The organism is Stenotrophomonas sp. S39 (genome assembly GCF_016624665.1).
Classification (GTDB): domain Bacteria; phylum Pseudomonadota; class Gammaproteobacteria; order Xanthomonadales; family Xanthomonadaceae; genus Stenotrophomonas.
Genome location: NZ_JACVTT010000003.1, coordinates 1 through 57,671, shown reverse-complemented (window position 1 = coordinate 57,671; position 57,671 = coordinate 1). Strand labels below are relative to the sequence as shown.

Annotated in this window: 50 protein-coding genes and 3 pseudogenes (1 of these 53 running past the window's edge); 21 read left to right on the top strand and 32 right to left on the bottom strand. The window is 59.1% G+C overall.

Annotated elements, in window-relative coordinates; genetic code table 11:
• A protein-coding gene (locus IAE41_RS02425; RefSeq protein WP_200731945.1) for an AAA family ATPase crosses the window boundary here: on the bottom strand, positions 1 to 1,205 show its 5' portion. It extends 814 nt beyond the left edge of the window; only the first 1,205 of its 2,019 coding nucleotides appear in the window; the start codon lies at positions 1,203 to 1,205; the stop codon falls past the left edge of the window.
• Between the two features lie 417 nt (positions 1,206 to 1,622).
• On the opposite strand from IAE41_RS02425, the gene IAE41_RS02420 reads away from it, so the two are divergent.
• From IAE41_RS02420 to IAE41_RS02410, 3 genes are all read left to right on the top strand, one after another.
• Positions 1,623 to 2,150 (top strand): hypothetical protein, encoded by a 528-nt coding sequence (locus tag IAE41_RS02420; RefSeq protein WP_200731944.1) that lies wholly within the window; start codon positions 1,623 to 1,625, stop codon positions 2,148 to 2,150.
• 915 nt (positions 2,151 to 3,065) lie between these two features.
• On the top strand, positions 3,066 to 4,640 hold the full coding sequence (locus tag IAE41_RS22690) for a mechanosensitive ion channel domain-containing protein (protein WP_325166972.1): 1,575 nt from the start codon (positions 3,066 to 3,068) through the stop codon (positions 4,638 to 4,640).
• Positions 4,641 to 4,784: 144 nt separating this feature from the next.
• Positions 4,785 to 5,492 (top strand): MipA/OmpV family protein, encoded by a 708-nt coding sequence (locus IAE41_RS02410; protein ID WP_200731942.1) that lies wholly within the window; start codon positions 4,785 to 4,787, stop codon positions 5,490 to 5,492.
• Positions 5,493 to 5,585: 93 nt separating this feature from the next.
• Here IAE41_RS02410 and IAE41_RS02405 read toward each other — a convergent pair whose 3' ends face one another.
• Both IAE41_RS02405 and IAE41_RS02400 read right to left on the bottom strand, forming a co-directional pair.
• Entirely contained in the window at positions 5,586 to 5,972 is a 387-nt protein-coding gene (locus IAE41_RS02405; RefSeq protein ID WP_200731941.1) for a hypothetical protein, read from the bottom strand.
• Positions 5,973 to 5,987: 15 nt separating this feature from the next.
• On the bottom strand, positions 5,988 to 6,338 hold the full coding sequence (locus tag IAE41_RS02400; protein WP_200731940.1) for a glycine zipper 2TM domain-containing protein: 351 nt from the start codon (positions 6,336 to 6,338) through the stop codon (positions 5,988 to 5,990).
• Between the two features lie 199 nt (positions 6,339 to 6,537).
• Between IAE41_RS02400 and IAE41_RS02395 the strand changes: the two genes are divergently transcribed.
• Entirely contained in the window at positions 6,538 to 7,956 is a 1,419-nt protein-coding gene (locus tag IAE41_RS02395; RefSeq protein ID WP_200731939.1) for a HAMP domain-containing sensor histidine kinase, read from the top strand.
• Entirely contained in the window at positions 7,953 to 8,627 is a 675-nt protein-coding gene (locus IAE41_RS02390) for a response regulator transcription factor (RefSeq protein WP_200731938.1), read from the top strand. The genes IAE41_RS02395 and IAE41_RS02390 overlap by 4 nt, the downstream gene beginning before the upstream one ends.
• Positions 8,628 to 8,790: 163 nt before the next feature.
• Here IAE41_RS02390 and IAE41_RS02385 read toward each other — a convergent pair whose 3' ends face one another.
• The 6 genes from IAE41_RS02385 to IAE41_RS02360 all read right to left on the bottom strand — a co-directional run bounded on the left by IAE41_RS02385 (position 8,791) and on the right by IAE41_RS02360 (position 14,619).
• Complete coding sequence (locus tag IAE41_RS02385; RefSeq protein WP_200731937.1) at positions 8,791 to 9,417, bottom strand: DUF5677 domain-containing protein; 627 nt, start codon at positions 9,415 to 9,417, stop codon at positions 8,791 to 8,793.
• Positions 9,418 to 9,484: 67 nt separating this feature from the next.
• Positions 9,485 to 10,765, bottom strand: coding sequence for a hypothetical protein (locus tag IAE41_RS02380; protein ID WP_200731936.1), 1,281 nt, complete (start codon positions 10,763 to 10,765; stop codon positions 9,485 to 9,487).
• A 311-nt stretch (positions 10,766 to 11,076) separates the two neighbouring features.
• Positions 11,077 to 11,358 (bottom strand): hypothetical protein, encoded by a 282-nt coding sequence (locus IAE41_RS02375; protein ID WP_200731935.1) that lies wholly within the window; start codon positions 11,356 to 11,358, stop codon positions 11,077 to 11,079.
• 338 nt (positions 11,359 to 11,696) lie between these two features.
• Positions 11,697 to 12,806 (bottom strand): PIN domain-containing protein, encoded by a 1,110-nt coding sequence (locus IAE41_RS02370; protein WP_200731934.1) that lies wholly within the window; start codon positions 12,804 to 12,806, stop codon positions 11,697 to 11,699.
• A 311-nt stretch (positions 12,807 to 13,117) separates the two neighbouring features.
• The gene (locus tag IAE41_RS02365; protein ID WP_200731933.1) at positions 13,118 to 14,080 is read right to left on the bottom strand and encodes an NAD-dependent epimerase/dehydratase family protein; all 963 of its coding nucleotides are present in this window, start codon (positions 14,078 to 14,080) and stop codon (positions 13,118 to 13,120) included.
• 194 nt (positions 14,081 to 14,274) lie between these two features.
• Entirely contained in the window at positions 14,275 to 14,619 is a 345-nt protein-coding gene (locus IAE41_RS02360) for a hypothetical protein (protein WP_200731932.1), read from the bottom strand.
• A gap of 278 nt (positions 14,620 to 14,897) precedes the next feature.
• Between IAE41_RS02360 and IAE41_RS02355 the strand changes: the two genes are divergently transcribed.
• Entirely contained in the window at positions 14,898 to 15,425 is a 528-nt protein-coding gene (locus IAE41_RS02355) for a hypothetical protein (RefSeq protein WP_200731931.1), read from the top strand.
• A gap of 58 nt (positions 15,426 to 15,483) precedes the next feature.
• The gene (locus IAE41_RS02350; RefSeq protein WP_200731930.1) at positions 15,484 to 16,098 is read left to right on the top strand and encodes a hypothetical protein; all 615 of its coding nucleotides are present in this window, start codon (positions 15,484 to 15,486) and stop codon (positions 16,096 to 16,098) included.
• 82 nt (positions 16,099 to 16,180) lie between these two features.
• On the opposite strand, the gene IAE41_RS02345 is transcribed toward IAE41_RS02350, so the two are convergent.
• The 7 genes from IAE41_RS02345 to IAE41_RS02315 form a co-directional block, all read right to left on the bottom strand.
• Entirely contained in the window at positions 16,181 to 16,876 is a 696-nt protein-coding gene (locus IAE41_RS02345; protein ID WP_200731929.1) for an ABC transporter ATP-binding protein, read from the bottom strand.
• A 50-nt stretch (positions 16,877 to 16,926) separates the two neighbouring features.
• Entirely contained in the window at positions 16,927 to 18,141 is a 1,215-nt protein-coding gene (locus tag IAE41_RS02340) for an FtsX-like permease family protein (RefSeq protein ID WP_200731928.1), read from the bottom strand.
• Positions 18,142 to 18,152: 11 nt separating this feature from the next.
• Complete coding sequence (locus IAE41_RS02335) at positions 18,153 to 19,472, bottom strand: ABC transporter permease (RefSeq protein ID WP_200731927.1); 1,320 nt, start codon at positions 19,470 to 19,472, stop codon at positions 18,153 to 18,155.
• A 56-nt stretch (positions 19,473 to 19,528) separates the two neighbouring features.
• Complete coding sequence (locus IAE41_RS02330; protein ID WP_200731926.1) at positions 19,529 to 21,136, bottom strand: ABC transporter ATP-binding protein; 1,608 nt, start codon at positions 21,134 to 21,136, stop codon at positions 19,529 to 19,531.
• Positions 21,137 to 21,152: 16 nt separating this feature from the next.
• A complete protein-coding gene (lanKC, locus tag IAE41_RS02325) occupies positions 21,153 to 23,876 on the bottom strand; it encodes a class III lanthionine synthetase LanKC (RefSeq protein ID WP_200731925.1) in 2,724 nt (907 codons plus the stop codon).
• A 107-nt stretch (positions 23,877 to 23,983) separates the two neighbouring features.
• The gene (locus IAE41_RS02320; RefSeq protein WP_200731924.1) at positions 23,984 to 24,106 is read right to left on the bottom strand and encodes a class III lanthipeptide; all 123 of its coding nucleotides are present in this window, start codon (positions 24,104 to 24,106) and stop codon (positions 23,984 to 23,986) included.
• 429 nt (positions 24,107 to 24,535) lie between these two features.
• Positions 24,536 to 24,658, bottom strand: a complete 123-nt coding sequence (locus tag IAE41_RS02315; protein ID WP_200731923.1) for a class III lanthipeptide — start codon at positions 24,656 to 24,658, stop codon at positions 24,536 to 24,538.
• A gap of 614 nt (positions 24,659 to 25,272) precedes the next feature.
• Between IAE41_RS02315 and IAE41_RS02310 the strand changes: the two genes are divergently transcribed.
• The 3 genes from IAE41_RS02310 to IAE41_RS02300 all read left to right on the top strand — a co-directional run bounded on the left by IAE41_RS02310 (position 25,273) and on the right by IAE41_RS02300 (position 27,548).
• A complete protein-coding gene (locus IAE41_RS02310; RefSeq protein WP_200731922.1) occupies positions 25,273 to 25,386 on the top strand; it encodes a class III lanthipeptide in 114 nt (37 codons plus the stop codon).
• Positions 25,387 to 25,669: 283 nt separating this feature from the next.
• Positions 25,670 to 26,347 (top strand): antitoxin Xre/MbcA/ParS toxin-binding domain-containing protein, encoded by a 678-nt coding sequence (locus tag IAE41_RS02305; RefSeq protein ID WP_325166971.1) that lies wholly within the window; start codon positions 25,670 to 25,672, stop codon positions 26,345 to 26,347.
• Between the two features lie 208 nt (positions 26,348 to 26,555).
• A complete protein-coding gene (locus IAE41_RS02300) occupies positions 26,556 to 27,548 on the top strand; it encodes a hypothetical protein (RefSeq protein WP_200731920.1) in 993 nt (330 codons plus the stop codon).
• A 403-nt stretch (positions 27,549 to 27,951) separates the two neighbouring features.
• On the opposite strand, the gene IAE41_RS02295 is transcribed toward IAE41_RS02300, so the two are convergent.
• On the bottom strand, positions 27,952 to 28,422 hold the full coding sequence (locus tag IAE41_RS02295; protein WP_200731919.1) for an NIF family HAD-type phosphatase: 471 nt from the start codon (positions 28,420 to 28,422) through the stop codon (positions 27,952 to 27,954).
• A gap of 179 nt (positions 28,423 to 28,601) precedes the next feature.
• Between IAE41_RS02295 and IAE41_RS02290 the strand changes: the two genes are divergently transcribed.
• Together IAE41_RS02290 and IAE41_RS02285 are read left to right on the top strand one after the other, a co-directional pair.
• Positions 28,602 to 29,021, top strand: coding sequence for an H-NS histone family protein (locus IAE41_RS02290; protein WP_200731918.1), 420 nt, complete (start codon positions 28,602 to 28,604; stop codon positions 29,019 to 29,021).
• Between the two features lie 96 nt (positions 29,022 to 29,117).
• A complete protein-coding gene (locus IAE41_RS02285) occupies positions 29,118 to 29,543 on the top strand; it encodes a hypothetical protein (protein ID WP_200731917.1) in 426 nt (141 codons plus the stop codon).
• A 205-nt stretch (positions 29,544 to 29,748) separates the two neighbouring features.
• Here the strand turns inward: IAE41_RS02285 and IAE41_RS22430 are convergent, their stop codons facing one another.
• Both IAE41_RS22430 and IAE41_RS02275 read right to left on the bottom strand, forming a co-directional pair.
• Positions 29,749 to 30,744 carry a hypothetical protein gene (locus tag IAE41_RS22430; protein ID WP_234458247.1) on the bottom strand — a complete coding sequence of 332 codons (996 nt, stop codon included), beginning with the start codon at positions 30,742 to 30,744 and terminating at the stop codon, positions 29,749 to 29,751.
• Between the two features lie 375 nt (positions 30,745 to 31,119).
• On the bottom strand, positions 31,120 to 31,914 hold the full coding sequence (locus IAE41_RS02275; RefSeq protein ID WP_200731916.1) for a hypothetical protein: 795 nt from the start codon (positions 31,912 to 31,914) through the stop codon (positions 31,120 to 31,122).
• Between the two features lie 94 nt (positions 31,915 to 32,008).
• Here IAE41_RS02275 and IAE41_RS02270 point away from each other — a divergent pair, with 94 nt between their 5' ends.
• Positions 32,009 to 32,248: a helix-turn-helix transcriptional regulator gene (locus IAE41_RS02270; protein WP_200731915.1), complete on the top strand. Its 240-nt coding sequence runs from the start codon at positions 32,009 to 32,011 to the stop codon at positions 32,246 to 32,248.
• A gap of 240 nt (positions 32,249 to 32,488) precedes the next feature.
• Positions 32,489 to 34,453 (top strand): hypothetical protein, encoded by a 1,965-nt coding sequence (locus IAE41_RS02265; protein WP_200731914.1) that lies wholly within the window; start codon positions 32,489 to 32,491, stop codon positions 34,451 to 34,453.
• Positions 34,454 to 34,631: 178 nt separating this feature from the next.
• Here the strand turns inward: IAE41_RS02265 and IAE41_RS02260 are convergent, their stop codons facing one another.
• Positions 34,632 to 36,746 (bottom strand): hypothetical protein, encoded by a 2,115-nt coding sequence (locus tag IAE41_RS02260; RefSeq protein ID WP_200731913.1) that lies wholly within the window; start codon positions 36,744 to 36,746, stop codon positions 34,632 to 34,634.
• A 692-nt stretch (positions 36,747 to 37,438) separates the two neighbouring features.
• Between IAE41_RS02260 and IAE41_RS02255 the strand changes: the two genes are divergently transcribed.
• A complete protein-coding gene (locus IAE41_RS02255; protein ID WP_234458246.1) occupies positions 37,439 to 38,002 on the top strand; it encodes a hypothetical protein in 564 nt (187 codons plus the stop codon).
• A 49-nt stretch (positions 38,003 to 38,051) separates the two neighbouring features.
• Here the strand turns inward: IAE41_RS02255 and IAE41_RS02250 are convergent, their stop codons facing one another.
• From IAE41_RS02250 to IAE41_RS02230, 4 genes are all read right to left on the bottom strand, one after another.
• Positions 38,052 to 39,047 (bottom strand): hypothetical protein, encoded by a 996-nt coding sequence (locus IAE41_RS02250; RefSeq protein ID WP_200731911.1) that lies wholly within the window; start codon positions 39,045 to 39,047, stop codon positions 38,052 to 38,054.
• A gap of 1,512 nt (positions 39,048 to 40,559) precedes the next feature.
• Positions 40,560 to 41,441 carry a TniB family NTP-binding protein gene (locus IAE41_RS02240; protein WP_200731909.1) on the bottom strand — a complete coding sequence of 294 codons (882 nt, stop codon included), beginning with the start codon at positions 41,439 to 41,441 and terminating at the stop codon, positions 40,560 to 40,562.
• The gene (locus IAE41_RS02235) at positions 41,441 to 43,339 is read right to left on the bottom strand and encodes a Mu transposase C-terminal domain-containing protein (protein ID WP_200731908.1); all 1,899 of its coding nucleotides are present in this window, start codon (positions 43,337 to 43,339) and stop codon (positions 41,441 to 41,443) included. The genes IAE41_RS02240 and IAE41_RS02235 overlap by 1 nt, the downstream gene beginning before the upstream one ends.
• Before the next feature lie 3 nt (positions 43,340 to 43,342).
• Positions 43,343 to 43,873 carry a TnsA endonuclease N-terminal domain-containing protein gene (locus tag IAE41_RS02230; protein WP_234458245.1) on the bottom strand — a complete coding sequence of 177 codons (531 nt, stop codon included), beginning with the start codon at positions 43,871 to 43,873 and terminating at the stop codon, positions 43,343 to 43,345.
• A gap of 275 nt (positions 43,874 to 44,148) precedes the next feature.
• Here IAE41_RS02230 and IAE41_RS02225 point away from each other — a divergent pair.
• Positions 44,149 to 44,814 (top strand): annotated as a pseudogene (locus IAE41_RS02225) (ATP-binding protein); the annotation flags it as partial.
• Between the two features lie 57 nt (positions 44,815 to 44,871).
• Here the strand turns inward: IAE41_RS02225 and IAE41_RS02220 are convergent.
• On the bottom strand, positions 44,872 to 46,068 hold the full coding sequence (locus tag IAE41_RS02220) for a GAF domain-containing sensor histidine kinase (protein ID WP_200731907.1): 1,197 nt from the start codon (positions 46,066 to 46,068) through the stop codon (positions 44,872 to 44,874).
• A 322-nt stretch (positions 46,069 to 46,390) separates the two neighbouring features.
• Here IAE41_RS02220 and IAE41_RS02215 point away from each other — a divergent pair, with 322 nt between their 5' ends.
• Both IAE41_RS02215 and IAE41_RS22425 read left to right on the top strand, forming a co-directional pair.
• The gene (locus IAE41_RS02215) at positions 46,391 to 47,632 is read left to right on the top strand and encodes an alpha/beta hydrolase (RefSeq protein ID WP_325166970.1); all 1,242 of its coding nucleotides are present in this window, start codon (positions 46,391 to 46,393) and stop codon (positions 47,630 to 47,632) included.
• Between the two features lie 71 nt (positions 47,633 to 47,703).
• Positions 47,704 to 47,841, top strand: a pseudogene (locus tag IAE41_RS22425) (ATP-binding protein); the annotation flags it as partial.
• A 150-nt stretch (positions 47,842 to 47,991) separates the two neighbouring features.
• On the opposite strand, the gene IAE41_RS02205 reads toward IAE41_RS22425, so the two are convergent.
• The 3 genes from IAE41_RS02205 to IAE41_RS02195 form a co-directional block, all read right to left on the bottom strand.
• Positions 47,992 to 49,110: an MFS transporter gene (locus IAE41_RS02205; RefSeq protein WP_325166969.1), complete on the bottom strand. Its 1,119-nt coding sequence runs from the start codon at positions 49,108 to 49,110 to the stop codon at positions 47,992 to 47,994.
• A 190-nt stretch (positions 49,111 to 49,300) separates the two neighbouring features.
• On the bottom strand, positions 49,301 to 50,209 hold the full coding sequence (locus tag IAE41_RS02200) for a LysR family transcriptional regulator (RefSeq protein WP_200731906.1): 909 nt from the start codon (positions 50,207 to 50,209) through the stop codon (positions 49,301 to 49,303).
• A 97-nt stretch (positions 50,210 to 50,306) separates the two neighbouring features.
• Complete coding sequence (locus tag IAE41_RS02195; RefSeq protein WP_200731905.1) at positions 50,307 to 51,176, bottom strand: NmrA/HSCARG family protein; 870 nt, start codon at positions 51,174 to 51,176, stop codon at positions 50,307 to 50,309.
• 101 nt (positions 51,177 to 51,277) lie between these two features.
• On the opposite strand from IAE41_RS02195, the gene IAE41_RS02190 reads away from it, so the two are divergent.
• Entirely contained in the window at positions 51,278 to 52,201 is a 924-nt protein-coding gene (locus tag IAE41_RS02190; protein ID WP_200731904.1) for a LysR family transcriptional regulator, read from the top strand.
• A 511-nt stretch (positions 52,202 to 52,712) separates the two neighbouring features.
• Positions 52,713 to 53,261 (top strand): hypothetical protein, encoded by a 549-nt coding sequence (locus tag IAE41_RS02185; RefSeq protein WP_200731903.1) that lies wholly within the window; start codon positions 52,713 to 52,715, stop codon positions 53,259 to 53,261.
• A gap of 507 nt (positions 53,262 to 53,768) precedes the next feature.
• Here the strand turns inward: IAE41_RS02185 and IAE41_RS02180 are convergent.
• From IAE41_RS02180 to bdcA, 4 genes are all read right to left on the bottom strand, one after another.
• The gene (locus tag IAE41_RS02180) at positions 53,769 to 54,680 is read right to left on the bottom strand and encodes a type II CAAX endopeptidase family protein (protein WP_234458243.1); all 912 of its coding nucleotides are present in this window, start codon (positions 54,678 to 54,680) and stop codon (positions 53,769 to 53,771) included.
• A 214-nt stretch (positions 54,681 to 54,894) separates the two neighbouring features.
• The gene (locus tag IAE41_RS02175; RefSeq protein WP_200731902.1) at positions 54,895 to 55,419 is read right to left on the bottom strand and encodes a DUF6622 family protein; all 525 of its coding nucleotides are present in this window, start codon (positions 55,417 to 55,419) and stop codon (positions 54,895 to 54,897) included.
• 151 nt (positions 55,420 to 55,570) lie between these two features.
• On the bottom strand, positions 55,571 to 55,723 hold the full coding sequence (locus IAE41_RS02170) for a hypothetical protein (RefSeq protein WP_200731901.1): 153 nt from the start codon (positions 55,721 to 55,723) through the stop codon (positions 55,571 to 55,573).
• A 30-nt stretch (positions 55,724 to 55,753) separates the two neighbouring features.
• Entirely contained in the window at positions 55,754 to 56,464 is a 711-nt protein-coding gene (bdcA, locus tag IAE41_RS02165; RefSeq protein WP_200731900.1) for an SDR family oxidoreductase, read from the bottom strand.
• A gap of 75 nt (positions 56,465 to 56,539) precedes the next feature.
• Here bdcA and IAE41_RS02160 point away from each other — a divergent pair.
• Positions 56,540 to 57,124, top strand: a pseudogene (locus IAE41_RS02160) (TetR/AcrR family transcriptional regulator); the annotation flags it as partial.
• Positions 57,125 to 57,671: the final 547 nt, after the last annotated feature.

The following is a 57,671-nucleotide window of genomic DNA, read 5'->3' as shown; positions in this document are numbered from 1 at the left end:
CGATCCCCTTCCTCCTGACCGGCCTCGCGCCGCTCTATCTCAGCTTCGAGCTCTTGGATCTTCACTTCTAGATCCAGAAGCTCCTTTGGAGACGGCCCCCTTTCATCTGCTGGGATTTCGGGAAGCTTCCCATCACAAACAAAACAATGATGCTTCTCAAGCCGCTCATTGATGACATCCATCTCGTTGCTTCCGGCACGACCGCACACAAAGCAACCTAGATTGGACGTGAGCCCTTGGACCAGAAGCGCCATCTTGTCCTTATGAGGAACAGGCAAAATCTGCGAGATGTATGCAGCATCCCTCCGATGGAACTCGTGTGTGATCTGATCCAGCTGGTTCTGAAGATCATCTAGTTCACGCCGTCCAGCATCCTGCCGAGCGACAGCGTCCTGGACGGACTGGTTGCCAAACGCAACTGCCTTACTAGCCTGTTCAAGTTCGACTTGAGTCTCATGCAGGATGCGGCGAACCTCTTGAACACCGACGCTGTCCAGGCCAACTGCGGCGATGACCTTGGCGTGCATTTCCTTCCGGTCGTTCAGCTGGTACACGCGATTTCGCAGATCGCTATCGACCTTCTGAATTTCCTTGTAGAGAGCATTGAGGCTGGCCATGTTTGGCGCCTCGGCAAAGAGCATCTTGAACAGCTCGACCTGGGCCGTTGCCGACCAAAGCAGCGGTAGGCGCTCTTCGGTGAAGAACTGAACGTATCGCACGACCATGTGGTAGTCATACGCCGAACTCATTCCAGCCAGCTCCGCCATCCGGTCTAGGAACTGGGCGTTGGTGCTGTCCGTGATCACTTCCTTTCCGACACTCAGCTTGGTGATGCTTAGATCAACCAAACTGCGCTCAATCACCACCTTGGTGGCGCCGATACGGAAGGTAAGCACCGCCGACGCGGCGGCAGGAAGATTGGGGACCCGAGCGGCGAAGAACTTGAACTTCTTCGTATTGACAAGACTGCGGCGGCTCGCCTTACCTATGTCCCGTGTAGCCGCCTTGCTCGGGTTGCTGGCACCCAGAAGCATGCGCAACGCCAGGTTGAGCAGCGTCGTCTTGCCGATTCCATTAACGCCAGCAATGACGGTGACACCAGCGCTGAATACGAGATCGAGACCCTTCTTGCCTGCGCCCGGATACAGCGGATAGTTGGAGACCTGGAGCCGGTCCAGAACCGGCAAGTGAATCGGTGTGCGCATGCATCCCCCTGATGCGATAGATAGGCCTGTCCATGACCGTGCGTTGCCGATGAACAGTGAAATCGCCCTGCCCTGAGCGACAAGATTAACGCCGACTCAGCTCGCATGCCATTGCCCTTATGGACAACAACGCCAACCGCCCCAGTCCGGCATGAGTCCACTGACTCAAAGTCAATAAATATCAATGTTTTACATGGATATTCTGGACGCCAATCAGGCTGGGGGTACCGCCCACGAACCAGGGACGCAAGCTTCTCTCAAGGTTCTATGCATGCCGTCTGCCAGTCTCAGTCTCAGAAGTGCGTGTCGGCCCACCCCAGCAACTTGGTCGGATCGCCGCCGCTGCCGCCTCTAGCGCCGTGGCGTCGTACCGTCCTGCCATCTAACATGCGCGCTAACTGGCTTCAGGGAGATTGAATGAGCGAGATTCTTAAGTGGATGGAGGCAAGCCTTGGACCAGGCGTAGCTTTGCTCGGTGTGGTCGTGGCAAGGGCCCAGTGGCACACAAACGATGTAAAGCTTCGCCTCGACTCCTACGATCGCAGGCTGCGCGTTTACAAGTCAGCGGTGGGAATGCTGGACGCGATCCGAAGTGAGATCCTGGTGCGAAGGGGCCCAGCCGTGCACGCGACAAACCTCCTGCCTCTTAAGGATTACCAGGATCTTCCTGAAGAGGTGGTTTCGAGTTTTCTAAATTGCCTCATGGAAGCCCCCTTCCTGTTCGATCGCAGCATTGCCAATTTCATGCAGGGCATTGATAAAGACAGGCGTTCCATCGCCAGACTTTCCCGACACCTAGCCGGCACCTTTCCGCTGGACACACAGGGCAGCCGCCAGCTTGACCGCCAGTCGCTTCGAGAGAGCGAGGCGAGAATTGCCCGGGCGCATGAACACATAGAGGCGAAATTCAGGCGCCACCTGAGCCTCAGCAGGCTACAGAACTGACGAACGATCTTCAGACCGGAAGCTTCCAACGACGAGGGTGCGGTACTCGAAGGAAGCACAACTTGACGCTTACGATAGCGACTGAAATCTGAAGCTGGGGAAGCCTTTGCGCTGGCACGTAAGGTTTCCTCAAGGTGGCATGCTCATTCTACGGGGATGCTTGATCACAACGTCCAACCGACAAGTACCCGCCGCTTCAGTTCGTTCCGGGCAGCGCTGATAGTCTGGCTCTTTATAGGAATTTCAACAGCTTCGGCTCAACTACCTACGCCTCTGAACCCCCCTGAGGAACAGTGGCCTGCCGCGGTCGCCCAGCTTGAGAGCCAAGCCGCACAGCTCAGCGACCTGAATGAATCAGCTTCTACTCCTCGTGCCGAGGCTGAGCAACGGTTACGAGTGTTGGCTGAATCTGCACAAGGCCTCCAAGCCAAGCTGGCCGTGCCTGTGTCCCAGGTTCAAGAGCGCATCACTCAACTAGGTGATGCGGCTCAAGACAGTGCGGACGCGACTCTTCGTAGCCGGTCAGGCGAGCTGAGCCAGCAGCTGAAGGCGCTTCAGGATCTGGATAGGAGAGCTGGCTTGGTGCGCTTGTCTGCAGAGCAAGCGCTTAAGACGGCATCCGATGCCCAAGCTATGGCTCTTGGGAAAGAATTGCTCTCCCGCAGTCCATCGCCCCTCAGCACCGAGTTGTGGAAGCCGGCGATTGCTGCCGCCCCATCTATTGCGCGGGCTGCACTTGTAGACCCCTCCTCACCCCAAAGCATTGAGGGATGGAGACGGTCTCTATCGACACTAGCTTGGGCGGCATTACTCTGCCTGGTGACCTACGGAGCGGCGCTGCTGCGCCGAGTCTGTCGATCGTGGTGTGAGGCAGCCCAAGGCTCAGTTCAACCATTCGCGCGAGCAACCCTCGCAGTGGTCACTTTTGCGGCCACATTTGCGCCGACGGCACTCGCATTCGCGACTATCAACGATCTCCTTGACCTATGGATGGTACCGAAGGTTGGCCATGACCTAGCCATCTCGGCGGCCACCGGCTTGCTTTTCAGCGCATTGGCGATCTCACTCTCCCGCGCGATGCTGCAACCAGCAGTGCCTCATCTGCGGGTGGTCTCCATCAACCAACTCAACATAGATCGGTACTGGAAGGCGTCTCTGTGGATCGCCATCGCTATTGGGTTAAGCATCGCTTGCGAGCAGGCCGTGACCAAGTTGAGCTTGAACGAGGATGTCGGCATCCCGCTCAAAGCACTGACTGCCTTCGCCTCAGTTAGCTCGGTGCTAGCTGCGCTGCTTATCCTCCGTACCCGTAGCAGGTCACCCAGCACGCCTGAGCAACACCGCGACGGCGCCGATCCTGCCGCTCTCACAATCGGGATCACGTGGGCCATAAGCCTACTAATTCTGGTTAGTGGCGCCTCCGGCTACATCGTTCTGGCCAATTGGATCATCCAGTGGATGATCTGGGGCAGCATCGTGCTCGCATGCGCCCACTTCGTGATGCTAGTTGTCGACCGAACGGTTCGCTACTGCCTGGAGGTTCGCCCCGCACTGAAGTTAGCAGGGTCCGAAGCGTCACGCGGCATCCGCCAGGCATCGGTGGTGCTCTCTGCGGTGCTGCGCACAGTGGTGATCTTGCTGGCCTGTGGCGCACTCATCATGCCTTTTGGAGCGGGTTTCACCTCTGTTCTAGAGTTGGCCGGAAAGCTGGCAGGCGGAGTGCAGATCGGCCAGATCCGAGTTTCAGCAGGTTCGATATTCACCGGCATCTTGGTATTCCTCGGCGTTGCTGCGCTCATGCGCATGCTGCGGGCGTGGCTAGAAGACTCGTACTTGCCCACGACACGCTTAGCATCTGACGCGCGCGCCTCCATTGTCACAATCGTTGGGTACCTGGGAACGGGCGCAGCCGGCCTGTGGGCGCTTGCCGCCATTGGCGTTGGTGTAGAAAAGCTGGCAATCCTAGCCAGCGCCCTGTCAGTAGGTATTGGCTTCGGGCTCCAAGCCATAACGCAGAACTTCGTTTCCGGCTTAATTCTCTTGGTTGAGCGCCCTATCAAGCTGGGCGACCGGATTAAAGTCGGAGACCTAGACGGCACCGTGCGAAAGGTCAGTGTTCGGTCGACCGAGATCCGTCTGGCTGATCATTCGTCCTTCATCGTGCCGAACTCGGATCTAATCACCAAGCCGGTACAGAACCTGAGTCAGCGCTATGCACGCCCACGTCTCGAGCTATCAGTGTCAGTCTCAATTGCGGGCGATCTGGAGAAGCTACTGGTGCTGATCGATGAGGTGCTTTGCGCGAGCGATGACCTCGCGCCCGGATCCGCTCCCAGCGTCCTTCTGAAGAGCATCGAAGACAACAAGGCAATTCTTCATTGCGGCATATCGCTCGTACCGAGCGCCGACTATGCCGCGGCCCGGCTCCGAACAATCCTCGCGCTTAGAGCTGCTCTCCAAGAGCAGGGCGCGAATCTCTCCATTTCCTGATCCGCCTGTACTCCAGGCCACAGGACTCTTCCTTGCCACAACTGATCTAGCCAGATGAGACCAAACATGCTTCTCCGCCCCGAACTTTCTCCTGCCGCGCTCAAGTCAAGGCTCCCCAGTCGTAGCACGCTCGGTCTTTGTCTGATGGCAGCACTTGCTATTCCAACAAGCGCTCTCGCTAGTGGCTCAATTGGCATTGCAGTCGCGCAATCCTCCCAGCCGTACAGGAGCTACAAAGACGACACTATTCCGGCACCGTTTGTGAGCTGGGAAGGTCAGCGGTTCTACTTCCGCGGCGCAGATGTCGGATTCAAGCTAGTTGAGGGGCAGTCCAGCACGCTTTCTGTCGCCGTCTCGCCAGTCCTGAATCGGTACAAGGCAAGAGATTCCTCTGATCTTCGAATGAGGCAACTGGATGATCGGCGATTTCTAGGCGCCGCCGGCGTGGACTGGAAGGTTCACGGCAGCTGGGGCGTCGTTAACGCAAAGCTCCAGGCGGAGATCACTGGTGTTGGAGGAATGCTTGCTGATCTGAAGTACAGCTATCCAATGCCCATTGGCAAGGTCATCGTCGTCCCTGAGATTGGAGCTGCCTACCAGAGCGAGGAGATTACCAGGCACTACTATCGAGTGTCGGAGAACGAAGCTGCTCGCTCCGGCATGAAACAGTACACACCTGGGGACTCCCTGACACCTTACGGCGGCGTAACTCTCATCATGCCGCTCAGTGAGAAATGGAGCGCCACTGCCAGCATTCGTCGTGCAGTTCTCAGCAACAGCATTACGAACAGCCCGATGACTAACTCGGACTTCCAGGACACCGCTGTGATTACCCTCTCGCGCGCGTTCTGAGAAATTTACTGGCTCAACGCAAACGGGGCGCATGTGCGCCCCGTTATCCCTTACTCAACAAAGCCCGTTAGCGGCAATCAGCCACGGACCACGTTACTTTGCTGATGAGGAAATGGCCGAAGTTTCGGCCATCATCGCCGCGACCATCGCTGCACCAAGCTCCTCTTTGGAGACCTTTCCATCTGCATTAGAGTCAATGAGATCGAAGTTCTGGCTCAGCTGATCGTTGATCTTGGCTTCCTTGCGATCGATGAAGCCATCGCCGTTCTCGTCCGCTGCGGCAAACCCTGCGTCGAATGCGGCGCGCTGGACTGCCATGCGCTTAAGCATGAAGGCATCGAACTCCTGACGACTGATCTGACGATCACCATTGGCATCCATCGCCTGGAATGCGGATTCGATGTACTTCTGAGCGGGGTCGGACTGCGCGTTTGCGGTGCCAGCGAGCGCGATGAGGGTGAGCGCAATTGCATACTTCATATAGATCTCCTGTTCTTAGCGGCCGCGATAGGGGCGGCGATTCCGGTCATGTTCCCAACGATTTCGATCATCCCGTCGCCAGTCACGGTGCCGACGATCGCGCTCCCTTTCCCAGCGACGACGGTCATCGTGATCTTTGGCTGTCACGTTGCCGACGGTACCGCCGGCGAGCGCGCCGCCGACGGTCGCCCAAGGGTCACCGTTGGAGAGAAGAGAGCCGCCGATGCCACCGACCAACGCGCCCACAAGGGTCCGGCGGTCTTTTTTGGACATTGCGGAAGCATCGGAAGGTACTATCGCGGCGCTGAAGCCGAACGCCAGAGCCAGCGCAAGGCTAGGCCCAGCCAATGCAGTTAGCGCTTTCATATTCACGTCTCCTGGATGGGGTTTAAGTGACTCCGAGCAGAGCGAGACTCGCCGAGTGGCCGCCCGTCCTGACAGGTTCAGATTAGGGAGCGAACCTTGAGGAAACCTTGAGGAATCGAAGGAGGCAGTAGTCCATTCATCCAGGAGCTTGAAGCGCGAAGATCGCCCTCACATACGCCTTCCTTGAACAAGTATCGACATGGGCCGACGGCGGTATGATGAGCGCCTCGGCATTCTCATATCTATTGCCTTCATGAATAGAAGATCGTTAGGTACCCAGCTGTCTTGGCGCGTGGGCGTCATTCAGCTGGTTACCTTCTTCGCCTCACTCGCCATTTTTCTCGCTGTGCTTTGGACGCCGGGGATTCACGCAGTCCCACCCCAGCTAGCCAAGCAGGTGGCAAGTGCCTTTGCAATTGATCGCGGGCACTTAATCTTGGCCAGAGAAAAGTTGCCTAGGGGGTTTCTTGAAAAGGAAGGCTCAGCATGGCTCGTGGCCCGGTCGTCGTCTGGCGACCAGGTTCTGTTCGGCAACGTCCCTGAGGAGCTTAGAGCGTTGACTGAGAGCCTGCCCAGGTTGGAGGAGTCGCAACTGCGGAGTGAGGATCAGAGGCTAGCGGCTACTGTGGTTGTGCAAAAGCGGGGCGACGAGAAGATCTGGGTGATGGTTGGTGGCACTCCCGATGACACCATTGCAGCCATCCTCTTTGTCATCGGCCAGTTCATCTTCCTTCCCATATTCCTGCCAGTCCTCATCGCCACGTCCGTCGTCATTCCTTTGGCCATAAGGAGCCGGCTGCGCGCGCTTCGCTCACTGGCTGACGATGCTGCAACGATAGATCTTGGCCAACGTGGCGCGGCACTCAGGACGGAAGGTCTCCCCGCGGAAGTACTTCCCCTGGTTGCCTCTTTCAATCAGGCGCTATCGCGAATTTGGGAAGCGTCTGCTGCTCGGGACCGCTTCCTCAGTGACGCCGCCCATGAGCTCAGGATGCCAATGGCGGTGCTGCGCGCGAGAATGAGCTCATTGCCGCATAGCAAGGAAAAGCTTCGTCTGGTCGGCGATCTGTCCAGGCTAGAAACAATCGCCGAGCAATTGCTGGACCTTCAACGGCTCGGCCGGACCCGCGAGTCCTATAACCTCATCAATATGACTGAGTTGTGCGACAACCTTGCTGCCGAGGTAGCGCCGCTGATCATTGAGCACGGCTACGAGTTCTCCTTCAATGCGGACGCCAACCCAATGATAGTTGAGGGCGATTCCGGCGCATTAGAGCGCATGCTGAAGAACCTCCTACACAATGCGATCAACTACGGCGGCCAAAGGGGCAGCATCGCGTTTGAGGTCTGTAGCGGCGGGCGCATCACCGTATCTGACAGCGGCCCCGGCGTTCCTGAGGAGGAGCGGCAAAGAATCTTTGCACCTTTCTACAGGCTCAATGCTGGCATCAGTGGAAGTGGCTTAGGCCTTCACCTAGCTAGCGAGGTCGCAACCAAGCACGGTGGTCGTATACGTGTCTCGGACTCCTCCACAGGCGGGGCGACCTTTGAAGTACTTCTCCCGACACTGACTGCAACCAATAGCAGCAGACGAAACGAACAAGATGGTGTGCTATGAGAATTCTCCTAGCGGAGGACGACGCCGACTTTGCTGAGGCATTGATTGATGCACTGGTCAGGCAAGGCTTGGCTGTTGACTGGACCCGTACGCTCGCTGCGACCGAGGAGGCCATCCAACAGGCAAGCTATCGCTTGCTGCTCCTGGATCGTCAGTTTCCTGACGGAGATGGCGCGAGCATTGTCCCGCGGGTTCGAGCCGTCCAGGGCGACCTCCCAATCCTGATCCTTACTGCGATGCACCAGGTTGCACACAAAGTCGAGGGCTTGGATGCAGGTGCGGACGATTACTTGGCCAAGCCTTTCGATATGGCCGAGCTGATGGCGCGAGTCCGCGCACTTAGCCGCCGGCCTGCTCGAGCGACGCCCACGATGACTCTGGGCAACCTGACCTTCGACTTCGAATCCAAGCAAGTCTATGTCCGCGGAGAGGAGCTGAAGCTGCCGCGCCGGCAGGTCCTGGTCTTAGAGGCACTTTGCTTCCGCCAAGGGCGAACGGTTCGCCGACACGCACTTGAGCAAGCCGTGTACGGACTTACCGAGCACGTTGAGTCAAACGCGTTGGAGTCCCACATTTCTAGGCTGCGTAGAGCTCTTGTAGAGGCCGGCGTGGAGATCCACACCATGCGAGGAATCGGCTACGTGCTTAAGGAAGTCAGTCCGGAGGAGTGAGCGGCGGAGCCATTGGCGCGCCGATCTAGACTGCACGTCCGATACACTAGGCGCGCGGCCACAACGACAATGGCCCGCACAAGCGGGCCATCGGTTGACACAGTAATCAGCAATGACGCACTGGAGGGAGCAAGCGCCTCAGCGCACGAGTTCAGCGTGAGTACTACGCTGGCTGCTCGCTCCCAACCTTCTCAGCCCACATTGCGCTGGCGATCTCCAGGAGGTCCTTCACATTGTCCAGGAGGACCATGACCTCGGCCTCATTGGGTTCCCACTGGCATGAGAACACGTTGGCGTGCGAGGCGTTCACCGAGTACAACCGATAGATGTTGTAAACGAAGTCAAGATCCAAGCGCCCCAGAATGTTGTAGACACTGATGCCAGGGTCCGAGACCTGGTTCTCAGCATCGGATAGGAACTCTGCAAGTTGCTTACGGTTCTCGGGAGTGAGCACCTCGCGCCCGGCCTTATCATCGCGGCGTTGAGCGCTATCGAGCCCCTTGGCGTTCTTGTGGATATCGTACTTGAACTGCTGTTCAGCGCCTTCAGCGGTGATTACGCCACTGGCCAAGCCGTACATGTACGCGAAATGCTCGATCGAAACGCGATGCACCACTGCCGCGGGGCTGCCGTACTGAACGCTTGCCAATGACACAACGGCCTTGCTGTTTGCGATCAATTTTGCCCAGAACTGCAGGGCCAATTCCTGATCCTGACCCACCTTGGGTGCAAGCTCCTTAAACGTTGCTTCGGCCTTTCGTACGATCTCATCTGCTCTATCAAGTGACATGGCTAGGTCCCTCTTGTTGTAGCTCCAATGGAGCGTTGTGGTGAATTAGTTCAGAACAGAACGCAGGTCAGGCGCTCCCCAACCCGTCAAGAAAGTCATCGAAACCGTTCGCCTGATCGACGCGAAGCGCTTCAAGTCGCGCAATGTGGTCAGCATAGACATCCTCAAACTCCCTCAGCAGGGTTGGCTGCCCTAGGGCCCTAAGCGAGGCCACGATCCGATCCGGCGACCTAGCAAACTTACGAGCGAGGTGCTTGGCGTCGCGCTCCAGGTCGTACTGGGATGCCGCCTCATCTGTCTCGGGGCGAGGCACCAGGAACGAGTCGAACTCTTCGGGCATCACGTACGGGATCCCAACCTGCAGTACCGCATGGAGAGCAGACCGTTCAGCCTCACTCAGCGAATCCGAAGACAGACTCCCTGCATAGAGATGATGCAGCCTTTCGAATACGTCTCGACTAAGTCCCTCGATCGGAATTTCCACGCCCACCCTAAGGGACAGGTGTCGAGATGTCTTGATGCGATTGATAGCAGTGGAAAGCGAATTTGCGCTTAGATCGAACTGCCTGCGGATGCGTGTTTTGGTCTCACTGAAGCTCCCATCACTCCAGGTATTCATGGGAGGTAGTGCATCCGCAATTCTCCTCAGGGTTTCAGGCCCCGACGGACCTGCGAAGCTTCCGCATTCGGCTTCCACCTCGACCGTCATCAACGTATAGCGTAGATCCTCGAGGATCGTACAAAGCTCTGCATATCCATGAGCGAAGTGAGCTAGATCAATATGATCCAGAGTCTCTAGATGCAGCTCGTCACCATCCGAATTGGTCGCATACCTGAATACTTGCCCGGTCGAATCAACCGATTCGAAGTCTTGGATGTATGGCAACAGCTTCTGACAGAGAGCCTCAAGACGCTTGTCCGTTGCCTTGCATATCGCATCAAGCATGCCCCAGTAGAGCTTGATGCTGTGTTTGGTACCAATGTCAGGCTTGGACAAACCTTTGCGGTCGTTTGGAGACCGCAGCTTGAACGTCCTCCAGGCCAAGGGGAGCATATGCTTGATTGCAAGTTCAACGTGATGTCGCGCGCAATAGCAGATTGGATAGACCATCACGTCTTCGATTCGCCCGCGCGCCCACGTCGACCTCGCATTCGAAGGCGGGGCGATCCCCAGCGAGACCAGAAGAACCTCTGTCGCCTTCTCGAATCCGCCAGCGTACAAAGGGAGGTTCTCGATTGATCCAGTGTTGTTCCCCACACACGCATTGTGTTGTGGGTCGGAACCCGCGCTAGCGGCAGACTGAAAGAGAACTCCAGTTCCCGGCTCCAAGGGGCCGTCATTTTTCATATTGGTTCCATCCTGTCATCTATCTGTTCCTGAGGCTAAATCAGGAGGGCTTCTACCCAGATCTAACCAGATGCATCGTCCTGGACTGGGATCAGAGCTTGCTATCGGCAATATGTGTTAGAAGTTGAGCACAACTTTCCCAGAAGCATGCAGTCAGCAGCTACTCTCTGATCATCTACCGGCGAAGGACCCCATCAATTTTCGCCGTAAGCGCGATGGGACTATCGTTCTCCGCTCTACTGCGCCCACTGACTCTCCGCAAGGGGCCTCGGCGCAGTCAACGCAAAGCTCTGAACCAACGCCAGACAGCGCTACACATTCCTTACTGATGCCGCACACGCTTGCGACGTCTGCTCGTAGTTGACCAGGCTATCTTTCAGATCGATCAGCGCCTCGCGAGCGCCGGCCGAGGCTTGGTCCAGCTCAACCTTATGTCCTTCAAGGCCCATTTCATCGACCACTCCGATCAACAGTGTGATCGACTCCAAGAGTGCCTCTACCTGACCTCTGGCCTGCACCAACTCAAGCTCAAACCCCCTTCTGAGCTGGCCTGAAAGCCAAACTGCGTGATCCTCAAGTGTCCAAAGTTGCACTACCAAGGATGCTGGCAGTCCCTGAGCGCGCTTATCGGAGCGCGACCTAAGCGCGAGAACCGCGCTATCCACGCCATCAACTAGACACGCCACGGACACATCTCCCGTGGCTGAAGATAAGGACATCCGATTACTGAGGTGCACTTGGGCAACTGAACACGCCACTTTCTACCGACGCCAAAATTGACGAGAGCCAGTTTACTTAGGCTGCGGAGGCGTACCTTGCCGCAACCTTACGTAATTGCATCCGCACGAAGCGCTGTTACAACCAACAACAAGCGAAGACAGCACTCCAGGGGTCTCTTTACCAGAAAGATAGGATGCCGCATTCGCAGACGTTAGGGCTCGTCTTCGCCACTCTCGTCAGCTTCCAACCCAAGAAGATCGATCATGGCATCGACCAGGCCGCCGTCGGCATTCACAAAATGCTGGTTAAGTACCGCGACATAGAAGCTGCGGACGTCCGGATCAGTGATGATCCAACTGATCTGCCTGTTGTCGATCGCTGCGTCGAAGAGCCGGTTGGCCTCTTGAACAGTAATCAATGGGACGATCTTGCTGAGCTTGGCGATGGCCCGATGCGTGCGCTGGAAGCTTTCGCTGGTGACGAGCTGCTCGATAGCCTGCTGCTTAGCCAACTCGGCTTGCGGATCCACGACGTTGTCAGCGCCGTCTGCAATCGGATTGTCGACCGGCGCCTCAGCAGCGTCCTCAGGGGCGGGCTCCTGCTGGACCTGAATCTCTGCGGGCTGATTGGCTAGATTCTTGTAATAGCTGAGAAGCGATTGGATTGACGAATAGACGTGAAGATTGCACCCGGGCGCCTTCACGGCCCACTCCTTCACCAGGAAGGGCATTGGGCGCGGCTGCTTCCCAACAGGCTGCAATGGGGTTGTAAAGTCGCCATCCTTGGTGACGACATGAAGATCTTCACTGGGCAGGCTCGACAACAGAGTCTCCCAGTTGTAGCGGTCACCAATGTTACTCGGCTTACCCGGCGGATTGCCCTTGTGCATTCTGACGATGGCGCGAGACAGCGCATTTTCGCAGTCATCGTGCCTTACGGATACAGCAAAGAGAGCCCGGATTTGGTGATCGACCTCCAAATCTTCCAAGGCGGCCAAGCCAAGAACATTGCCGACGAGCTTCCTCTGAGCAGCATCGGCGGCCTCAAGGGCAGCTTTGTACTGCTTCGCGGTTTCCATATCCCTCATATGATTTGGGATGCCCGGCGCTGGTTTCGGCCTGTTGAAGTCCGCCACCGCCGAATGGATCTTAGACTCGCGATTCCGCCAGAACTCGTCCTCGACCTGTTTGGGAAGATGCACATTGATCTGATCTGGGCCGATAAGCTTCGTCAGCTCTTCAAGGTCAGATGACCTATCCTCCGAGAATGAGTAAAAGTTCAGAAGTACGTTCGTGTCGATGAAAACGTGGATTGCTGGCATTGTAGTTCCTTTACTTTTTCCAATAACACTCAGGTCTAGCAAACCCCGGAACTCAAGTGCTGGGCCATCCGCAGGTGCCTAGGCCTGAGCAGAGGCGATGCGTTCAACAAGATGCCGCAGCGGTGCAGTCCCGCCATCCAACGTCTGCGCTCCAACATGTGGCAGAGATCTTCAGACCTGCAGCACTCTGGGCCGGCCTTCTTATCACGTCAGATAACAGCACTGGATCTTTCCAATGCGCCCAGACCTGGGAAGGTATGAGCGCTTAGCGGATCAATCATGCCGTCAGCCATAAGAAGTGAGTTCATCCGTCAGGGAGAGTGAATATCTCCCCTAGCGATGGCTGCGGCTACAGATTCCTTGATCGCCTCAAGGCTGGTGTATCGCGGGCGGTACTCCACGCGCCGGCGGGCCTTCCCAATTGAGAACGAGTGGCTTCTGGAGATGTGTTCCCAGGCGTGGTGGGCCTGGGCATCGGACTGCGTTTTCCGCCATTCATCGAAGCTCAGTAGTTCAACATTGGGTTCATGCCCGAACCACCGGTACATTGCCTCGGCATAACCCCGCAAGCTTACTGCGCCTTCCGAGACTACATTGAACGCTTCCCCGATCGAGGCCGAACGGTTGAGGATCGCTTGCAAGATGAAGCCTGCCACATCAGACGCATGAACGTGGTGGAGAGTCTCCGCGCCAAAGTTGGGGAGCTTGATTGGCTTTCCTGCCGCCATGAGAGTAAACACTTCCGCGTCTACGTTTCCATAGGGTGATATTGGCAGCCAGCCAGGTCCAACAATGTGACCGGGGCGGAAGACTGTCGCAGGGAACTGTTCCAGGCGCGCCTGCCGCAACAACCACCGGTCCGTTTGTGCCTTTTTTATACCGTAGTCACCGAAGGGATTGAGGACTGCGTCCTCTGTGGCCGGCACGCTTTCAAGGTGGCCATGCACCCAGATTGAGCTGCAATGAAGAAAGTGCTCGACCTCTCCACGCAGAGCATCAACCAGAGCCTGAGTGCTGCTGAGGTCAAAGGAAATGAGGTCGACGACGATGTCAGGCTCCAGCTCAGCGATTCTGCGCCCGAAGGTGCCATGTGCTTCCTCGGCTACCCTGTCGATGACAACCTGTTGGACGCGGTCCCACGCTGCTTGATTTTCACTATAGCGCTTAGCTTGGCCGCGACTAACGCTGAGGACTTCGTGGCCTTGCTCGACCAGAGAGGGAATCAGGTAGGTCCCGATGTGACCGCTACCGCCTATTACTAAGACACGAGACATTGTCTACTCCAAGGATCAGTTGAAATGCTTTGGCCGCTCGTTTGCTCGCAGAGGATCATCCAAGGTCCACTTGAGGCGGGGCTAGAGCACCGCCCCCCCCGACCTGAGCGAGGCGGCTGTCGGCCGGGCAGGAGGCGTATCCCCTACCCCGACTACGAGTCGCGGGCATGCCCCCCCACCTCACCAGCTAGCCATTACAGCGACTGGAACAAGTCATGGACCTCGGAAAGAGAAGTCGCATTGGAGAAGCGATGAATTGTCTCGCCTTGAACTCCTCCTCGGCGCATCTCAATTTGCTCGATATCGTGCCTGTAGGAGAAGGCGTAGGTCTGGCCACCAATGCGGACCCACAAGACGTTCTTTGTGTCGCCGTCGCGAACCATGACTCGGATGGGCTCATCATCCTCTTTGCGCCAGAGAATCGCCCCCGCAAGCGCAAGAGCGATTTCTCTGACAGCGCCGGCGTGATGATCAGCGCGGTCCATCACTCCGCACAGGTACGATCGCAGTTCTTCCACTTCCTTCACGGTTAGTGCCATGCTCGCCCCTTCATTGTTCCCCGGTATCCAGGCGCGTCCGGCGCCAGATCTATTGCGCTAAGACTCGCCGGGCCGCCCCCTTTTGGCAAGTTCTGGGGCCTCAGCCCCCTCCCCGCCACTGCATCCTCACGGCTTCCCCCGCCTTCCCCGACGAAGTGGGGGAGACTTCGGGTCTTGACCGGCTGGTAGTCCCTGCTTCGGCACTACGCGGAGCCCAGCATAGCGACTGGCTTCGCTAACCGATATGCTCTTAACAGTCTCCAATTCCAGACCGACTGATGGCCGCCCAACCCACGATTGCATCGTTTCTAATTGCGATTACCAGTGCCGTCACCAGTGTGGGCTTGGCCGCAGTTCTGGTGTTTCTCTCCAAGAACTGGGTACTGGCACGACTGACGGAGTCCATCAGGCACGAATACGACGTACGACTTGAGAGCTATAGGTCACAGATCGGTCGACGTGAGCGCGCTTACGAGGAAATCGTGAATGCTCTGTATGACAAGTTGGCGTACTACTCGGTTCACAAGAGAGACTACGGCCAGGGCACGGGCCTGTCCGAAGAGCGAGAGAGGCAATTGCTCCAAACTCACATGAAAGCCTCAGCCTCTTTGCATCGGGCCACTGATGTCGGCTCTCTCTTCATCTCGGAGGAGGCGGTGCAGCTACTGGTGAAGCTGAGAAATCGCCGCCAGCTGGACTTTGAGAACGAGCCCGCATTCGAGTACTTTGACTCTGAGTATGAAGAGCACAAGTCGGCCTTGAACGCGCTTCTGAAAATTGCAGTTCGTGACCTCAAGCGCACCTAGGTCTGGACATGTCGCCGCTCGCTAGCGACCAAGGCTTCATTGGTATGGACAATGCACATTGAGCATACTCAACGTATTACTGCGACCTGACCGACTCCTTGTTGCTGTCGACACCTTGGCAGAGGATGCGCTTACTGGTGAGAAATCGTCGGGCGCCAAACTCCTGCTGATCCCCCAGCACAACCTGGTTCTGGCCACTAGAGGAAGCACCCAGTTCTTCTTGAAGCTCTACGAGCTGACCCTGCAAGCGAGCTTCCGTCGTGACTTCTCGATGGAGCAGCTGGGGCGGGAGCTGGCCCCGGTCATTGATCAACTCTGGCCAGCTTACGAGAAGGCGGCAGCCGATGCCGGCATCTCAGCAAAGGTATGGGGGACAGAACTGGTCTTTGGCGGCTGGTCAACGCAGGCCGAACGACTCGTCGCCACTGCCTATGCCAAACACGACAGCAAAACCAAGACCTTGGTGCAGCCTCTCCAGGGCGGCTTAGCATCTCCTGGTGAGCCGCTTCAAGGGAGGGCTGATAGCTTTGAGCCCCATTCCGTGCTGCAAGCCAGTCGACTTCAAGCGGAGTGGCTGAACAAAGCCGCCGGCAGACAAGTCGCCGGCGGGCGAGCGATCGCTGCGACTCTAGTGCGCGGCCGCTCAAGTATCCAGGACCTTGGGGAGCTCTAGGCGCTCCCCCGTCTACATCCACCGATCAGCTGCAGGCCAAAGCGCTTGTCGCTTGCATCAGCGACAGCATTTGACGGGTTGGCTAAGCTGCGGCAAGGCCGCCTGGTTGCCTGACCAGATCGGACAGATGGCCATCTACAATGTGCACGTTTCGACTGGCCCGAAGTGCCAGTTCCTGATCGTGGGTGACCATGATGATTGTCGCGCCTGCGGAGTTGATCTCTTGAAGGAGCTCCATGACGCTACGGGCCATCTCGGTGTCGAGATTGCCCGTCGGTTCGTCGGCCAGCAGCAGTCTGGGCGTGCCCGCCAAGGCGCGCGCGATTGCCGCCCGCTGCTGCTGACCGCCGGACAGGGCCCCAGGATAGTGCTGGGCCCGGGAACCCAGGCCGACCCTCTCAAGGACACTGGTGATCCTTTCCCTGCGGTCTTTCGCACCAAGGCCTCGATACCGCAGAGGTACGTCAATGTTGTCATAGAGCGTCAGGTCGGGAATCAGGTTGAAGCCTTGGAAGATGAAACCGATCTTCTCGTTTCTGATCCTGCTGCGCTGGCTATCACCCAGACGCGACACATCCTGGCCGTCTAGCTCGTAGGAACCCGCCGTAGATTCCTCAAGCAGGCCTGCAATGTTGAGAAACGTCGACTTTCCGGAGCCGGATGGGCCTGTGACCGCAACAAACTCGCCCTCCCGTACGTGCAGATCCAAGCCCCTGAGGGCATGAGTCTGCACCTGTTCAATCTGAAAGACCTTACTGAGTCCTTGCATCTTCAGCATGCTGCACCTTGGTGTCTTCATGCGCCCGAGTGGGCGCATAGATAAATTGGTCAGAGCGACCGGATCGCCTGAACAGGAGTGATTGCCGAGGCCTTGAGCGCAGGCACCAACACCGCGGCCTGGCCAAGAAGCCACAGCGCGATGGCACTAATAGGCAGGTAGGCCATGGGTAGCCGTGGCAGCTCGTAGAACCGCATCAGGCCCAGATTCATCGCATAGGAAAGGATCAGGCCGGCCGCGATTCCCATCGTTACGATGAGAAAGTTCTCGATCTGGAAGTAGCGAAGGATGTCCGTCCGCGTGGCCCCCAAGGCCCGTCGAATGCCGATCTGCTTTCGGCGCTGTTCCACCCAGTAGCTTGCCAAGCCCACAATCCCTAGCGCTGTAGCGCCCAGCAGCGCGACGATTACCGCTGCGAGCAGACCCATCATGACCTTCGCCCCGCGGAAGTAGTCAGACCTTAGTTCGGACACGGGCCGGCTAGCGGTCTGATCAAAAACCACATCCGGTGCCGCCGCCGACACCACCTTCCCAACCTGACCAAAGATGCGAGGCAAGTCCTGGGGCTTGGCACGCACGACGTACCTGCCAGCGAACTGCGGACCAGCAACGGCGGGAACGATGAGCGACCAATCGTTACCCAGTGCCTCTCCTCCGCCCGGCTGAGACACTACAAGGTGCTCGACTACTCCTATGACCGTAAATCGGGTATCCATCGCCCAGATGCTCTGGCCGACCGCGGCTTGCCCTGGCCAATAGCGATCCGCCAGTTGCTTGGTCACCAGCACCGGGGCATTGGACGGAACGTACTGCTCAATGGGCGCGTACTCTGCAGGTTCGGGCATCCGACCTGACAGCAATTTCAGGCCCAAGGAGTTGAGCGCCACTGCGTCGCCGAGGTAGAAGTCCAGAACCCCACCGGAGCGTTCAAGCGCCTCATCTATGTTCACGCCAGCTCGAACACCAGGATCGCCAAACGGCACTGCGCTGATGACGCCCACGGACTCAACACCAGGAATGGCCCGAATAGCGTTGATGACTCGAGCATTGATGTCATTGGCGTTGTCCGCGCTGAACCCTGAAAGCTGAACCACGCCAAGGGAAGACTCTTCGACACCGCTATCGAGATTGAGCGCCCGGCTCTTCTCCATGAACATGAAGATGGCGTTGCAGAGCACAGCACATGCCAGGGCGATCTCAATGGCAATCAAGAACGTAGCCAAGCGGTGCTTCTTCAACGCTGCAACAATGATTCCAACTTGCATACTGCACTCCCTTAAAGCAGCTTCAGCTGGGCGACCGGCTGGATGGAACTGGCCCGATACGCAGGAATGGCACCTGCTACGAGACTGGTAACCAATGACAATACAAACGTGCCCAGGAACATCGCGACGTCCAAGTGCACCAGATCGGCGTAGGGCACTGGCTGGATACGGATCGTCCACAGACCCAGTAGCGTCAACAGCAAGCCAAGCACGCCGCCAATGGCACCGATCACCGCAGCCTCAACCAAGCACTGCGTAAAGACCGCTACCCTGCTGGCGCCTAATGCACGGCGCAGGCCAATCTCTCCACCGTGCCGCATGAACTTAGCAAGCAGCAGTCCCACTACGTTTGCCAGGCAAATGAGCAGGAAAGCAAATGCCAGAGCGGTCTGGACCTTGACGTCACTGGGAACGACCTGATTGAAGTCCAGCCATCCCATCAGCGACCTCATCCTCGTGTTGTCGTCATGCCTGATGCGACCAAGCCGCTTCTGCTCTGCCGCGTAATTGCGAAGGAATCGATCGTACGCCTGGACACGCTCAGGTCCAGCCAGCTTCACCCACAGCGCCACGGCAACACACGGTGCGCCCTCAAGGACGCCAGGCCGCTCCGGCGCCGCCCAGCAGGTGAACGGCTGGAAATCACCGTCGTTGATTTCCAGGCTGGCCGACAGGGGCAGAAAGACGTCATCGGCAGCGCCGTAGAACCCGGATGTCTCGCCACCGGAGAAGCGTCCGCCTCTGATCTTGTAGAACAGCGGCGATGGCCGCCATGCGCCAAGTACGCCAATGATCTGAAGGTTCGTATCCTTGACTCGGATGCTCTGACCAACGCTGTTACGGCCACCGAACAGCTGTTGATTGAGCCTGTGAGAGATCACTGCAACACGGCTGCGACGTTCATCGTCCTCGGCAACCCATGATCGCCCGTACTGTAGTGGTACGTCGAACATCGTAAAGAAGTCTGCGGTCGTGGAAATGGAGGAGATCATCAACGGCGCCGCGCCAGGGATCTCCGATCGCACCTTGACGGGGTTGGAGACGACCATCGTCTGGCTGTCAGCCTGCTTGGCGGACCAAAGATCATGGGCCGTCCGGTAGTCCATGACGTCATACGGCTCTCGCCCCTTGGACTCCGGGTTCACGTCGACCTGTGGGTAGTAGATATCTCCACTCTTGCCGGGAAGTGGGTCGCCCGAGAGCAGGTGCATCACCGTGAGGGTTGTCATGCTTGCGCCGATGCCCACCGCGATCGCCAAGATCATCAAGCCGGTGATGACCTTGTTCCTGGCCGCGTTGTGCAACGCAACTTTTACGTAGTAGCCAAACATCTAAGCAGTGCTCCTTTACTGTTCCTATCCGTTCCGCGCCCACATCCTTGGCATGGCTATGCCGGCTGCAGCTCTACGCCCTGATCCACGGAAACAGCTGGCAATTCCAAGTCATGAACCTCGTCAAACAGACTTCGGTACTCATGACCTCCGTGCATGATCATCACCAAGGTCCGACCCTTCGTGACCTGCATGATCTTCTCCATTGCGGCCGCCTGGGCACCGACGTCTAGATTGGCAAGTGGCTCGTCCAACACGTAGAGATCGGCAGTCTTTCCAAGAGCCATGGCAAGCGCGACCTTCTGCTGCTGACCTGCCGACAGCTGATCCGGCTGTGCGTCCAGTATCTCTGGTGAACATAGAGCAAGGTGTCTGAGGAGATCAAGATCAGCTCCAAGATCCCTTACCGCCAGCGGTGGAAATGCAAGCGGAAGCGTTGAGGAACTGACGCGTGCAGGCAATGAAATGCTGCCGGCCGTGGGCTGCAAATTCCTCGCGAGGATGTTGGCAAGCGTCGTTTTTCCGGAGCCGTTATCGCCCGTGATGAGGAGCCGTCTGCCAGGCCCGAGGGTCAGGGAGACATTCCGAAGAACCTCCGTCTGTCCATAGGTGAAGCCAACGGAATTGACGATGACGCTGTCCGAATGACAGATCTCCAGAGGCTCCTTCAGCCGGAGGAACTCTGAGATGCGATGGACAGTAGCACCATAGCTCTGCAGCTCTGCCCAGTGCTTGAAGATCGCGATAAGGGTTGTAGCAGCTCGCCAGAAGGCGTTCATGAACGCAATGAAGGAGCCAAAGGTCATCTTCTTCTGAAAGACGAAGAGCGCCCCAACGAAGATCGAACATACGTCCGAGACCACCATGGTCAGGTCGCTCGCGCCTTGCAGCGTACGGACCACTTTGAAACGACGGTATCGCGTGTCCAACAGGTCACTCATCCCAGCATCGAACGACCTCACCGTCTTTCCCGCCAGTCCAAATGTTCCAACCATTTTCAAGCTACCGACAGCCTTGGTGAGGATGCCGAGTACCTCAGCCTCCTTCTCCCGCTCCGTAGATGTCAGCGCCCTGATTCGCTTGCCGACGATCAAGCTGACTACCGTCGCTATCGGGATGATTGCAGCAAGAACTGCGAACGCCTGCCACGAAATGTAGAGAAGAGCGCTGACGAGGGCGACAAACATGGCCACTTTTGCCACCACGCCCCTCACCAGGACAAGCATTGGTACCAAGCCGTCCTTTACGTCAGATCTGATTCGCGAGACGTAATGCCCCACGCCATTGCGCAGGAAGTCGTTGTAACGCTCGCTGTAGAACGCGCGCAGTAGATCCTCGCTAACACGACGGATGATCCGGTTGTCTAGTCGTTGCTGCCAGAGCGAGGTCACATACGCGCAAGCGTTAAGTGAGACGCCAAGCGCAAGATAGCCAAGCACCAAATAGATCAGGCGCGCAAAGTCACCTCTCAGCGATGCCTCGTCGAGGATGGCCTTGATAAGCAGTGGGTGTATCAGCCCCTCCGCCGCCCCGACAGCAGCGGCGACAGCGGTAACCGCCGCATACTCGCCCCGATGCTCGCCGAGCAAGCGCGCAAAATCCCGCCACTCAGTGCGCGCTTGCTTTGGATCTGCCGCGGAACGCGAAGAAGTAGATGAGTTCATCGTGCGCCCCATCCCATTACGCGATCTCTTCGACAAGGTGGCGAGCCGGGTGCGCGCGCAACGTGTCCTTCAAGGTCGAGGCATCCAGGATGTCCAGACAGAAGTCATCGGGGTGTGGCGAACTCAGCCGATGCAGCGCCTGGATGGCACCACTCATGCCTGTAGCGTAGTCGCAGGAAATCCGGAACAGGTTCTCACCTGGGATCATAGCCGTGTCGTCCTCCCCGAATACATAGAGGTCGGTGAGGCCTTGGTAGGGCCTGTCGGCAAGACGGAGATATTTGGAGTCACCTGAATAGACATAGGCATCCACCAGGGTATCGATGAGCCCGGCAAGGCCGTAGATAAGCCCGGGGAAGCCTGAGTACTTGCGATGCAGGTCCATCACCAACGAATCGACCACATCCCACTGACCATACCTGATGGCAACCTTGATGATGCCGGCGGTGCCCTGCTCCACATAAGGCTCATAGGTCGTCACACCCGTAGGCGCCGCGGCGAACGTCGTGATTCCTGGCTCCAACTCGTATCCATGCGAAACGTCATACGCCAAGGCCGAAGCTCCCAGCGACTTCCACTGGGCATCGCCTGTAACTTGCGACAGTCGGAGCAAGAAGAGGGCCACGCCTGCTTGGCCATATCCAAAGCCAATTCGAACAGCGCCGTCCTCCTCCCAGAAGGAGCCGCTCTCAGATTGGAGTGCGGATGCCCGCAGCTCTGCCGCCAGGTCGAGGGCTGCGTCTAAGTACTTCTGGGATTTTGAGGCGACGTAGGCCGCCAGGTTTGCCATGCCGATGCCGGCTGCACCGTAGTACAGGGACACTTGCACCTTGCTGTTTTGGCTCGCGTTGGCCAAGTCAACAAAGCCGAGGCCGACTCCATTCTGGCCGATCGCCAGGTGCGCCCACCCGATCCCAGCCAGGCCAGTCAGTACGCCCGGTGCCGTATTCTTCTGATTCAGCTTACCGATTTCGGAGAAATGCCTCTCAAGTGCCTCGTCGGGTACCACGTAACCGGCACGCGTGAGCGCGTAGATCACACCGGACGAACCAAATCCCAAGCTGCTCGCATTTGTGGAAAGGGCAAACGGGTCACAAGGGAACAAGGTGTACTTTGACTCCAGCCGATAGTTGCGCTGAACGAACCGAGACAAGCGCTGGACCAAGTCTTCAATCGGCTCTGAGGCGCTATGGTGCGCCCTGTAGGGCTCAACTACCAAGGCGTCCTGGCGCAACCGCGCCTCAGCCTGGACCAGATCAATTCGTCCCTGCGCAAGATCCCGAATCAGCTCCAGTACTGGCGTCCCCTCCCATCCGATATCACGAATGATCCGAGGAAGTACATCCTCGAAGAGATCATCCCGAACATAGGCCATGGCCACGATCGGGAACATGGAGTACATCATGATCGCAGCGACTGCATACAGATCGTCTTCGACGCTGCTGACCTTCGCCCTGCTCTTCATCTTGCTTCGGAAACCAGGCGTATGGATGTCATCAGACTCTCCCAACGCTGGCTGGAATGCCGCCTCAAGATCAATCAGGCGCACTTCCAGGGACAGCTTCTCCACAAGGATATTGGGAGGAGACAGATCGCCAATGACCATTCCGGCTTTGTGCGCGGCATCAACAGCTCGGAAGATGTTGGTGAAGATCGTTCGATACATCTCATAGAACTTCTGACTATCCTCAACCGTTGGCTTCACGGTCATCAGAGGAGAGTACTGCAGCATGATCTGTCGCATGTCGTGAGCATCGAAATGCTCCTCGACCATGTAGAAGTTCTCCCAATCCCAGAACGAGTCCAGTACGGCAGGCGCCACCCCTAGCGGGCTGAGAATTTGGAGATTCCCCATTTCGCGCTTCAGGCGAGTGGTCGCATCTCCGCCATTCTCATAGAGCTCGACGTGAGGTCGCGCCTCCTTGATTACCACTTGCTGGCCAGAGGTAGTGTCCTTCGCCAGATACACACCGCCGGTGTTCGAGAAGCCCAAGGCACTCTCGACCAGATACCGGCCATCGTTCAGGGCCATCTCGCCGGCGTCCTCGTCCCCCACCGGGAACGGATCTTCAGCCCACGGCGGTGTCTCGAAGTATGGGGTACGACGATCGGCGATGTAGTCGCCCGCGGGAGATACCAGCATTGGGACCATGCGCCCCATAAAGTCCAGGCGACTGACTTGGATGATCCCGCCGTACCTGTAGTAGATACAGCGACTGTCCTTGTAGCGCCTATCAGAAAGAATGTAGGAACCAATGTTCGATCCAACTTCCTGATACAACAGCTCAATCAGGACCTTGAACTCAGTCTCCGTGCGCGGATAGACCGTGATGAACTTCCCAGAACCACCACGAGGCCAACGCTTGGACGTCATCATTCTCATGGTTCGACAGTCATTGGCGAACTTGAACTGCACGTCGCGCTGAAGTAGAAGCCGGGCGACTGACTCCAGGATGAGCTTGCAGTTCTCTTCAATTGCCGAGAGGTGGATCTTCCACCCCTGGATAGGCAGCGCCGGCACGCCGGAATCCGCAGGGGGAAGGACGTGCGACCAGACGCCGATTCGACGGATGCCCCAGCCCTGACCATGCGTGGCAAGAAGCGGATGGACAAGCGAAGCTAGCTCATCACTTGGCTTGTAGTGATCGTAGTTTGGCTCATAGAAGCGCTCATCACTGCTGATGAAGTTGATCTTGTCCACATGCCGCAGCTCTCGCAGCGTCGAGTTTCCGACTGACATCACGCGCTATCCTTGGAGATGATCGGCCTGACGCCCCTCATTGGGAGGCCCGCAGCCGGTGTTTGCACAAAAGGGCGCCGGAAACCCGACGCCCTTCCACAATCGACTTACGACAGCTTCTGTTCCTGCTCAGGACCGCAGCAGGTGTGGGTCGAGCTGGTCGAGCTGTTACCCATCACGCTGACCGAGGTGTCCAGCGCCAGACGCTGCAGATTCAGTACACGATTCATCTGTTATTTCCTTTGTTTGACTCAAGGAACGCGGCTTCCCTTGACTCATCGTCCTTGGATGAGCGCGCTCCCTGGGAGATGGTGAAGTGATTGCACCGGCGCTTGGCACATGCCAAACGCTAGCGATCCACTCTTACTGCGGCTCCTGCGATCCGGTGTTGCAGCAGGAGTGAGCAGAGCTGGTGCAACTGTTGCCCAGCAAAGAAACACTGCTATCCAGCTGCAACTTCTGAAGGCTGAGAACTCGGTTCATTGAGAGAATCTCTTTCTGAAGGGAGACGCGCCGATTTGCTGCATGCGACCACGTTGGCGTCCATGTGGCATCGGAGACACCCCCATTGCGGGAAGTAGATCAGTAGGCGTGGCAGAACATTAGTGCCACCGCTGCACCTAGGAAGCAGTCAGCAGCACGTCATGCATCAGCAGCTTTTACAGCTGCTGTTCCTGCGAGCTGCCATCACAGCAGCTGTGGGTCGAGCTACCCGAGCTATTGCCCATCACGCTGACAGAGGTATCCAGGGCCAGGCGCTGCAGATTCAGTACACGATTCATAACAACTCTCCATAGTTGACTACGAAATGCCGATCAATCCTGGACATCGTCCAGGCAGTCGGCGGGACACTGCGCACTGACTGGTCAGTAGCGCAGATACGTAGGCAAGGAATTGTTGCTAGGCAGCGCGGGGAGCAAATCGCTCAACCCAAAAAGGTAAGCACACCTCCACATGGTGCACACCTCACTGCTCTGGCTATCCCTTGCCGATACAGACTCCTCCGTGCATGCAATTTGCAAATCATCTTCTCAAGCGAAGGTGCATGTGCAACTGCATATGAACTTGATGGTGCATCAAACTTTGCGTCGAGTCTACCCAACTTCCGATCACGAACATTGCCGGAACATTGCGAACGAGAAGAAGCTTCGCACTCCATTGCTTCGATGCTGCCTAGCAGCATCACAATTCTTTTCGATGACTGTCTTGACGAGAACATCTTCCGGTGTCACTTTGCCGCCTGTCGAGGAGGTGGCAAAGGAAATGCCAGCGCTATTGCGCACGACCACCACCGAGGAATGCCGATATTGCCGGGCTTTTTCCCCGCTTTGATCGGTGTACACCGCCGGCATGGTGTCGGCGGGTTGCTTGTCTTCAACAACTATGGAGAGTTGTCATGAATCGTGTACTGAACCTGCAGCGCCTGGCCCTGGACTCGTCGGTTGGCCTGCTTGGCAACAGCTGCAGCAGCTCGACCCACTCTTGCTGCAACGGTCAGCAGCAGAAGTGATGCAAGAGGAGCGGCGGCGATTGCCGCTGCTCCTTCTGTCTGAGAACTCTAGAGCCGCAGCGCGGCACGAGCGGCGCGATCGCAGAATCGCCTTTTGAGTGGGCGTCCGCTTCTAGTCGAGCGGCAAAGGTCCACTTGGAGACTGTCGACGATGTGTCTTTGAGTCCTATCGTCAGGCACCGTGGAGCAAGCATCGCCACTGGCGGTACCGCTTGGCGACGCTGACTAGACGTATATCTCTAGTGACCAGGTTGACCGAGCTCTGATTGGGGAAGTATTTCCAGTGCGAACGCTTATCGAGCTAGGGCGAAAGGTCGCAGCCAGAAGACGCTTGATACAGATGACCCAGGCGCACGTCGCGGCACAGGCAGGAATATCCTCTGACACGCTGTCGCGACTAGAGCGAGGTAGCCTGTCAGAATTTGGGACTAGGAAGCTGCTTGCGGTGCTGTCCGTGCTCGGCGTGGAGTTGGCCTTCAAGCAAGACGCCCTGAGCGGTAGTCCTCCAGAGTGCGAATTCTGGTCCGGTGGCGACTTGCAGGGGCTGAGCGTATCCTCAGATCCAGTCGACTGGGGAAGGCGAGCCATGGAGAAGCAGCCCATTGGGAGTTCCGACAACGTCAAGCTTTCCGGGCTTCGGATCTTCGCTCGGATCGCAGAGGCTTGGGGACTCGGAGGAGCTGAGCAAGCCCGCGTCTTGGCAATGAGCAACCTTCCGCGCTCAGCCGATGACGTAGATCGACTGGTCGATGACATGACGCTTAGGCGTATCGGTCTTGTGTTCTCGATCTACCGGATCTTGCATACCCTATTCCCCGATCCGAATCAGGCCGATTCTTGGCTGCAACGTCCCAACTCTGGAGCGTTGTTTTCAGGGAAACCAGCTATCGATCTGCTGCTGACTGGAGATCTAAGCACCATCGAGGCTGTGCGGGACCATCTCGATTCGCAACTGGGATGACTCTGGTCGCACCACTGCCGGCAGGCGTGCATCCTGACCTTGTGCTGTTGCAGTCAGCGAGTGTCCCATCTGTGTGCCGCTGCCAAGAATGCGGTGGCGCCGGAGTGGGAAGCACAGCCGGCATGTTCTCCAGCCCCAAGCGCTGGATGCTAGTTTCCTTCACCCTACCCAATCATTCCACTGACACTACTGGCGAGGCACCAAGCCGATGGACCTAGTTGACGCGCTTAAGAGTAAAATTGACGCGCTGGAAGATGGGGAGCACATTCTTGGACTGAAGGCTGTTCTCCGCCACATTGAGACTGCCTTCAGTCACCTAGCGCGTGGACAAAAGGACGATAACGAGTCCGCCTTTACAGACGCAATCTACCGCACGAACCAGGCGTTCGAAGGTAGCGTCAAAGAGGCGTATCGCACTCTTACGGGAAAGGATCCCTCGGAGACCACACCCGCGAAGATTGAAGCCTATCTTGAGAAGGAGGGGCTGCTCCGTGATCGGGTTCTGGCCCAGCTGACCACGTACAGGAGAGAGTGGCGAAATCCTTCAACGCACGACTACAAGCTGGATTTCGATGAAAGCGAGTCATTTCTTGCCATCATTTCCGTATCGGCGCTTGCGTGTTTGCTCTTGGATTTGATCGCCGAGCGCTTGGCATACGTCAGATCTCAGACCGAGGCGGACGCCCAGCGGGACGACATTGTGGCCAGCCTTGCGCCTTCTGCTGGGGGTGACCTGCATACCCGGATCACGGCACTGTTGAAGGAGTTCTGCTCCAGCCACATCCCTGTGGTGCCTGCGGACAGCATGCTCACCGAGACTCAAGCTATCGGCGCACTTCATGGCTTCCTTTCTTCGGTCGCCCCAGAGCTCAATGTAGCAACAGAGGTACAAGTGGGCCCCTCTGGTTCTCCCTTCAGGGCCGACCTGATGATCACCCAAGGCGATAGGAAAATTGCGATAGAGCTGAAGCGCCGGATGACCAAAGCTGGATATGGCAATGGCATCGCCCAGGTTCACACCTACCTGCTCGCCGGTGCCGCCAATAGCGGTGTGCTCCTTGTTCTTCCCGAGCCTGGCGGTGAGGTGGAGATCGTCGAAGCAATCGATGGAGCTTCCGGTGGCATCGGTCGGGTTACAGCCATTGTCCCCTCCGGCGCGCTCTCCAAGTGGCAGCCTCAGTTTCCTTCACGGGTGCGCTAACCATTGATCAGAGTTGGGCTGAATCGGCGTTCCTGTTCTGCCCGTGGGGCAAGGTCACTTCTACCAGAAGGAACCTGCCCCCACGTGAATCAGCTACCCAAGGTCGAGGAAATGGATATGCCCGGTGTCAGCGCAGGCTCCCGCTAGCTTTGCCGTGACCGTATCCAGCCTCTCCCCATATCCCACGTGGTTTCCATGTACATAGATCACCGGGAGGTCTGGGAAGGCCTTGGCGGCCTATGCCACGCCCTAGCCCCAACATCGATGTCACTAGCAGGGATCACTACGTCTGGCCGACCGCGGGCATCACTGCCACTTGTGACGCCGAGCTCGGGCATAACCGCCATCGGCTCGTCCCGCCAGACTTCGTGATGGAGTTCAGATAGAACTAAGAGCCGCGCGGCTACCGCTCCCCGGACCTTGCACTACCGCTCTTGGCCACCTGCAGGTCGCGAACCCTGGCGCTAAGTTGGGTAATAGCCTGGGCGAGGGCTTCATCGTCTGCCGGGTAAGGAGATCCAAAGAGGGGAATTTCCACCCAGAGGTGCTCTTGGCCAGCATGCACGTATGGCCCATGGTCATCCAGAAGCAGGGCTTGCCCCACAATGGGTGAGACGTAGGACAGATCCTTGGTGGGGCCGGCCCAGGTTATGTAGCGCAATGCGCAGAACCAAGCTGGCGCTTGCCCTTCGGACACCAGTAGCTCGGCAATACGGCGGACAAGCCGCTCGTCGACCGTGGTGAACATCACCAACTCATCAAACTGACCGCGAACCGTTTCTAGGAACTCGAACAAGCCTGGCCGAGGGATCTGACTGACCGCATTGGAGATCAGGGTCCCTTCGAGGTCCAACGCAAGAATAGTCGGGCGCATGAGTGAATCCTCTATTAGGCACGGACCACGGTACCGATACGTGGTCGCTCAGGATGAGACTGCTCAGTAGAGTTACCTGCGGATCGTCCTTCGCCCGAGCCCTGATGTCTAGGGCGTGAGCCTACTGGTACGCTGACTTGGGCTTGACACGTCGAGGTCTGACGCGGAGCCTTGGCGGGATGACTATCGACGTTTATGCGCTTAATGCGCGCGAGCTCCAAACCCTGATTGCATCGGCTGAGCGCAGGATGCAGCAGCTCTTGGTCCGACGCCCTGCTGTAGCGGTCCGCCGTCAGATGGCCAAAGTGGCCAGATCGGAGGGCTATTCGATCGAAGAGCTGTTCGGTCCATCGGCCCAAGGGTCCGAACCAAAGGTTCGACGTCGATCAGGACGTAAGCTTGGCAAGGTTGCTCCAAAGTACCGGGATCCCGAGAACAAGCGAAATACCTGGACCGGCCGCGGCAGAATGCCTCGGTGGCTTGCCGAACGGACCAAGCACGGCCGAAGCCCCACTGACTTCTTGATCCCGGGTCTCGGCAAGCCCACAGCTCGGAAGGGTAGCTCGATCGGCAAGAAGAGCGTGATCAAGCGAGCGTAGTCCGTGTTGGCCCAATCCTGCGGCCCGGCGGTGGGAGAATTCTTCTCCGGCTCGGATTTGCCTGGCTACGCTGCAGATTGAAATTAAAGAACCAGAATGGATACCTGGAGCGGCATCCTCCCGTTCGAGTATGTTCGCCATCTCCGACTGCAATTAGGGACAATGATGACCAGTTACACGCTAGAAGACCATGCTAGAGCGACTCAAGAGCTGGCGGGCTTGCATGAGAAGTGGGAGAACTACTCAGGCAACAACCAGAACAAGTACAGGGCACAGATCGAGGCATCCAGGGCGGCGCTGTTTCGTATCGAACAGTCGCTGAAGGAAGCTGGCCTGTTGAAGCGGACGGCACAAGAAGAGCGCGATGCAGCATTGGACGCGGCGTTCCCGAACGCACCTTCCCGCGAGATCGTCGATTGGCAGGGCCAACGCTATCAGCGGCGTTACACGCCAGTTGCGACCAGCGTGTCCGGAAAGACAGTGCGAGAGTGGAAGGGCTACTGGACTCAGTTGAGCGACTGAGTCTCAGGAATCGTGATCGACCCACCGACCGAGGGAACTCGCCCTTGGTGCCCCATGGTGCCCAGCGTCCTTACTGGCTTATAGGGCGTCGCACCCCGCGCTCCTCTTCGTCAAGTCAATGGCGAGGGCACTAGAAATCGGTCATTGTTCGGCAACTGGAAGATGTCCTACCTCCGTGGCCGCCAAGTCCCTAGAGGCAGGCCTATCAGGCGCCCGTCTCAAATTCGGTACGAGCAGCGTGCAGTACGCGGACGGGATCAGTGCCCAGGGTCGATGCCGGCACATCGCCGTCGAGCAGCACGTGGGGGCTCAGAAACCATTCGACCTCTCCCCAGCCTGTAGTGCGACGCAGCCCATCCGGCTCGCACAGGAAAGGAAGAGCCCCTCGCAGCACAGTGAGGATTTCGGCCAACTGCTCTATGGGCTGGCCGTCAGGACGGAACTGCCAGGTTGGAAAGCGATAGCTTGGCTCGGGCACCTCCACATACACCGCCAACAGCTTGCCAGCACGACGCAGCTCGGTTGCCAGCAGGCCACCGCGACCAGGCTGCGGACCGAGCGTGGCGCTCACTTGGTCGGCGCTGGGCCACTCTTCGGCAAGCGCTTCTCGCTTTGAACAGGCGTCGAGTGCTATCTGTTGGGCGGGCGTCAGAGTCTCTATTGGTTGCAAGGCCTCCCCGACCGACGCTGCACGGTCTCGCTTGTCACCCTGCGAAGTCCGGTACGAGTGCAGTCCTTCAGCAAGGCCATCGCGCAGTCTTTGCTTCAACTGGTCCAGGGTACGTTCAATGGTCAGTCCTGCCGGCTGCCGAGTGCTCATGTCGATCAATACGGTGTGATTACCGAGATCAGTCTGCCGCTTCAGTACGAGCAGGCTATCGGTGAGTGAACTGCTGTGTAGTTCCTGCAGGTGACCGTCGTGCCACAGCGCCGCAAGTTGGGTGCAGTTATCGTGCAGTCCCCCAACACTGCCATTCCCTAATTGCGTCAACGCCGAAAGGGCAGCGCGCTCAAGCTGCACGCGGACGCTGCGTGACACACCGGACTGTCCCTCATCGATCGGAGCGTACAAGCGGATGCGGCTGACCACACCCTTCGCAACTGGATGACATGTTGCCGCTTCGGTGCCGGCAATGACGAACAACTGCTCCAGCACTTCGCCGGTCGAAATCTGGGTAAATTCCAGCAGTGCCAAGTCCATGATGTCTCCCGGCATCGCGGAGAGAAGGGAAAAGCCTAACTGCGTACTAGGCCCATGATATGCGCTGGGGTGCCCCACCCCACATCTTGCAGGCCCATACTGCCAAGTACGGATCGTAAGCCAGATGGCGGTAGCGGTTCCGAGCTCCCCCCACGAAGACTGAGGCGTCCGGGCCAGCTGGTAGCCTTTGAGTGGATCGTAGTAGCCCGATCGCATACCCACCAGCTGGACCTGCCCGCTCCCTGAGCTCCCCCTCTCTACGCTGCGGACAAGTGAGCAACTTCCCCAATTGTCGTCACCGCAGCTGGCAGCTACCCAGGTAGAGACAATGCACTCAGTGAGTGCATTGCTCAGAGCTTGTTCCGTCGCACTGTTTCAGACGTCAGAGTAGCTCTCGGCCAGCTGCAAGCCCTGTTCCAGCTTCTCTATCAGCTCACGATCGTCACGATCAATGTATGGCTTGTTGCCGTAGTCCATCGCAGTCTCCGGAATTGGCTCCAAGGACACGCGGCGCTCGGATGCGTTTCGCACTTCCAAGGTCGTCCAGGACTCATCTCCTGAGACAAATCCGATCTTGAATACGGCATCACGCTCCGTCCCCGGCGCAAGGCCGCCAACGCTCTGGAAGTCACTGGTAACCACCGCAGACGCAACAGCCTTGGAGTCACCATTCAAGTACAGATTTGCTCGCCATTTGATGCGGCCAAGGGGAAGCTTCGACTCATTTCGTAGCACCGCACGAACGCTGGGCGCTAGACCAAAGAACCCCTTGGTGATGCTTAGAGCCGGCTGGCGGGCAGTCACTCGCTCCAGCTCGGCAAAGACCGGCGCCTGAGCAGCTGCCCTGTCCCGTAAGCCAGCTAGTCGCTTGGGGTAGTTGGCTTTGACTAGATTGACCTCTCCGCGCACTACCTGGCGCACGGAGCCATTGGGGTACCGCCGGTGGAGGGTGGTCTGATTGATATCAGACACTGCCCATTGAAATGCCATGCGTTCATGCTCACTCAGCTTCGGGCTTACCTCTGCCACAGACGCAAGCAACTGATCTCTTGTACCCGCTGTCATCAGTCCCTTGTCAGCGGCTCCACCACATGCCGTGAGCCCGGCAACCATCAGCGTCACTAGTCCCACACGCAGGACCTGACCGCGTCTCACGTCCTTGTTCGTCATCCAATTCCCCCTTAGTGAAAGCGGCAGGATATCTACTTTTTAGATATCTGAGAACTAGATATAGCTTCGGAGGCCGCTCAAATGAGGCGCGGCCGTGGCCAAGTCCATACATCGCAAGGAATACGCAGCCTTAGTGGAAGCCGTGCGAGACGCTAGAGTCGCGGCCGGCCTGACACAGACCCAGGTCTCCGAACAGCTTGGGCGGAGTCAGTCGTTCATCAGCGACGTTGAACGCGGCAAGCGCAGACTGGACATCGTCGAACTTCGAGACATTGCCCATCTCTCTGGATTGTCTCTGGTGGAACTTGTCGCCGACTTCGAGAGCAGGCTGTAGGCGACGGCCGACGTGTTATGGGCCCATGCAGGCGTTCGCCTGTTTAGCATCGATCATGCGCAGAGCCCCCCTGATCCACAGGCGTCTCTTTTCCACCCGGGGCGACAGCACTGTCGAGACACCGCCGGCAGCCGTGGATTGGCTCAAGCGCTCCAGGCACCAGACTCAGCGATCTGGTTGCGTTCAATTAAAGAGACTGCGTGCCGCTAATGAACGAGATGCACTCCATGTAACGGCCGCATGACAGATCTGACAGACTTCCCCGACGACACTCGCGTGTATTTCATCCGCAACATCGACGGATACACCCAGCCCCATAAGGGCACTGAGTCCACCTCAGTTCGGTGCTACTTGGCACCTATCCCCTCCGGATGGGGATCAGACCCGTCAAAGCTGGACGATCGACAGATCGCTCGACTGTTCTCGGATAAGAACCGTGAGTCATTCGTCAGCACCATCTTCGCAGGATCGCTGGCTAGCTTCGTCGTCGGGCAGTGCTTCATCCGAGGGGAGGATGGCGCGGGTGTCTACGCAGGAATGCTTCCTGCCACGCAGCGGAGAGTAGGAAACGCGCTCGCCTACGGGGAGGCGTCTAGTCTTTACAAGCAGCTCGATGAAGAGTGTGAGACAGACCTCTACCCTACTACCCCGATCGGAACAGACTGCACGGGAAGGGTGATCTATGCCCTACCTGAAAGTCAGCTCTACCTGAGTGACATGGCGTTCGCCACACGAATCTTGGTCGTTCGGGACACCCGCCGCTCGGATGAGCGCGAACAGATCGAGTACATCATTCCTCGAAATGTAATCTTTCGAGCCTTCTATGCGTACAACTCGACCACAGCTGACATCTTCACCGCCGGGCCTTGGGCCACTGTCAGATCCCTAGCAATTTCAGAAAACGAGTTCGCAGGCCACACGACCGGGGTCGACGAGGAGACGGGGAACTGGAAGATTGTGCTCGCCTTGGGCATGACATTGGACGATGGGCCCATGATGGCTCTTTTTCGCTTTAATCCATTCGCTGAGTCAAGGGCCAAGCGGATTCACGAGCCGATCCTGCAAGCCCAGTTGAACAGCTCGCTTGGGGGCGGCTTGGATGATCTTTGGTGCTCCAATGCCGAACTCCCGCTAGATCCAGGCCTTGGTCCGTACCGTGGAACCGTGTCGGGCTACTTCTTGAATCGCCGTAAGGATGGCGGATTCGCCGGCAAGACCTTCCTGGTCACAGCGATTCATCAGATGAGCTTTCCCAAGGGCTTGCCGAAGATCGCCCCGATTCTGGTAAATGACGCGACCGATGGTGAAAAGGTCATCCACACCGATGCTCCCAGACCCCACAACGGCCGGCCCCGAAACCGAAAGCCACGTCCGTCAGGGACCCCATCTGTCGATACGCATGAGGCAACAGAGCAGAGGCCTGGCTTCGACATGCCTTCGACCTCCTTTGCCTTCCATCCCCAGCCAGCCATCGTTCGACTGAAAAAGAATCAGAGCTTGAAGCACAGCTCAAAGAGGAAGAAGTGCGATCAGGAACCAACCAGCCGGATCTCAGGGGGCCGAAAGTCCGGAAAGCCGGAGGACCTAAGTCACGCTCATAGCTCCCATGAGAAGCGCGATCCCTCTCAACTGCTAACCGGACTGATGGCGAGTCTGAAAAAACTCAGGGCAAAGGGTGCAATTCAAGACTACCGGGTCGTCGCACCAGTCGCTTCAGAGCAGAGAGTCCAGGTGGGAGCGTATCCCTGCTGGAACTTCTTGGGCAGCGAAGAGCGCAATGCAGTTCGTGGCGGCAGAGCCAACTGGAGGGCGAACAGCTGGTCCTATCTGTCCAAAGCGGATTCGCACTACAAGGCCCTGGCCCGCTCTGCGCTTGTAATCAGAGTAACGCTACCAAGCGGTCAGGCTGGACTGTGGATCGAGATCGAGCGAAGAGCAAAGGATGACAAGGCCAAAGAATCGATGGCCTCGGCGTTCGTCTTCACAAGTAGTCCCGCCATACGAGCTGAGACCGAGAAGGCCCTCATCGTCATCCGGAAAGCACTCGGAGCCTCGTTGACCAAAGCCTTTGCCCGTAAAGGCATGATATGCCGTACACATCCGCACTACATGGAAAAGCAGTGCAGCGACCAGTGGAGCATTGCTCCCCTGGAGGCATTCTTCGCCTCCCTCAGTGGCGAGAAAAGTGAGCCGATCGAGGCGTGAACCTGGATGTCACACCCCGTAGGCCCGATCGCTCCTGTGGACATCCGTGCAAGACCTTCACCAGAGCGTTCACCGGGTACGGCGTCGCATCCAAGTCGAAATCCGCTTGACCCGGCCCAAAGCCGCGGTGCCGGGCCAAGCGTCTTCGATAGAAAGCAACTCGATCAAATCCAGGACATCAATCCAGCTGGCGTCGGATCTCGATCTCCACGATGAGGCGCGGAACGCGCCCACGTGCAGGGTCTCCCTTGGCAATAGCGATGATGTCCTCTTTCTCGTCGCCAGCCCAAAGGCCAACCAAGCCGTGGAGGAAGAAATCAGCAAATGAGCAGCTGGCGTCCCTCACCTGCTGGCCAGGGATGGAAGATTTGCTGGTGTGCATGTGACTCAAGTTGCCGACGAGCCGGGCCGGGGCAACCCATAGGGCGGAGCGGATAGAGGGAGGAGTCAAAAACAGGTAGTACGAGTGCTCTGTCTGGTCGAGCATGTCTTCACACTGCTGCGGATCGAACGGCACGGTCGAGCTAAAGTTACCGACTTTCGAAGTGCCGCTGCGTTTTTTAACCTGCACCAGGGTAGCGCGCTCGACTTCAACCATGCCTTTGTCCACGATGCGTGTCAGGAACAGTACGTCAGCTCCAAGAGGACTTCCGGCTGCCGTGATGTCTCCCTCTTCCTTCTTGCTTGGCTGGCGAAAGCTCACATTCAAGCTAGGATGCGCGCCACGGGTAGTTAGAGACAGCTGCTTGAGCGCTGTGTTGGCTTGGCCAATTGCCTGTCTGGTCCTTTCCATGAGCCGGCCTGTATGAACCTCCTCGTCCTCTCCCCAGTGAACAGCGAAGTCCTTGCAGAATTCAGCTTCGACGCGGCCTATCTCAGCGTGGATGATGCGCTCCACGGATGGATCCCCAAGCCACGTCCTCGCACCGACCGCGGGTATCCCTGTATCAGTTTCACCCGGAAGGTTAGTCCCAAGCAGGTCCGGGGTACCTTGGCTCGACCGGGTCAGTCCCTTAGCTCTAAGCCGCATCAACCTTGGGCCACGGCTCGCGAGTTCAACTGCAAATCGGAAGTGATCAGGCTCATCCATCATCCGAAGTAGCACCGGCTCTACTTCCGCAAAAGCAACCTGATCAAGCCACAGGCAAGCAAAGTCAATCAGCCCTTGCCCCAGGTGGGCATCTGAGCTCACAAGGTCGAACAACTCCTGCCTCCAAGCCTCACGTGCAGAAGGGCCCAGCTGCCCCCATTCAGCATCCCGGTCCCAACCATTTTTGGGCAGGAGTCTAAGATTGGCGAGAACCTCAGTCAGTCCAGTCTCGGGAAGGTCAGTGAACCCATGCCACGCGCCAGCAAGCAAAAGGTATGAGGGCAAGCCGTCCTGAGAATTCTTCTCGAGCGTCTGGAAGGCTGCTGAAACGCACTCCCGGAACTCGTCCTCCTTCTCATCACTCGGCCGCTCATTCCATCGCCAAAAAAGCCTGGAAACATCCTCTTCCTGTATCTGCTGGCAGCACCGAATCAGCCGCGGGAAGTTGGATCGATGGGCTCTTTTAAGAACAATCTCAATCGCCTCTCGGCTCTCCCTAACTGCCTCAGACTTCTCGAACAACGAAAAGACAAGGTCCAGTTCTTCGCTTTGAGAGTAGCCCGGGGCCAATCCAACGTTGGCATAAAGAAAGTCGAGCACCAGGTCGTAATGCCGTCTGACCAAAGCATCGAAGCCCATGCGACCATCGCTGGAACGAGCGTCCAGGAGCCGCAGAACTTGAAGGCAGTCCTCAGGCGACGTACGCGACACGAGGGCTTCCATCATCTGTCGATCATCCAAACAACGATAGCGATACTGCGATGCCCTTCCGAGTAGCCAAGGAAGCCAGATCGCATTTGGCTCGATCTCAGCCAGTATCGCTTTGCGAACCGCGTCGCTCGTGTCACCTAAGACTTCAGTCTTGAACGCCTCCACTGCTGACAGGTAGGCCTCTGTATCCTTGACCGACGACGTGCTGCGAATGCAACTAATCGTCTCTCCGAGCACGGCCAACGCAATAGCAATAGGACCGGACTTCGCCGCAGTTTGGAGCTCGGATTCGAAGTAGTCTCGATCGGATGGCAGATCCGTTGCCCATGCTGGGATGACGCTTATCTCATCTGGAGACAGGTGAGAGTAATCCACGCTAAGCCGGCCTTCCGTGACCTCAAAGCACCCCGAAAGGAGTGCAACCAGGGGCGGTGGCCAGCTGACCATCGAGATGCCAACAACCGCAGATTCCTTGTCGAAGTTGATTTCCATGCTCAAGACGATCTCCATTTCTGAACGATTTGTTCGCTTGCGTTGGCAACCCGCCCCCCATTGCCGGCGGACGCGGTATCGCTGACGCTGTGAACCCTGACAAATACACCCTCGCGTTCCGAACTTAAAGGGGCCCAATCGACCTTTTCCGCTCCAAATGGACTACGTTGAAACTGCACTTCACGCAGGTTCCCAGCTGAACCCCTGCAGCGCTTGAACATCATCAGGTCCCGGCTAGGTACAAGTCCGCTGAGATAGGGCCCCTGCGTAGTCACTTGGATCTAGGATGACTTAGTCATGGCGGCGCCAAATAATTGGCATCGCTTGTCCCCATCCCTATGCCCGTGCACTTCTTGTCCGACTCAGTACTGATTTGACCGCAAGATCTCCTAGGCCTAACGTGTCAGGGCAGGCGCTGATCAGAGCTATCCCCCGAGCAGAGAGCCCAATTCATGGAGGCATACGCCCCACCCCTCACCACCCGATGCTGTCTTTGCGGATCGAGTAAATCCCTCTCGGGAGAGCACAAGATCAAGGCCTCAGTATTGCGTTCGGTGTTCGGCGACCGAAAGACGGTGATCATCGGCGACGGCGGAAGCTTTCGATATGCGCAGAGTTCCAAGTCAAGGGCCTTTCACTTTGCAGCGCGGGTCTGTGAGCCGTGCAACAGCGCACGGACTCGGCCAGCTGACTTGGCTTTCGATGTCTTTAGCTCAGTGGCATCGGACCTGCACAGTCATGGCAGAGATCCAGCCGAGGCCTTCCAGGACCCTAGGTTCGCTCCAGACCTGGGGCACCTCTACCTGGATGTCTTCAGATACTTCGCCAAGCTGATGTGCTGTCACTTGGCGGAGATGGACGCGCCGTACCTGGAAGGCATTGCGGAGTTCGCCATAGGTACGAATGACCACAATGTCGTGACCCTGATGGTGGACGTGGATCCTGCATATCAGCGAATACAGGATGATCGCCAGCCACGACTCTATGCTGCGCATGGAGGCCTTGTCATCACTGGGGATAGAACAACTAAGGCTCCAATTTCCTTCTATTCGACGCTTACGATCGGAGCGGTTCGCTATCGCTACTTCGTCAGCTACAACGAGCTGGGACAGCATGAGCTAAGGGACTACTACCCGGACTTCTATGATTGGTGTGTCCGAAGGATTGGCGAGATGATCGACAATCCCTTGGATGCGGAGGCCAGGCTGCGACTTGGCCTACCGCTGGATCCTGAGGAGCCGCCTCCATGCCCTTGATATCGGGCTACTGAGCTGGACAGGCCCCGCAGCCGCTTGACGGGGATTCCTAAAAGACTCGCCTCGACCACTCGCTGACGATTTCCTTCATCTCCTGCTGCACTGTGACAATCCCGTCCCGCGTCAGTAGATCTCCAGCCTCGTTGAGTCCGGTTACCTGCCTCCGCAGCGTTCCCGGAGCGAAGCCGTAGGCAAGCTCGATGGTAACGGCTAGATCGCGCTCAACTGCGGAACTTGGGACGCTAACACGCTGCAGAAGGTCCGCTAGTGTCAACGCGTCACGCTTGATCGAAGGTCTCTGGGCGATCTTCGGCGGCATCGTTACCGTCCAGCCATACCGGGATCGAACAAAGCTCACCCATACACTCAGATTGGCGCGGGACCCCGGCGCGGACTCTAGATACTTCACCAGGTCCGACTGGTCGAAACACTCGCTTAGCTCAGTGGCCTCACAGAAGGCCTGCGCTGTCCGAAAGTACTGAGCTTGCGTACGGCTTGGCCTCCCTTCCAACCAGGCCTTATAGCCCGCCAAGTACTCAGCCCAAGGCTTGGATGCGCTCTCCTCCAGTCCGCGAGCAATGAGTGCTTGATCGCGGGCGACTGCTCGGGCTGCATCGTCGATCTGGAATCCATAGCGCTCGCAGAGGAAGCGAGTGACGTTGAGATTTGCCCTGAGCTGTTTGGAATCAAAAATTCGAAGCAGATCAGCCGCCACGATCGGCTGGTGTGTTTCAGCATCCAGGTCGATGGCACGGAAGAAAGGGAACGCCCTTACAGCAGTCTTGGGCAGTGCACCTGTGGCGACGTTCTTGGCCAGCAGCCACTCGCCGAATGCCGTGAAGAGAGATGCAACCCACTCGCGCTCGATCGCTGCTGCGTTCAGTGAAACCTCGCGTCTAAGGCGTGCGGCGATCGAACAGGCATCACATTGCGCACTGCCTGCGCCCTTCACAGTTGAGCCGCAGCCAGGACACTCGTGATCGGCTGGCTGGTCGCCGGTGCATGCGATACAAAGCGGACCTCCGCTCTCGTTGAAGGAGATCACCTTCCTATACCTACGGCATCGCGAGCACGTAGCGTGGGTTTGCTTGTTGACACAGGACGGACAGGCCCTGAGTTCCTCCGGCAGGTGTGCAGCACCTGAGAGTCGCTGACTGGGTCGGTCGCAGACTGGGCACGGCAGCTCTGGCGTCGTGTACGGGTAGCACGACGCACAAACGAGACTCTCATGGGTAATGTCCGCGCCGCCATCTGGTCCCGGAACAGTGTCTCGGACTATGCGAGCGTCCGGTGCAGGCCGGTGACACCGGGCACACCTTCGCTGGTCACGAAGGCAGGACCCGCAGGATGGCGGCTGCTGATCCGACACGTGATGGACCACGTTTCCATCGCACGTCGGGCAGTCGGCGCTTACAAACTGCCTGCTGTAGCAGGTTCCACAGAACTCGCTACCCTTGTATACCTTGTGAGCGGTGACCATCGTTGCGTAACAGCCGTCGCAGGTGCGGCGGCCTTGGCTATCAGTACTCATTGCTTCTTCCAATCATCTTGAATAACAGGCTTGCTCTCAGCTCGCGCCATCCTTTGACGCGCCTCGTTTGAGCCTCGCCCACGGTTCTGATCTCGGTTCTACTACACACCATCCCTGGTCTGGTCCGGCCCTCAGGGAGTTGCCTTACCATCCCACTTACCCAGATGGGCATCTCCTGACGGAAGTACCGCTGGGTCATACGCATTGAATGGGCCATCGCTACCAGGCCGCTCGGTCCAAGGCTTAGCAAGCGCTCGAGCATGCCAATATCGGCATGCCGCTCAACCAGGCGCTGCATCTCGATCCGCGGGCCGCGTTCGCCTCCTATGCCGAGCCTTCGCCACACCGGCTTGAATGCCGAGAGCAATGCATCAGCTCCCCAGAGGACCTCTGACCCTGAACACGCATGGCCGTTAAAGTGAAAGGGGCGCTCAGGGTTGATTAGGCATCTAAAGAGCAGTGATTGCAGGGGCGAGACCTCAATAGATGGCGACTCGCACGTCGTCAGTGATCGATTGCAGTTCCAACACATCCGTAGATCAAATCCTTGGCGATGAGGCTGGACTACCGCTCCGCATTGAGGGCAGGCATCCTGGAGAAGCAGTTGATGCAAGGGGCAGACCGTCCAGAAGGAGAGCCGCCATTGCCGCAGGTATGCTCCATTCTCCTCCAAGCATCCCGGGCAGAAAGTTAGACCGTGGCGCTGACGGCTGCGGTGGTATATGCCGAGACTGTTGATCCAGTGATAGACCCCTTGCGGTGGATCTAAGCTGCGCCGCGTGACTTCATTCCAACCAACAAGCGTTAGTCCGTAGAGCATCTGCACGGATTTTCCTGACGGATACGCAAGGCGCTCCAGCAGAGACCGAGACGCGCAGACGTCGACGTCTCTCGTCCAAACCTGGCATCCCGGAGCGTACAGCGCCATGAGCTTGTGCGGCGTTGTGCCATAGGCGATTGAGACCCGGGCGAGATAGCTGGAGAGCAACTCGTCTGGCACCTGCGGCGGCCAGACGATGCGCATGATCAGATTTCTGCCAGCGCAGTAGCGTGGGATGCGGTCTCCTGTACAGCCTTGATGATCTCAACAGTGATCTTTTCCTGACCCGACCTGATCGCCAGAGCGGCCGCGTCACGAAGCAGGGTGACAGTTCCGCCGATGGCCTCACCGCCGGCGGCATGCAAGACAGAGGCTATCTCTTCTCCAGCCAACCCTGAGGGCAGGGCCAAAGGGAGCAGTCGCTCGTATGTGTTAAGGAAGCTCAGGTATGGCAGATCCAGGCCCCACTTGGGCATTGAGAGCGCGCTAAAACGCGATCGCATCTGGGCGTCAAAGGCCAACGCATGGACTGCGGCCTCAGTGCCGGCGGCTACGATGCTCAGATTCAGCTCGTTGCTGAGCTTTCGGATACCCGCCAGTACGTCCGAAGTGCCCTTTCGGGCAAGCGCGACGTCGTTGAACTCGTCTATCGCCAGCACACGGACCTTGAGCACGCGCAAGACCGAGACCACCATCGTGTACTTGGCGCTTGCGGGATCGCCTCTGCGATGCGTAGTCGCGCAGCGGGTGAGAACCTCCGACCATAGTTGGGAGAGGTCCGGCTGTGCAGGCATGTTGATCCGCAGCACTGGAAGGCTCATACCGCCGTCGCCGAGCTGAACGGCAGGATGGCGGAGCTGGAACTGTCGAAGCAATGCCGTCTTGCCGTTGTCGCCTCGAGCGACGATTAGTCGGCACGGTGGTCGCTGCGTGAAGGGATACACAATAAGCTGATCCAGCTCATCCAAGACGGACTTCGCCTTGGCATAGCCGATCCATCGATCCTTCCGGCTCACAGCGATTCTCTCTTCGTTGGAGCCACCCATGTAGGCAGCAACCTGATCGTGCAGGTGGGGATAGCTGCTCATTAGTGGATCTCTCCGATCTCAAGGACTTCAAGTGGCTGCGAAAAGATGCTGCGATCCGTCGGTTTGGGAGCAGATTGGTGCGGGGGCGGAGTAGCCTGCGAAGCATGGGCAGGCTGCTGCGAGGCGGGCCTCGGCTTACCCTTGGGCGCCTTGGCTGCCTGGCGCCGTGCAGCCTTAGACTTAGCTTTGGAGTCTTCTACCAGTTTGCGATTGCTCTCAATGCTCTGGAAGATGCGCTCCTCATCCACGGCGCTCTGGCCCTCCGCTTTGATGCGTTTCTTAGCTTCACGCAGCTCACCGGCAGAGATTGCAGGGTGTCCCATGTTCCGATAGGGAACGGCGATGTACCTGCCGGTGTGGGGATCCAGGAAATAGATCTCGCTGATGTTCCGCGGATCTCTGGCGAAGATGAACTTGCGCTTCAACCTCGGATTGTCGTCCTCAGTCGATCCAATATGGCGATCAAGGATGGGATCGTAGTAGAAGACGTTCTCAACCCGCACACCGTAACGCTGCACGGTGCACTGGTAGTAGGGCAGAAAGTCCATACGAACTCGGTCCGGGTCTGCCGGCAGCATTCGACCGACACCAGGCTTCTCATCGCCAAGGATTGCGTCTTCCCACACTTTGATGGGGGCCGCATTCAGCTGACTATGCACGCGCTGGTGGTAGTTGTTGACAATGAAATTGACCAAGTAGTGTTCAACCTCCCTCAGGGTCAAACTCGCCTCTTTTTCGGAGTCGTAGTTGTCCTTCTCCTGAGTATTTGAGAACGTCGCACCTGGCACCTTTTTCATCTCGGTAGCTACGACCCCCATGTAGCGCTCGATATGCCCGCCGTAGTTCGGCTTCTTTACCGGGCGCCACTGAATGATGATTTGGTTCGCTTCGCAGCCGCGGTTGATCGCCTTGCATTTGAACTCTCTGGCATTGTCGGCATGCAGGGTGCCAATCTGCCCCCATACCGGCCAGTCCCCCTCCACACCCAACATCCTCAAGTACTCGTTCTTCGTGTTCATCGCATGCGATATGCACATGGCCACTGAAGTTGCTGACGGGGGATCCAGCGTGAGGTAAAGACCGACCACGGCCCGGCTGAATACATCAATAGCCAAGGTCAGGTACGGGCGACCTATGGGCTTTCGGTGCTCTTCGTCAACAACAATGATGTCCAAAGGCGTGTGGTCGATCTGAACCACTGCCAGCGGGAAGTCCGCTCCTGGGAATGAGCCCCGGATGGGTTCATACCTATCTCGGGCCTTATCCTTCTGGCCTCGTCGGCGCAGCGCTGTCGCAGGACGGATGTCAGCGATGCGATTGCGAACGGTGTTAGCATGCGGCGCATCAATCTTGGCGACTCGGCAGCGGCGCATTACTTCGTCTACCACCTCCCCTGGACTTGGCTTTTGCCTTTGAAGGTAGAAGTCCTCGATCACCGAAGCGATCACCAGCTCCTGGTCTGCCTGCAGGAAGCGCGACCCCTTGTTGCGACCACGTCTTGTGGGAACCAAAGCCGCTACGTGTTGGTGGTCGTGATAGAGCGCCAGCCACTTGTATAGCGTGGATGTGTTGACGCCGGCGGATAACGCGGCAGCGGCAACCGATGTGCGACTCCGACGAGGGCTGTCCAGCAACGGCTTGATTGCTTCGAAACGCCGCTGCGCAACTGCCCACAGATCATCGGAGAAATGGTGCACAGAGAAGTTGGGAGTCTCATCTCCTTCTTGAACCTCCATGACACGGGACATGGTCTCGATCCGTAGCCGGGTGACCTTCTCGGTCTCCACGTCTTCGGCCAAGACGCTGTTGATGTCCAACGATCGAGTGATTCGATAGCGGCGCTGGCCGACCATGACCTCGACGCCAGGGGAGATGTTGATGAAATTTGAGGAAACCATGTCCTACTCCACCAAGTGCATGGGCGTGCGCATACTGAGCGGCTTAGTCAGATCAATATTGAATTGCCCTGTAGCCACCATCTGCCAGAGCGCGGGAATGGCCTGTGCTTGCTCTTCCTTTGGCCAGTAGGCAGCGGCCAGGAGCCCTTGGGGGGTGGTGGGCCCCAATGCGGTAGCTGTGTACCTCAACTGCGCCTGCCGGACTAGCAGCGGCGGCAGGTCTCGATAGCGCCGGAGGAACTTCGCGTTTGCCAAATAAGGCGTGCGAATGTGCCGCTCAGTGACGATCTTGAACTGCCAGTCACGCAAGCGGCAGTGAGCCACTGCCGCCTTGAACGCAGGGCGCAGGGATGCCCAATCGGCCCGCAGCTTCTCGATCGGCTTCACTTCAAAGACGACCGTCGGGAGAACATCCCGGTCGTATTCAGCCATTACGTCCGGCGTGTAGCGGCGGACGGAGGCGTCTTGAATGTGGGTCAGCGAGAACGGCTGCTCTTTGACGGACAGGACTGTCCGATCGAAATCAAGGATCAAGAGTAGATCCCGCTCCAACGAGGACTCAAAGCCGGCCACGCCACCAGCTTCCAAATTGACCTTCCCCGTGAGGGCCCGGTGGCTATTTTTCAATTTCCGAGCGGGAGTGTGGGTATGGAGTCTACTCATTTGATGTGATCTGCAATGCAGTCTCGTTATTAGATGTGTATAGTCTCGATCTTCGATGTTGAGCATAGACGAGGCGCCCTCTGCTTGCAGGGGCTAACCGGGCCTATTTCGGGCTGCTTGTCTTTGATTTCGCTGGAAGTGACAGTGGCAATCCACCCTGCCCCGGCGAGATTTCGCTCGCCCACCACGGGGTGCTGTTCCTCGACGAGCTTCCCGAATGGAACCGCAGTGCCCTGGAGACGCTGCGTGAGCCTTTGGAGTCCGGGCATATCCGCATCGCGCGTGCGGCGCGCAGTGTGCAGTACCCGGCGCGCTTCCAGTTGGTGGCGGCGATGAATCCGTGCCCGTGCGGATGGGCGGGGGATCGCAGCAATCGCTGCCTGTGTACCGATGAGCGCATCACCCGCTACCGCGCACGCGTGTCGGGGCCGCTGCTGGACCGCATCGACCTGCATATCAGCGTGGCCAGAATGGATGCAGTGGAGCTGCGGGAAAGCACGCCGCTGGGCGAGCCGAGTGCGGTGGTGCGGGCGCGGGTTGAAGCGGCGCATGCGCGGCAGCGCGCTCGGGGTGGGTTGAATGCGCATCTGCCACCGGCAGCGCTGCGGGCATGTACGCGGTTGAGCGAGGGCGATCAGGATCTGCTGGAGCAGGCGATTGAACGCTTGCAGCTCTCAGCGCGGGCGATGCACCGGATTCTGCGGGTGGCTCGCACGATCGCGGATCTGGATGCGTGCGAGGGAATCGGGACGGCGCACCTGGCGGAGGCGATTGGCTATCGGCAGTTGGATCGGGGGAAGGCAGGGGCCTGAGAGCGCTCTCGCTTACGCCCAGAGCCTGACTAACCCAACTCCGCCGTCTCCCGGTCCCTACGAACGTCCCGCGCCCGGCATCTGGAACGTAAACAAGGTTCCCGCACCTTCATTGGACGCCACCTCGAGTGTCCCGCCATGAGACCTGGCGATTTCCGATGCGATGTAGATGCCCAGACCCAGGCCGGGCCTGGGCAGCTCGCCCTGCTCGCGGGAAAACGGGCTGAAAATGTTGCCCAGCCGCTCCGACGGAATGCAGCCGGCGTTGTGCACATCCAGCGTCAGAGCATTGGATGCGGCGTGAACCCTCAGCGTGACAGGCGCAGATCGCTCGCCGTGCTGGGCGGCGTTCGTCAGCAGGTTGGCCAGCAGCTGCGAGAGCCTGCTGGGGTCGCAGACGACGCTGCCCTCGATCTGCATCTGAACGCTGATGTCCTGGCGACCGGTAGCGATCGCCACCTCCGCCGCCACGCGTTCGAGATCAGCCTGCAACGAATGGCTTTCGCGCAGCGAGATCGGAATGCCGCCACCCAACCGACCCCGGGCGAAATCGAGCACATCGTTGATCAGCCCATCCATGCGGGTGACGCCCGATGCGATGTGCGCGAGCATCTGCTGCTGACGCTCGGAAGTCGCCTCCATTTCCAGCGAATCCGCAGCCACGCTGATCGCCTGCAGCGGGCTGCGGAGGTCATGGCCCAGCACCGCAATGAACTGATCGCGCAGGTCTGAAACCCGCTGTGCATCGGTGAGTGCCGTCTCTGCTTCCAGTAGGCGATCCTCCTTGTCGAGGTAGTTCCCGACGAGGTCGGCAAGCAGCTCCATGGATCGCCGGACATGGGCTTCATCGAAGTTGCCCGGCGACGAATCAATGGCACAGAGGGTGCCGAAGAAGCTGCCGTCCGGGCGATGGATCGGCACGGACGCGTAGCTCTCAAGCCCGTAGATCCGCGGGGTGTGGTGCTTGGAATACAACGGGTGCGCACTGGCGTGCGCGAACACGACCGAGGTGGGCGACTGCCTGATCTCGTCGCAGATGGTGGTTTCCAGGACCAGTTGCCCGCCTGGAACCAGCCCAAACCCCAGGGTGTCCAAGGTGGCGCAGGCCGTCCAGGTCGTCTCGGTTACCCGGGCAATCGCAGTGAATCTTGAGCCGGTGATATGGGCCACGGTTTCAAGGATGCGCGGCACCGCCTCGATACGACCAATCTCAGCGATGTCGTTCAGCAGATTGGGATCGGTCAGGGTATGCATGTAGGGGCAATCGGGCGCGGTGGCGCATCATCCCATGAAACCGCCGGGGCAGCCGGGATGACCCAGGTCGCGAATGAATGTCCGCTATCGGCCAGCAGCAGACAGCAACAGCCGCGCCGGGTTACTTCCGGCATTCGCCTTGATTCCTGTCCAGCCCTCATCGTAGGCGCTCATTCAAGCCAAGGGATGGTCGATGCGTCGCAGTGCGCTGTGGGCGGTAATGCTTCTGTTCTCACCCGTAATTGCCAGTGCATCTGCACCCAAGGCGCGTGCCTGCGAGGATGGCGCGTCAGCCGCCTTGCGAGAATCACGGTGCGCCACGGTGGACGTTCCACTTCGCCATGCCGATCCATCAGGCGAGCAGATAGCGCTGTTCCTGCGGCGCATACCGGCCAGCGCGGATGTGCCCAAGCGAGGCGAGGTCTGGCTGATCTCTGGTGGCCCGGGCGAGTCAGGGGCATCCCTGTATCCCCTTATCCCGACTTACCAGCGTGCGTTCCCCGGGTTTGATCTTGTGATCCCCGACCACCGGGGCACGGGTCGGTCATCGCGGATCTGTCCCATCCAGGAAGCACCTGAAAGCCCGGAAGGCACAGGGTTGGCAGGTGCCGAGTGGGGCCCCTGCATCGGCAGCATGTATGCGAACCTGCAGCGCACGTCCGCTTTTTCCATTACCGAGGCTGCGCATGACCTTCGCATTCTGATGTCACAGGCAGATGGCAGCGGGCAGGTGTTGCTGTATGGCGTCTCCTACGGCACCCAGCTGGCGTTGCGTTCGCTCCAGGTCAATGATCTTCATGTGGATGGGCTCATCCTCGACGGACTGGTGCCGCCCGAGACCACTGAAACGTGGGACCTCAGCCGGCGCACCGCGCTTGTTGACCAGGTCGGGCGGCAGAGCATGGATGAACGTAGCCTCCAACAATATCGGGCGCTGCTGGCGGTGAAAGATGCGGCCTGGCAGAAGGACGTGCCAGGTGGCGACCTGCGCCGGTTCTTCGCCGCGCTGTTGAGCTTCCCTACGCTGCGCGATCAAATGCCGAAGATCGTGCAGGACCTTTCCGAGGGTGATACCCGCACGCTGGCCGCCACGGTGAAAGACTGGAATGCCGCGCTGGCGCAGCTGGGACAGGGAGGAAACAACCAGCCCGCCCTGCCACTGGTGATGCTCATTGCCGCCTCGGAGAACAACGCACGACCGGAGCTCAGCATGGAGACCGTGATCGAAGAGGCAAAAGATGCGTTGTTCGTCAGTCCCATTCCCGGCCTGCTCGTCAGTGGCAGCGTCCCGCGTTACCCGCGTGATGCCTGGTTCGGAAAGACCCCGCACACCCTGCCACGAACACTGATCCTGCAGGGGACGCTGGATCCGAATACCGCCTACGCCGGTGCCCAGGAACATGCTGCCTTGCTCCGCAGTTCGGGGCCTGTCAGTTTCCACACGGTGGACCGCGGCGCCCATCTGCTGCCGTTGGTAGCGCCAGGCTGCTTTGTTGCGGCTGTCGGCAGCTTCATTGGGGGCGGCGTGGTCAGCGAGCGCTGCGAAGAGCCCTCATTGAAGTAAGAGGCACGGTGCGCATCTGCGTGCGTCGGGTGGAGGCGATGCCATCGGTACGGTTCGCGCCACCGCTGAAAGGCACGTTTGCCGCGGTCTCTATCAGCGATGACGGGTGCGGCATTGAGGCTTCGGTAATGACCCACGTGTTCGATCCGTTCTTCACCACCAAGGGCGTGGGTGAAGGCACCGGACTGGGGCTCAGCCACACGCTGGGTGATCTGGCCCGGGCAATCAACCCGCCCAGAGCGTCCTGGGCCGCGGTTGAACCTGAGGGAGATGAAACGGCTTGGCGCGCGGTGACGTGAGCGCAACGATGTTCGCGAAGGCGTGTGATCGGCCTGGCTCCAGGCGCTTCGACCGATCCGTCAGCCCCTGCGGAGGTTGAGGCGATTTACCAGCGGGAGTGTCACCACCGCTATCAACGCAATGACAGCCCCGACGTAGCCAAGGCTACCGGGTCCCATCTGCGAAATGGTCACGCCACCGATGACCGCACCGAGCCCGATACCCGCGTTGGCGGCGGATACGTTGACCGTACCGGCGAGCGCTTGCGCATCAGGACCAGCGCGCATTACACGGACCTGGCAGATCGGATAGAGCGCGGTGTTGGCGATACCCCAGAGCGCAAGCGCAACGAAAAGCAAGCCGATGCTCTGCGCGAACAGCATCGTGAGTGCCATGCCCACGCCCAGCAGCAACGTGAACACGCCGGTGACGGCCAGAGGCGATCCATCCAGCCATCGTCCCCCCAACCAGTTGCCGATCAGGCCGACCGCGCCAAAGCCCATCAGCCACCAACCCACGGCAGCCGAAGAGACATGCGCGACACGTTCCAGGATGTCTGCCAGATACGTGTAGGCGGTGAAGTTTGCAGTGAAGATCAACGCAGACAACAGCACGTTTGCGACGAAGAAGGGATTGCGGAAGATCCTGGCCTGCTCGAACAGGCTGGACCTGGCACCGGCATCCTGCTTGGGCATGCAAAGAAACAGGACGGCAGCAGTCACCAGGGAGAGCGCTGCCAGAAGCCAGAACGCGCCACGCCAGCCAATACCCTCTGACGCGAGGGTGCCCATCGGAATTCCAAAGAGCATTGCTGCGGAAATGCCCAGATAGACGGTGGACACCGCCCGCGAAGCAGCCTGTGGGCCCGCGATCTTTCCTGCGGTCTCGCTTGCGGTTCCCCAGAACACGGGAAGGGCAAGTGCGGGGACGATGCGCGCAATAGCCAGCACCCACACATTGGGAGCGATCGCGGCCAACGCATTCGACGCGGCGAACAGCACGAGGATTGCCACGAAAAGGCTACGCCGTTCGAAATGCGCAACCCAGGCAGTCAGCGGCGGGCCGAAGATGGTGACGACAAGCGCGAACAATGTCACCAGTTGGCCCGCGGTGGAGATCGTTACTGAGAGGTCACGGGCAATCGATGGCAACAGCCCGATGATGAGAAATTCGGTTGTGACGATCGTGAAGGCAGCCACGGCCAGAATGAAGATGGAGCTTGAACCGGATACGCGCGCCTCTCCAGCGGGCGGACACGGGGTTTGCAGAGAGGACGGGCCTGCGCTTTTCACTTTGGGCTGCCAGATCGAGGAAGCGCCAGAGTCTATTTGATCCACAAGTTCCTGTTTGCGATGTATTTTCCATTGATTATGGAATCTGCATCCACAATCAAACGCTCAGAGAGGCTGTGAGATGACTGATGAGCGCATCGACCTTCGGCAGCAGCTGCCTGCTTCGTCGCCATAGTAGGTAGAGGGGCAGGCCCTTCGTGGAGAACGAAGGCAGGACCTCCACCAGTTCACCTCTGGCCAGGCGGTCTTCAATCAGCCATGTGGAAAGCTGTGCCACCCCCAGACCGCGCACAACGGCCTCCACCAGGATGTCGGCGTTTCCCACCTCGAGCTTGGCGTGGGGGACATAATGCTCGACGGGCCCGTCGTCTCGCTGGATGAACCACGGGCTGGGTGATCCGTCAGCACGGCGATACACCGCCGCGTTCAACTCGCCGAGCATGCCCAGGCTGTCGGGTATCGGCCCGTAGCTGGCAAGAAATCCAGGCGAGCAGCAGAAGACACGCCGCTCATGCCCCAGATACTTGTAGCCGATGTTGCTTGGCCACGTATCGCTGCCACCAATCCTGACCGCAACATCCACGTTCTCCTCAGCGAGATCCACGAAACGATCCGTAAATGAGATCTCCGGCCTGATCTCATCAAAGCGCCGAAGGAAATCGAAGAGGGACGGCATTACCTTCCGGGTGCCATAGGATGCAGGGAGGTCGATTCTCAGCTTGCCCACAGGCGTGGTGCCTTCGGATCCAAGCACTTGCTCCGCTTCTTCCAGCTCACCCAGTACGCCTGTGCACGTCCGATAGAAGGCGTTGCCGGCGTCAGTCATGGCGAGCTTGCGGGTGGTCCGCATGAAGAGCTTTACGCCCAGCCGGTCCTCCAGACGAACGACCGCTTTCCCGACAGCCGAGTTCGTCAGATTGAGTCGGCTCGCGGCAGCAGTGAAGCTTCCTGCCTCAACTACCGCGACGAAGACATCAATGCCCTTCAACCGTTCGGAAGAGTACATACCCTGGCTCGATAGCAATTTCGCAGCAGCATAGCCGCTCAGCTCGGCAGTGGGCTCTCAGCCAGCAGGCGGCTCACCCTTTGCCCTGCCTCCGTCCTCAGCCCGCTGACGCATGCTCCGCCGCAAATTCGCCGTACGTACGCAACGGCCGACCCAGCAACTGCATCAACCGCTCCACGTCGCCTGCGCCCGGCAGCATGCCGTCACTGATGAACCGCTCTGCCATCTGTCGCATGTCGTAGGCCATCCATGCCGGCATGAACTGGCGCAGGTTCTGCTCGAATGCAGCCGTGTCATCGCCGCCATAGGCGATCGTGCGGTTGAGCACACTGCTCCAGATGGCCGCAACCTGTTCGCCAGTCAGTGCTTCCGGGCCCACCAGATTGAGGCGGGTCAGCGCGCTGTTGTCCGGCGCCTGTTCGCGGTTGAGCAGTTCGATGGCGGCGATCTCGGCGATATCGCGGGTGTCGATCATCGCCAGGCCCTTGCTGCCGATCGGCATGGGGTACACGCCGTAGCCCTGCACCACGTCCTTGATGGTGAGGTCGTTGTCGATGAAATAGGCCGGGCGCAGGATCGTGGCGCTGAAGCCCATCTGCTCGACCATGCGCTCCACGCCGAACTTGCCGGCGAAGTGCGGCACGTTGACGTAGCGGTCGCTGTGGATCACCGACAGGTACACCACCCGCTTCACTCCGGCCTCGCGGGCCACGTTGAGGGTGATCAGCGCCTGGGTGAATTCGTCGGCGACCACCGCGTTGAGCAGGAACAGCGTGGAGACGCCCTCGAGTGCGTGGCGCAGGGCATCCACATCCAGCATGTCGCCCTGCACCAGCTGCACGGTGGCAGGGAGGTTGGCGGTGGCGGGGGTGCGGACCAGCGCGCGGACGTTCGCGCCGCGCTGGGTGAGGTGCTGGACGACCTGACGGCCGATGGTGCCAGTGGCGCCGGTAACAAGAATGGTCATGGGGTACTCGGGGTGGTTGGGTGGTGGGGCCTCATGATTATTGATCCGCATACGGTCCGATAGCCCATATACTTGGACCACCCGTCTCACCGGTGGAACACATGGACCTGCTGGCCCTGGCCGACTTCAACCTGGTGGCGCGGCACGGCGGGTTTGGCCGCGCCGCGCGCGCGGCGGACCGCCCGAAGGCAACACTGTCCCGGCGCGTGGGTGAGCTGGAGGCAAGCCTGGGAGTGCGGCTGTTTGAACGTGGCTCGCACACGTTGAAGCTCACTGAGGAAGGTCGGGCATTGTTCGAGCGCACCGAGACGCTGCTGACCGATCTGGAGGAAGCGGCCACCTCCATTGCCTCGGGCGGCGACACGCCTCGTGGCCGGCTGCGTGTGAGCGCACCGATGCTGTTCTCGCAGATGGCACTGGGCAGGATCGCAGCCGAATTCGTGCAGCGCTACCCTCAGGTACGGCTCGATGTCACCACCGAAGACCGCGCCGTGGACATGGTGGAAGAAGGCTATGACCTGGTGATACGCGTCAATCCGGCTTCGGATGAGCGGCTGGTGGGGCGCGTGCTGGTGCGCGACCGTCTGGTAGCGGTGGCGCACCCGGATCTGCCCCTGCCCGCGCAGGGCGAGACCGCGCCTGCGGTGTTCCGGCCATCCGGCGTTGCTACCACCTGGTACCTGGTGACGCCACGTGGCGAGATGCATGTCGCGGTGGATCCGGTGCTGCGCCTGGGCGCATTGACCATGGTGCGCGATGCCGTGCGCGCAGGCACCGGTGCGGCGCTGCTGCCCTTTTCGCTGGTTGCCGACGATCTCAGGGATGGCGCACTGGTGTCGTGGGGGCATGCGAAGGCGCCGCCCATCGAGATCTGGGCGCTGTACCCCTCGCGACGGCTGCTCAGCGCGAGGGTGTCGGCGCTGCTCGAGCTGCTCAAGGAGTGCTTCCCGGAGGGTCAAGCGGAGGAGCTGGCGGCGCTTGCGGGCGGAGGGTGCATCGTGGCCGGCGCAGTTGGATCATCGTGATCGGATTGGTGGACGGCGACGGGATACTGAAACCGGCCCCAGTCTTTGTGTATGTTTTCGGTGCCGGCTTCTTCAGATGTCCGCTTTCGGCCAGAAGCGGACATCCCCCCGAATGTCGGTAGCGCACGAAAGCGGGGGCGATTCTGTTACGCGAAGAACTACACACGCTCTCACTCGGAAGACGACCTGGACAGGCCTCAATCACTTGCGCCGCGTAGAGAACGCGATTGCACCGACGGCCCGCGTTCTTGACAAAGATCTCGTCCTCTACTAGCCGGCCAACGACCAGGTTCGCGGCGCAGAAGGTCACCCGGTGGTCTTCCATCGCAGTGTTGACCGTCAGATTTGGTTTGCTAAGCAGGCGATGGATATGTCCCATAGCACCGCATCACGGCGAACCTTGCCTAGACGTTGCAGCCATTCGTCATGGTGCCGCCAGTCACATTGTGTGCCGCCTTTGCCGTTCCTATGCTTTGACTCCTATAGCCACAACGCTCCTCATAGAGATTTGATGATGAATATTCAAAAGTCTCACTGGCTGTCGCTCTGCGCCCTCATCCTTGGCACGGTCGTCGCTGCGCTGCAGCTGGGTTGGGAGCACACTCACGGCGGCATCCTGCGCCACCATCTGCTCAATGATGCGAGTCTGCCGGCGATCTCCAATCTGTGGGCGCTCTTGGTGATGCCCATGCTGGGTGCATTGGCAGGCTGGAGCGTTACCCGTCGAGCACGCGAGCGGCAGGGGTTACTCATTCCGGCCATGGCCGGCTTCCTAGGCTCGCTGCTTGGAGGTATCGCGCTATCGGTGGCCTTCGTAGCCGGCGGTGAAGCGGCGGCAACGCAGGTAATGATGGCGCTGCTCGTGGCTGCTGTACTGCTCCCGGTCTACCGGGCGGAGTACCTGTTCGGCTTCGTGGTGGGGATGACCTTTGTCTTCGGTCCCGTGCTGCCGGCGCTTGTGGCTTGCGTACCGATGCTGATCGCCGCGATCAGCCGGCTGGTGATATGGCGAGCTGTTGCGTGGGCGTTGCGCCGCGCCCGAGCTGTTGCAGCAGCATGATGTGCCAACCGGACAAGGGACGCAGCTTGCTGCACCTTTTTGTCCACTTCAAACTGTGTGAGAAGGTGACTCCTTTGGTACCGGCTCAGGCTGCGATCTTTTGCTCATAGAACGGGTACCGCTTGTCATCGAAGATCGCGAAAAGTGCCTGCAAGTCGAGCGGGTTCGAATGGAACCCCGGCGGCGCCATCAAAAAGACAGCTCTACCGCGATGGAGTCCTTATAGGTTCCTGCAGGCAGCCGGCCATGCCAGCCGCCAAGCCGCTCCAGGGTCCGCTTCCGGCCAGGAGCAGTCGTTGCGAGACGTAAACGGAAGGTGGCCTGGTCGAACTTTATCGAGGAAGCGACATCACTCTCCGTTGAGACTTCAGCGAAGGCAGTCTCGGTTCCACTCGGTACCGGGGCTGGCACCCCGAACCTAGTCTGCCTCCAGATCGCTGAATACCTCGAGCGGAATCCGTACAAGCACTTTGCAGAACGAGCAACGATGCCGCCCTGGCAGGGGCGTTACCTGCTGGTCGGCGAGAAGTTGTGAGCTCCGCGCGTCTTTCGCCACTGGATCCACGCGATCGCGGCGACGAAGAAAGCGCTGCACAGGTAACTACCTTCCGGCCCTTGCGTGCCACCGGTGAGGGTGTCCAGGCCTTGTGGACGCAGTGCCACCAGCAGCGCCGGCAAGTGCGCATCCATGCCGGTGACGGGCAGTTCGAAACCGGTTGCGAGCAACCAGTTCCATCCCGCGTGCCAGCCCATCACGCCCCAGATATTGCCGGTCCACAGCGCCCAGGCGCAGGCGAACAGCGAGAACAGGAACGTGCCGAGCATGACCAGCGGCGGCTGCTGCGGACTGAAATGCAGGAAGCAGAAAACGAGCGACACCAGCAGCACTGCCACCGCGACATTGGTCTTGCGCGCCACCACCGACAGCATCCAACCGCGGAAGATGACTTCCTCCACGGTCGCCTGGAACATGAAACTCAATAGCAGCAGACCGATGTGCAGCAGGCTGGCGGGCGAGCGCCAAGCCTGCCCCAAGCCTGCGGCCTGCATGCCGCCTGCCATCCAGATCGCGACTACGACCAGCACAACTGTGCCGAACCCAACGGCAAGTCCGCGCAGGAAGGCTTTCAACGGTGCCGGACCAGTCAGCCCGATAGTCGCCAGCGAGCGCCCTTCGACCCAGCGTACCCAGGCGAGCACGGCCGCCAGCGTTGGCGCAAAGCCCATCCACAGCAGCGCATGCAAGCCAGCGAGCCCGATTGGATCGCCGCGCGGCGTCGACCAATGCTGCGACTGCATCCATCCGTCCAGCGCGATCACCGGTACCGCGTTGAACAGGATCATCAGGATCGGCGTCAGCCAGACCCAGGGCAGCCAGCCGCGGGCCGGATCGGGCGAATACAGGGCAACGGGAGTCATGCGGGGCTCGAGGTGGACGTGATCGCCGCTGCACGTTGCCATCCACGCGGGGGCGTGGCAATCCGTTTGCGACCAAGCCCCGGAAGCCGCCGATCAATCACCTGGATCGCCGACGAAAGGGCACTGATCTGCTGCGTCACTACTGCCCGAAGGGTGTTGATCTGTCGCGCTTCTCCCAAGCCAAGCTCAACAGCGTCTCCGGCCCCTCCCTACCTCAGTGCGCCGGACCCAGATTGCTGAGCATGCCCTTGCGCAGCACCGACAGATACCGGAAGTACTTGCCAACAAAAATGCCGGTGAACCCACCAGACAGCAGCAGATACGCGGCACTGAAGCTGCCGTTGGCACTCAGCGCAGGCGACACCGCAAGCGCCGCCTCGAACCCGTACTTCACCAGGAACGTGACCAGCAGCAGCGGCAGCAGGCTGTAATCCGCGCTGCGCCACAACCGGCCCGTCGCTTCGTCCACGGTCAGCGTCGCGCGGCGCAGCAGCACCCAGCCAAGCATCGCACCCGCACAGATGCCGGCGAGCCACTCGCTCCACGCCACCAGCGAACCGCCGTAGCGATGGCTGATCGACCAGATGCCCCACACAGTGAACAGCGCCGGCACGATCGCCAGCCTCCGCAGCGAGGTCTGTCCTGGCCGCATGGCCGCGACGCCACGGGTGATGAGATACGCCAGGATCACCCAGACCCAGATCGGGGTGTGCGAGAGGATGGGCAGCAGCAGGTTCACGGGAGGTCCTTTCAGTGAGTGCCCGCACGGAGGGCGGTGGGTGGCGCTCACTATTGACGGACCGCACCCGCTGAACAAGTGACAGGTGTCAGCGACTGCTCCAGAGCCCTCGGCCGCCGCGCACGGGCGGCGGCCGGTCGCCCTCACTTCTTCAGGGCATTACCCAGCGCGTCATCCAAAGACCCGAGCCTCCCCCATACGGCGCACGCAGGCGCAGGTTCGACGCCCCATCCTTGGCCTGCACCACCACCGCCTTGCGGTGGCTGAACTGACGGAAGCCATGCACGCCGTGGTAGGCGCCCATGTCGGCCGCATCCAGCCCCGCCTGCACGCATCAGGCGCCAAAAGCACCATCAATGGTATGCATCGCCCCGGTCACGAAGCCTGCCTCCGGACCCGCCAACCAGGCGACCATGCCCGCCACCTCCTCCGGACGTCCGTGACGCTTGATCGCCATGAAGCTGTGCATCAAGTCCTTCATGGGGCCGTCCTCGGGGTTGGCATCGGTGTCGATGGGACCGGGTTGAACAATATTGATCGTGATTCCGCGCGGACCGAAGTCCCGTGCCAAGCCGCGTGCCAGGCCCTGCAGCGCTGATTTGCTCACCGCGTACGACGCCATGCCAGGCACCGGCATCCTGTCGCCGTTCACCGAGCCGATCACAATGATGCGACCGCCATTGGCCATCGTGCGCGCCGCCTCGACCGAGGCGTGGTACGGCGCGTGCACGTTGATGCGCAGCAGACGATCCACGGCGTCGGGGTCCTGCTCAAGCGCGTCACCAAAGATCGCGATACCCGAGTTCACCACCAGTACGTCCAGCGGCCCGCTGTCACGCACCCGCGCGATGACTGCGTCTCGGTCGGCACTGTCGGTCATCCCGGCAGTCGCTCCGGTCTCCGCAGCCAGCGCATGCGCCGCATCCGGGGAGCCGCTGTAGGTGAACGTCACCGAGGCCCCCTCGGCGGCGAAACGGCGGACAATTGCCGCTCCAATGCCTCGGCTGCCGCCCAGGACAAGCACGTTCCGGTTCTTGAACATCATGTTTCGACACACCCATGCATTTAATGTAGCATCCACTATAGAAATGGCCCGCGACTGCTGTCAAGGAATTTAATAGTGGTTGATACAAAAAATGCGCGACCGCGCGGTCGCCCCCGGGCATTCGACCCTGATGCTGCCGTGGCCACGGCGCAGCACCTGTTTCATGAGCGCAGCTATGACGACGTCAGCGTGGCAGACATCACCAGCACCCTCGGGATCAATCCGCCCAGTTTTTATGCTGCTTTCGGCAGCAAGGCGCGGCTGTTCGGCAAGGTGCTGGACCGATATGCGTGCGAGGGTGCCATCCCGTTGAAGCAATTGCTGGATCCAGCCCGGCCCGTCGTTGCGTGTCTGGCCGCCGTGCTTGAGGAAGCCGCATGCCGATATGCAGGCAGGGAGGGCGCGGCCGGGTGCATGGTCATTGAAGGGGTGCAGGCCATCGACGATGACGCCCGGCGGGCGGCCATGGTCTTCCTGATGGGTGCCGAAGCTGCGATCCGTGATTTCGTCGCAGCGCGCCACCCGGAGGCTGCTGACCGGGTGGTGGACTACATGACCACTGTCATGATGGGCCTGTCCACGAACGCGCGCAGGGGGCACGACCATGCTCGCCTTCTGGAGTCCGCGCGGCTGGCAGTCGGCGGCCTGGAGCAGGCGATGGCTCCCCCGGTTCATGCCGGCGTGGATGGCGTAGTACATGCGACAGATGGCCGAACGCTTCATCAGCGACGGAATGCGGCCGGGCGCGGGTGACGTGGAGCGGTTGATGCCGTTGCTGGGCAGGCCGCTGCGTACGTACGGCGCGATCGCAGCCGAGCACGCGCCTGCGGGCTGAGGGCCGATCCGTGGCAGCGTTTGTCATCGGGAACACTCGCATGGCAGGCAGCCGGCGTTTAGCGGCCAGGCATGCTTTTGCCCACGGCGCCCATGTCGCAAATGCCCCGCTCCGACGTGGCAGGCTGCACTGCTTGGCGACCGTAACCCAGAGCGGCCGAAAGCCACGCCAGGCGGGGCCTCTTGCCACCTCCGCCGCTATGCGACAATGCCAGAAGCGTCATGGGTTTTGGCGGCATTGACCCCAACCCTTGCCTTTCCCAACTACATCCAGCAACTCTGGCACCGCCACCGAAAACGGGTGGCCGGGTGTCGAAAACCCGTTTGCTAGATGTAGTTTGCGCTCGCCAGTCGGCACCACCTCGCGTGGTGC

Coding starts and splice junctions, on each gene's coding strand:
- IAE41_RS02315 (WP_200731923.1), bottom strand. CDS start 24,658: ATGAATCGTGTACTGAATCTGCAGCGCCTGGCCCTGGATACCTCTGTC.
- IAE41_RS02260 (WP_200731913.1), bottom strand. CDS start 36,746: ATGGAAATCAACTTCGACAAGGAATCTGCGGTTGTTGGCATCTCGATG.
- IAE41_RS02285 (WP_200731917.1), top strand. CDS start 29,118: ATGGATACCTGGAGCGGCATCCTCCCGTTCGAGTATGTTCGCCATCTC.
- IAE41_RS02355 (WP_200731931.1), top strand. CDS start 14,898: ATGGCCGCCCAACCCACGATTGCATCGTTTCTAATTGCGATTACCAGT.
- IAE41_RS02185 (WP_200731903.1), top strand. CDS start 52,713: ATGATGAATATTCAAAAGTCTCACTGGCTGTCGCTCTGCGCCCTCATC.
- IAE41_RS02380 (WP_200731936.1), bottom strand. CDS start 10,765: ATGAAAAATGACGGCCCCTTGGAGCCGGGAACTGGAGTTCTCTTTCAG.
- IAE41_RS02200 (WP_200731906.1), bottom strand. CDS start 50,209: ATGTACTCTTCCGAACGGTTGAAGGGCATTGATGTCTTCGTCGCGGTA.
- IAE41_RS02395 (WP_200731939.1), top strand. CDS start 6,538: ATGGGCCGACGGCGGTATGATGAGCGCCTCGGCATTCTCATATCTATT.
- IAE41_RS02220 (WP_200731907.1), bottom strand. CDS start 46,068: ATGCATACCCTGACCGATCCCAATCTGCTGAACGACATCGCTGAGATT.
- IAE41_RS02360 (WP_200731932.1), bottom strand. CDS start 14,619: ATGGCACTAACCGTGAAGGAAGTGGAAGAACTGCGATCGTACCTGTGC.
- IAE41_RS02320 (WP_200731924.1), bottom strand. CDS start 24,106: ATGAATCGTGTACTGAATCTGCAGCGTCTGGCGCTGGACACCTCGGTC.
- IAE41_RS02340 (WP_200731928.1), bottom strand. CDS start 18,141: ATGCAAGTTGGAATCATTGTTGCAGCGTTGAAGAAGCACCGCTTGGCT.
- IAE41_RS22430 (WP_234458247.1), bottom strand. CDS start 30,744: ATGGACTTGGCACTGCTGGAATTTACCCAGATTTCGACCGGCGAAGTG.
- IAE41_RS02180 (WP_234458243.1), bottom strand. CDS start 54,680: ATGACTCCCGTTGCCCTGTATTCGCCCGATCCGGCCCGCGGCTGGCTG.
- IAE41_RS02290 (WP_200731918.1), top strand. CDS start 28,602: ATGACTATCGACGTTTATGCGCTTAATGCGCGCGAGCTCCAAACCCTG.
- IAE41_RS02370 (WP_200731934.1), bottom strand. CDS start 12,806: ATGCCAGCAATCCACGTTTTCATCGACACGAACGTACTTCTGAACTTT.
- IAE41_RS02190 (WP_200731904.1), top strand. CDS start 51,278: ATGGACCTGCTGGCCCTGGCCGACTTCAACCTGGTGGCGCGGCACGGC.
- IAE41_RS02300 (WP_200731920.1), top strand. CDS start 26,556: ATGGACCTAGTTGACGCGCTTAAGAGTAAAATTGACGCGCTGGAAGAT.
- IAE41_RS02390 (WP_200731938.1), top strand. CDS start 7,953: ATGAGAATTCTCCTAGCGGAGGACGACGCCGACTTTGCTGAGGCATTG.
- bdcA (WP_200731900.1), bottom strand. CDS start 56,464: ATGATGTTCAAGAACCGGAACGTGCTTGTCCTGGGCGGCAGCCGAGGC.
- IAE41_RS02335 (WP_200731927.1), bottom strand. CDS start 19,472: ATGTTTGGCTACTACGTAAAAGTTGCGTTGCACAACGCGGCCAGGAAC.
- IAE41_RS02195 (WP_200731905.1), bottom strand. CDS start 51,176: ATGACCATTCTTGTTACCGGCGCCACTGGCACCATCGGCCGTCAGGTC.
- IAE41_RS02410 (WP_200731942.1), top strand. CDS start 4,785: ATGGCAGCACTTGCTATTCCAACAAGCGCTCTCGCTAGTGGCTCAATT.
- IAE41_RS02265 (WP_200731914.1), top strand. CDS start 32,489: ATGACAGATCTGACAGACTTCCCCGACGACACTCGCGTGTATTTCATC.
- IAE41_RS02310 (WP_200731922.1), top strand. CDS start 25,273: ATGAATCGTGTACTGAACCTGCAGCGCCTGGCCCTGGACTCGTCGGTT.
- IAE41_RS02330 (WP_200731926.1), bottom strand. CDS start 21,136: ATGAACTCATCTACTTCTTCGCGTTCCGCGGCAGATCCAAAGCAAGCG.
- IAE41_RS02240 (WP_200731909.1), bottom strand. CDS start 41,441: ATGAGCAGCTATCCCCACCTGCACGATCAGGTTGCTGCCTACATGGGT.
- IAE41_RS02365 (WP_200731933.1), bottom strand. CDS start 14,080: ATGTCTCGTGTCTTAGTAATAGGCGGTAGCGGTCACATCGGGACCTAC.
- lanKC (WP_200731925.1), bottom strand. CDS start 23,876: ATGTCAGTCGGAAACTCGACGCTGCGAGAGCTGCGGCATGTGGACAAG.
- IAE41_RS02405 (WP_200731941.1), bottom strand. CDS start 5,972: ATGAAGTATGCAATTGCGCTCACCCTCATCGCGCTCGCTGGCACCGCA.
- IAE41_RS02275 (WP_200731916.1), bottom strand. CDS start 31,914: ATGACGAACAAGGACGTGAGACGCGGTCAGGTCCTGCGTGTGGGACTA.
- IAE41_RS02400 (WP_200731940.1), bottom strand. CDS start 6,338: ATGAAAGCGCTAACTGCATTGGCTGGGCCTAGCCTTGCGCTGGCTCTG.
- IAE41_RS02385 (WP_200731937.1), bottom strand. CDS start 9,417: ATGTCACTTGATAGAGCAGATGAGATCGTACGAAAGGCCGAAGCAACG.
- IAE41_RS02420 (WP_200731944.1), top strand. CDS start 1,623: ATGAGCGAGATTCTTAAGTGGATGGAGGCAAGCCTTGGACCAGGCGTA.
- IAE41_RS02170 (WP_200731901.1), bottom strand. CDS start 55,723: ATGGGCGCCTACCACGGCGTGCATGGCTTCCGTCAGTTCAGCCACCGC.
- IAE41_RS02235 (WP_200731908.1), bottom strand. CDS start 43,339: ATGGTTTCCTCAAATTTCATCAACATCTCCCCTGGCGTCGAGGTCATG.
- IAE41_RS02345 (WP_200731929.1), bottom strand. CDS start 16,876: ATGCTGAAGATGCAAGGACTCAGTAAGGTCTTTCAGATTGAACAGGTG.
- IAE41_RS02295 (WP_200731919.1), bottom strand. CDS start 28,422: ATGCGCCCGACTATTCTTGCGTTGGACCTCGAAGGGACCCTGATCTCC.